Annotated in this window: 50 protein-coding genes (2 of these 50 only partly in view); 25 read left to right on the top strand and 25 right to left on the bottom strand. The window is 63.5% G+C overall.

The window, feature by feature from the left end:
* Positions 1-96, bottom strand: partial view of an undecaprenyl-diphosphate phosphatase gene (locus FSY45_RS20805; RefSeq protein WP_034409450.1) — the beginning only. Its footprint begins 729 nt before the window's first position; the window shows 96 of its 825 coding nt (coding positions 1-96); its start codon is at positions 94-96; the stop codon falls past the left edge of the window.
* Positions 97-309: 213 nt separating this feature from the next.
* On the opposite strand from FSY45_RS20805, the gene FSY45_RS20810 reads away from it, so the two are divergent.
* Positions 310-588 carry a PsiF family protein gene (locus FSY45_RS20810; protein WP_003052901.1) on the top strand — a complete coding sequence of 93 codons (279 nt, stop codon included), beginning with the start codon at positions 310-312 and terminating at the stop codon, positions 586-588.
* 65 nt (positions 589-653) lie between these two features.
* Here FSY45_RS20810 and FSY45_RS20815 read toward each other — a convergent pair whose 3' ends face one another.
* Together FSY45_RS20815 and FSY45_RS20820 are read right to left on the bottom strand one after the other, a co-directional pair.
* Entirely contained in the window at positions 654-1,913 is a 1,260-nt protein-coding gene (locus tag FSY45_RS20815; RefSeq protein WP_046460899.1) for a PepSY domain-containing protein, read from the bottom strand.
* Positions 1,914-1,925: 12 nt separating this feature from the next.
* Positions 1,926-4,097, bottom strand: coding sequence for a TonB-dependent siderophore receptor (locus tag FSY45_RS20820; protein WP_148748371.1), 2,172 nt, complete (start codon positions 4,095-4,097; stop codon positions 1,926-1,928).
* Positions 4,098-4,494: 397 nt separating this feature from the next.
* On the opposite strand from FSY45_RS20820, the gene FSY45_RS20830 reads away from it, so the two are divergent.
* Genes FSY45_RS20830 through FSY45_RS20845 form a run of 4 tightly spaced genes read left to right on the top strand, consistent with a single transcriptional unit; the run spans position 4,495 to position 7,124 of the window.
* Positions 4,495-4,899 (top strand): DUF2306 domain-containing protein, encoded by a 405-nt coding sequence (locus tag FSY45_RS20830; RefSeq protein WP_003069222.1) that lies wholly within the window; start codon positions 4,495-4,497, stop codon positions 4,897-4,899.
* 36 nt (positions 4,900-4,935) lie between these two features.
* Positions 4,936-5,220 carry a 2TM domain-containing protein gene (locus FSY45_RS20835; protein ID WP_046460901.1) on the top strand — a complete coding sequence of 95 codons (285 nt, stop codon included), beginning with the start codon at positions 4,936-4,938 and terminating at the stop codon, positions 5,218-5,220.
* Between the two features lie 24 nt (positions 5,221-5,244).
* Complete coding sequence (locus FSY45_RS20840) at positions 5,245-6,312, top strand: sensor histidine kinase (protein ID WP_046460902.1); 1,068 nt, start codon at positions 5,245-5,247, stop codon at positions 6,310-6,312.
* Positions 6,309-7,124, top strand: a complete 816-nt coding sequence (locus FSY45_RS20845; RefSeq protein ID WP_046460903.1) for a LytTR family DNA-binding domain-containing protein — start codon at positions 6,309-6,311, stop codon at positions 7,122-7,124. Before FSY45_RS20840 ends, FSY45_RS20845 begins: the two co-directional genes overlap by 4 nt.
* Here the strand turns inward: FSY45_RS20845 and FSY45_RS20850 are convergent.
* Entirely contained in the window at positions 7,111-7,782 is a 672-nt protein-coding gene (locus FSY45_RS20850) for an ATP-binding cassette domain-containing protein (protein ID WP_046460904.1), read from the bottom strand. The genes FSY45_RS20845 and FSY45_RS20850 overlap by 14 nt on opposite strands.
* Positions 7,783-7,899: 117 nt before the next feature.
* On the opposite strand from FSY45_RS20850, the gene FSY45_RS20855 reads away from it, so the two are divergent.
* Together FSY45_RS20855 and FSY45_RS20860 are read left to right on the top strand one after the other, a co-directional pair.
* Positions 7,900-8,265: a hypothetical protein gene (locus FSY45_RS20855; protein WP_046460905.1), complete on the top strand. Its 366-nt coding sequence runs from the start codon at positions 7,900-7,902 to the stop codon at positions 8,263-8,265.
* Between the two features lie 85 nt (positions 8,266-8,350).
* Positions 8,351-8,869 (top strand): SRPBCC domain-containing protein, encoded by a 519-nt coding sequence (locus tag FSY45_RS20860; RefSeq protein WP_003069209.1) that lies wholly within the window; start codon positions 8,351-8,353, stop codon positions 8,867-8,869.
* Positions 8,870-8,884: 15 nt separating this feature from the next.
* On the opposite strand, the gene FSY45_RS20865 is transcribed toward FSY45_RS20860, so the two are convergent.
* From FSY45_RS20865 to FSY45_RS20885, 5 genes are all read right to left on the bottom strand, one after another.
* Positions 8,885-9,208, bottom strand: coding sequence for a hypothetical protein (locus tag FSY45_RS20865; RefSeq protein ID WP_046460906.1), 324 nt, complete (start codon positions 9,206-9,208; stop codon positions 8,885-8,887).
* 63 nt (positions 9,209-9,271) lie between these two features.
* On the bottom strand, positions 9,272-10,849 hold the full coding sequence (locus tag FSY45_RS20870; RefSeq protein ID WP_080944417.1) for an efflux transporter outer membrane subunit: 1,578 nt from the start codon (positions 10,847-10,849) through the stop codon (positions 9,272-9,274).
* A gap of 1 nt (position 10,850) precedes the next feature.
* A complete protein-coding gene (locus tag FSY45_RS20875; RefSeq protein WP_046460907.1) occupies positions 10,851-14,024 on the bottom strand; it encodes an efflux RND transporter permease subunit in 3,174 nt (1,057 codons plus the stop codon).
* A complete protein-coding gene (locus FSY45_RS20880; protein WP_046460908.1) occupies positions 14,021-17,221 on the bottom strand; it encodes an MdtB/MuxB family multidrug efflux RND transporter permease subunit in 3,201 nt (1,066 codons plus the stop codon). The genes FSY45_RS20875 and FSY45_RS20880 overlap by 4 nt, the downstream gene beginning before the upstream one ends.
* 24 nt (positions 17,222-17,245) lie before the next feature.
* On the bottom strand, positions 17,246-19,012 hold the full coding sequence (locus tag FSY45_RS20885; protein WP_046460909.1) for an MdtA/MuxA family multidrug efflux RND transporter periplasmic adaptor subunit: 1,767 nt from the start codon (positions 19,010-19,012) through the stop codon (positions 17,246-17,248).
* Positions 19,013-19,280: 268 nt separating this feature from the next.
* On the opposite strand from FSY45_RS20885, the gene FSY45_RS20890 reads away from it, so the two are divergent.
* Positions 19,281-19,664, top strand: a complete 384-nt coding sequence (locus FSY45_RS20890; protein WP_003069196.1) for a nuclear transport factor 2 family protein — start codon at positions 19,281-19,283, stop codon at positions 19,662-19,664.
* A gap of 63 nt (positions 19,665-19,727) precedes the next feature.
* Here FSY45_RS20890 and FSY45_RS20895 read toward each other — a convergent pair whose 3' ends face one another.
* From FSY45_RS20895 to FSY45_RS20920, 6 genes are all read right to left on the bottom strand, one after another.
* Complete coding sequence (locus FSY45_RS20895; RefSeq protein ID WP_046460910.1) at positions 19,728-20,375, bottom strand: CoxG family protein; 648 nt, start codon at positions 20,373-20,375, stop codon at positions 19,728-19,730.
* Between the two features lie 13 nt (positions 20,376-20,388).
* The gene (locus tag FSY45_RS20900; protein ID WP_046460911.1) at positions 20,389-21,630 is read right to left on the bottom strand and encodes a VWA domain-containing protein; all 1,242 of its coding nucleotides are present in this window, start codon (positions 21,628-21,630) and stop codon (positions 20,389-20,391) included.
* A complete protein-coding gene (locus FSY45_RS20905) occupies positions 21,617-22,537 on the bottom strand; it encodes a MoxR family ATPase (protein ID WP_045839981.1) in 921 nt (306 codons plus the stop codon). The genes FSY45_RS20900 and FSY45_RS20905 overlap by 14 nt, the downstream gene beginning before the upstream one ends.
* A gap of 138 nt (positions 22,538-22,675) precedes the next feature.
* Positions 22,676-23,461, bottom strand: coding sequence for a xanthine dehydrogenase family protein subunit M (locus FSY45_RS20910; protein ID WP_003069190.1), 786 nt, complete (start codon positions 23,459-23,461; stop codon positions 22,676-22,678).
* Between the two features lie 34 nt (positions 23,462-23,495).
* On the bottom strand, positions 23,496-25,883 hold the full coding sequence (locus FSY45_RS20915; protein WP_003069188.1) for a xanthine dehydrogenase family protein molybdopterin-binding subunit: 2,388 nt from the start codon (positions 25,881-25,883) through the stop codon (positions 23,496-23,498).
* A 33-nt stretch (positions 25,884-25,916) separates the two neighbouring features.
* Positions 25,917-26,387, bottom strand: a complete 471-nt coding sequence (locus FSY45_RS20920) for a (2Fe-2S)-binding protein (protein WP_003069186.1) — start codon at positions 26,385-26,387, stop codon at positions 25,917-25,919.
* A 158-nt stretch (positions 26,388-26,545) separates the two neighbouring features.
* Here FSY45_RS20920 and FSY45_RS20925 point away from each other — a divergent pair, with 158 nt between their 5' ends.
* From FSY45_RS20925 to FSY45_RS20940, 4 genes are all read left to right on the top strand, one after another.
* Complete coding sequence (locus tag FSY45_RS20925) at positions 26,546-27,718, top strand: helix-turn-helix domain-containing protein (protein ID WP_046460912.1); 1,173 nt, start codon at positions 26,546-26,548, stop codon at positions 27,716-27,718.
* A gap of 346 nt (positions 27,719-28,064) precedes the next feature.
* Positions 28,065-28,685 carry a TRAP transporter small permease subunit gene (locus FSY45_RS20930; protein WP_003069181.1) on the top strand — a complete coding sequence of 207 codons (621 nt, stop codon included), beginning with the start codon at positions 28,065-28,067 and terminating at the stop codon, positions 28,683-28,685.
* 19 nt (positions 28,686-28,704) lie between these two features.
* The gene (locus tag FSY45_RS20935) at positions 28,705-30,543 is read left to right on the top strand and encodes a TRAP transporter large permease subunit (RefSeq protein ID WP_046460913.1); all 1,839 of its coding nucleotides are present in this window, start codon (positions 28,705-28,707) and stop codon (positions 30,541-30,543) included.
* A gap of 104 nt (positions 30,544-30,647) precedes the next feature.
* A complete protein-coding gene (locus FSY45_RS20940) occupies positions 30,648-31,199 on the top strand; it encodes a hypothetical protein (protein WP_003069178.1) in 552 nt (183 codons plus the stop codon).
* 84 nt (positions 31,200-31,283) lie between these two features.
* On the opposite strand, the gene FSY45_RS20945 is transcribed toward FSY45_RS20940, so the two are convergent.
* The 5 genes from FSY45_RS20945 to xseB form a co-directional block, all read right to left on the bottom strand.
* Complete coding sequence (locus FSY45_RS20945; protein WP_003069176.1) at positions 31,284-32,366, bottom strand: TRAP transporter substrate-binding protein; 1,083 nt, start codon at positions 32,364-32,366, stop codon at positions 31,284-31,286.
* Positions 32,367-32,541: 175 nt separating this feature from the next.
* Entirely contained in the window at positions 32,542-33,624 is a 1,083-nt protein-coding gene (locus FSY45_RS20950; RefSeq protein ID WP_046460914.1) for a TRAP transporter substrate-binding protein, read from the bottom strand.
* 279 nt (positions 33,625-33,903) lie between these two features.
* Positions 33,904-35,772 (bottom strand): 1-deoxy-D-xylulose-5-phosphate synthase, encoded by a 1,869-nt coding sequence (dxs, locus tag FSY45_RS20955; protein WP_046460915.1) that lies wholly within the window; start codon positions 35,770-35,772, stop codon positions 33,904-33,906.
* Positions 35,773-35,837: 65 nt separating this feature from the next.
* Positions 35,838-36,779 carry a polyprenyl synthetase family protein gene (locus FSY45_RS20960; RefSeq protein ID WP_003069162.1) on the bottom strand — a complete coding sequence of 314 codons (942 nt, stop codon included), beginning with the start codon at positions 36,777-36,779 and terminating at the stop codon, positions 35,838-35,840.
* Between the two features lie 38 nt (positions 36,780-36,817).
* Positions 36,818-37,057: an exodeoxyribonuclease VII small subunit gene (xseB, locus tag FSY45_RS20965; RefSeq protein WP_003069159.1), complete on the bottom strand. Its 240-nt coding sequence runs from the start codon at positions 37,055-37,057 to the stop codon at positions 36,818-36,820.
* A gap of 14 nt (positions 37,058-37,071) precedes the next feature.
* Between xseB and FSY45_RS20970 the strand changes: the two genes are divergently transcribed.
* From FSY45_RS20970 to flhC, 6 genes are all read left to right on the top strand, one after another.
* Positions 37,072-37,302, top strand: coding sequence for a hypothetical protein (locus FSY45_RS20970; protein WP_100086428.1), 231 nt, complete (start codon positions 37,072-37,074; stop codon positions 37,300-37,302).
* A gap of 188 nt (positions 37,303-37,490) precedes the next feature.
* Complete coding sequence (locus tag FSY45_RS20975; RefSeq protein ID WP_003069154.1) at positions 37,491-38,630, top strand: aromatic ring-hydroxylating dioxygenase subunit alpha; 1,140 nt, start codon at positions 37,491-37,493, stop codon at positions 38,628-38,630.
* Between the two features lie 352 nt (positions 38,631-38,982).
* Positions 38,983-39,897 (top strand): DMT family transporter, encoded by a 915-nt coding sequence (locus FSY45_RS20980; RefSeq protein WP_046460916.1) that lies wholly within the window; start codon positions 38,983-38,985, stop codon positions 39,895-39,897.
* A 207-nt stretch (positions 39,898-40,104) separates the two neighbouring features.
* Entirely contained in the window at positions 40,105-41,016 is a 912-nt protein-coding gene (locus FSY45_RS20985; protein ID WP_046460934.1) for a sulfurtransferase, read from the top strand.
* A 614-nt stretch (positions 41,017-41,630) separates the two neighbouring features.
* On the top strand, positions 41,631-41,957 hold the full coding sequence (gene flhD / locus FSY45_RS20990; protein WP_003069145.1) for a flagellar transcriptional regulator FlhD: 327 nt from the start codon (positions 41,631-41,633) through the stop codon (positions 41,955-41,957).
* A 38-nt stretch (positions 41,958-41,995) separates the two neighbouring features.
* Positions 41,996-42,547 (top strand): flagellar transcriptional regulator FlhC, encoded by a 552-nt coding sequence (gene flhC, locus FSY45_RS20995; RefSeq protein WP_003052834.1) that lies wholly within the window; start codon positions 41,996-41,998, stop codon positions 42,545-42,547.
* 445 nt (positions 42,548-42,992) lie between these two features.
* Here flhC and ppc read toward each other — a convergent pair whose 3' ends face one another.
* Positions 42,993-45,842: a phosphoenolpyruvate carboxylase gene (ppc, locus tag FSY45_RS21000; protein ID WP_003069143.1), complete on the bottom strand. Its 2,850-nt coding sequence runs from the start codon at positions 45,840-45,842 to the stop codon at positions 42,993-42,995.
* 78 nt (positions 45,843-45,920) lie between these two features.
* Here ppc and hemC point away from each other — a divergent pair, with 78 nt between their 5' ends.
* From hemC to FSY45_RS21020, 4 genes are read left to right on the top strand one after another with little or no spacing between them, the layout of a single operon-like run.
* Positions 45,921-46,865 (top strand): hydroxymethylbilane synthase, encoded by a 945-nt coding sequence (gene hemC / locus FSY45_RS21005; RefSeq protein WP_046460917.1) that lies wholly within the window; start codon positions 45,921-45,923, stop codon positions 46,863-46,865.
* A 13-nt stretch (positions 46,866-46,878) separates the two neighbouring features.
* Positions 46,879-47,724, top strand: coding sequence for a uroporphyrinogen-III synthase (locus FSY45_RS21010; protein ID WP_046460918.1), 846 nt, complete (start codon positions 46,879-46,881; stop codon positions 47,722-47,724).
* Positions 47,721-48,836 carry a uroporphyrinogen-III C-methyltransferase gene (locus FSY45_RS21015; RefSeq protein ID WP_046460919.1) on the top strand — a complete coding sequence of 372 codons (1,116 nt, stop codon included), beginning with the start codon at positions 47,721-47,723 and terminating at the stop codon, positions 48,834-48,836. Before FSY45_RS21010 ends, FSY45_RS21015 begins: the two co-directional genes overlap by 4 nt.
* A 17-nt stretch (positions 48,837-48,853) precedes the next feature.
* Positions 48,854-50,164, top strand: a complete 1,311-nt coding sequence (locus FSY45_RS21020) for a heme biosynthesis protein HemY (RefSeq protein ID WP_046460920.1) — start codon at positions 48,854-48,856, stop codon at positions 50,162-50,164.
* 164 nt (positions 50,165-50,328) lie between these two features.
* Here the strand turns inward: FSY45_RS21020 and FSY45_RS21025 are convergent, their stop codons facing one another.
* The 4 genes from FSY45_RS21025 to FSY45_RS21040 form a co-directional block, all read right to left on the bottom strand.
* Positions 50,329-51,615, bottom strand: coding sequence for a cytochrome c (locus tag FSY45_RS21025; RefSeq protein ID WP_046460921.1), 1,287 nt, complete (start codon positions 51,613-51,615; stop codon positions 50,329-50,331).
* Positions 51,608-52,177: a (2Fe-2S)-binding protein gene (locus tag FSY45_RS21030; RefSeq protein ID WP_003069132.1), complete on the bottom strand. Its 570-nt coding sequence runs from the start codon at positions 52,175-52,177 to the stop codon at positions 51,608-51,610. The genes FSY45_RS21025 and FSY45_RS21030 overlap by 8 nt, the downstream gene beginning before the upstream one ends.
* Complete coding sequence (locus tag FSY45_RS21035) at positions 52,177-54,984, bottom strand: xanthine dehydrogenase family protein molybdopterin-binding subunit (RefSeq protein ID WP_148748373.1); 2,808 nt, start codon at positions 54,982-54,984, stop codon at positions 52,177-52,179. Before FSY45_RS21035 ends, FSY45_RS21030 begins: the two co-directional genes overlap by 1 nt.
* Before the next feature lie 197 nt (positions 54,985-55,181).
* Positions 55,182-55,382: a hypothetical protein gene (locus FSY45_RS21040; RefSeq protein ID WP_123975029.1), complete on the bottom strand. Its 201-nt coding sequence runs from the start codon at positions 55,380-55,382 to the stop codon at positions 55,182-55,184.
* 124 nt (positions 55,383-55,506) lie between these two features.
* Between FSY45_RS21040 and FSY45_RS21045 the strand changes: the two genes are divergently transcribed.
* From FSY45_RS21045 to FSY45_RS21055, 3 genes are all read left to right on the top strand, one after another.
* Positions 55,507-56,055 carry a cytochrome b gene (locus FSY45_RS21045; RefSeq protein ID WP_046460923.1) on the top strand — a complete coding sequence of 183 codons (549 nt, stop codon included), beginning with the start codon at positions 55,507-55,509 and terminating at the stop codon, positions 56,053-56,055.
* Between the two features lie 150 nt (positions 56,056-56,205).
* Complete coding sequence (locus FSY45_RS21050; RefSeq protein ID WP_003069127.1) at positions 56,206-56,769, top strand: YceI family protein; 564 nt, start codon at positions 56,206-56,208, stop codon at positions 56,767-56,769.
* An 82-nt stretch (positions 56,770-56,851) separates the two neighbouring features.
* Positions 56,852-56,855, top strand: partial view of a YceI family protein gene (locus FSY45_RS21055; RefSeq protein ID WP_046460924.1) — the start only. 572 nt of this gene lie beyond the right edge of the window; 4 of the gene's 576 nt are visible here — the first part of the coding sequence; its start codon is at positions 56,852-56,854; its stop codon lies beyond the right edge, outside the window.

Below are 56,855 nucleotides of genomic sequence, written 5' to 3' on the forward strand. Positions count from 1 at the left end.
CAGGATCAGGTGGCCGGTGGAGGAAATCGGCAAGAACTCGGTCAGCCCTTCCACAATGCCCATGATGGCGGCCTTGACCAGCAATAAAGTATCCACGCGAATCGTCCTTTGGATGCAGGGTTGAAGCAAAGCCGCCCATTATCCGCTCGCCATTTTCCCGTTCGCGCTCACAAGACCTTTTCCGGCCGCCTATCGACAGACAATCGCAAACTTTTACAAGACACGGTCGGCGCTTCTGGGCAAAGTCACGCGCTTGTGCTGCAATAGCTGCGCGCCGGTTGTCGGCGTTTTTTCAAAAATCACACCATCATGAAAAAATTTGTGGTCCTGGCTGTTGTCTCCCTGGCCTGCAGCATGAGCATGGCTGCCGGCGACAAACCCAAAACCGCCCAGCAGCAGCTCATGGGCACCTGCAACACCGAAGCCACGGGCAAGAAGGGCGATGAACGCAAGGAGTTCATGAAGTCCTGCCTGTCCGACGGCAAAAAGCGTCAGCAGGAACGCATGAAGAGCTGCAATGCCGATGCCGCCGGCAAAAAGGGCGACGAGCGCAAGGCCTTCATGAGCGAGTGCCTGAAGAAGGACTGAGCGGCTTTGCCGCTCCCGCGCGCAGCGCGCAATGCACAAAGCCACCGCAGGGTGGCTTTGTGGTTTCAGGCAGAGGCAGCTGCCAGGGCCGTTCTCCGGGCACGGCGTTTTTTCCACCAGATGATGACGCCGGTGATGGACAGCATGGCCACCATCACGCCGACCACCGATATCAGCACACGTCCGAAGGTGCCCAGAATGCGGCCGCTGTGCAGCGGCAGCTGCAGCTGCACGAACACATCGGCCCCCGTGCCGTGCCAGGGGCGATAGCTGCCCAGCACCTCACCGCTTTCCGAGCTCACATAGACATTGGACAGCCCCATTCCCATGGCCCCGGTTTCGTCGTCGGGATTGAAGAAGGACACGTTGTAGAACGGGAAATCCCCGCCATACCAGATGCCTCCGGCCTCGGTCTTGATACCCAGCCTCACCGCTTCCTGGCGCGCGATCTCGATGGCCGTGGCAAAGCCGATCTTGGGCTCGATAAAGCTGCCCAAAGGTGCCGGCTTGAGCGTCTCGTAGGGGCCGGGCGTGGTGGTCGAGACCTTGCTCATTACGGGGTAGAACACCTCGCGGTAGAGATTGATCGAGAACGAGGTAAAGGCCACGATGACGATCACGCCCCAGATCCACAGCGCACCCGCGCGGTGCAGATCGAAGTTGAGCTTGTAGGCACCGGCGCCCCAGCGTATGCGCCAGGACGGCATCCAGCGTGCCCACCAGGACTTGCCGCCAGCCTTGGCGGGGGCGTCCTGCGCCCCGGCCGCAGCCGCCTTCTTCTTCACCGGCAGGGTCAGCACCAGCGCCCAGAAGCTGTCGGCCAGCCACAACAGCGCGAGACCGCCCATGAACCAGTAGCCCCAGCGGTTGCTGCCCGCAAACGTGGGGCTGAGCAGGCTTTCATGCAGATGGCGCAGCCAGGGCATGAGATTGCGCCAGCTCAGGGCCAGGCTCTTGGAGTCTCGGTGGCCGGTGATGGCTCCCGTCACCGGGTCCACGAACACCGTGTTGTAGCCCAGCACATGGGGCTTGCCCGTGCCCTGGTCCAGCAGCGGGCGCACCAGAAAGGAGGCCGCCTCGCCCTCGCGCAGGCCCAGGCTCATATACGAGATCTCGGCGCGCGCATCGGCCGCCTGCACGGCCTGGGCCAGTTGCAGCGGCGTCTGCAGCGGGCCGCGCCCCGGCGTGTGCAGCATGTCGGCGTTGAGCCAGTCGTCGATTTCATGATCCCACGAGAGCACCGCCCCCGTGAGACCGGTCATGACCAGGAAGGCCGCGAGAAACAGGCCGACCCAGCGATGAACCACAGTCCACAGAGCGCGCATATCCGCTCTGCCTCAGAAGTTGACCGTGGCGCTGACCGACAGGGTGCGCGGAGCCGACTGCACCAGATAGTTGGCCCCTGGATAGCCGCCCACCGAAGCCCAGTAGTTCTTGTCGAACACATTGTCCAGACGGGCCCGCAGCGTCAACATGCGGTCATTGCCCAGATCGACCAGGTAGCGCACACCGATGTCGGTGCGCGTCCAGCTGGCGACTTTCAGGGTGTTCGCGGCATTGGCGTACTGGCTTGAGGTATGCGTCACACGCGCATTAAGTGCCAGACCGGATACCCCAGGCACGTCCCAATCCACACCCAGCGTGGCCTGCGTCTTGGGCACGCCGATAGCATAGCGGTCGACCTGGGAGGCGTCAGCCGCCTGCTTGATCTTGGCCTGGGTCAGCGTCAGGCCACCCAGCACGCGCAACCCCTTGGCGGCTTCGCCGAAGACCGTGAATTCCATGCCCTGGTTGCGCTGCTTGCCGTACTGGCCGTACATCTGGTTGACCACATAGCTGCTGGGCACATCGGTGGTGTACAGGGCCGCCGTCGCGCCCAGCGTGCCGCGCTGCCATTTGACGCCCAGCTCTTTTTGCTTGGACTTATATGGCGAGAACACCTGACCGGCATTCAGTACAGGCAGGCTATTGGCCGTGGCGGGTGCCACGGCGCCCTTGGTCAGGGCCTCGATGTAGTTGACGTAAACGGAGACATCGTCGGTGGCCTTGAACACCACGCCCAGAGCGGGCGTAGTGGCGGATTTGCGGTAGCTATCGGTCTGCAGGCCGGTGTTGTAGTCGTAGCTGCTCTGGTCTATGCGCTGACGACGCAGTCCCAGGGTCACCTGCAGGCGGTCTTCGTACATCGACAGTGTGTCGCTCAGTGCCAGACTGTCGAAGCGGGTTTCGCCCACCTTGTAAGGATTGGCCATGGAGCCACCGAAGAAGGTGTTCTGCGGCATGAGGCTGGCATAGGGGTTGTAGAGGTTGTTGCTCACGCCCGAAGCCATGGCCCAGGCACCGGTCTCCGAGGCGGAATAGGTGCTGGCCGAGGCCACCAGTTCATGACCAACGCTACCTGTCTGCAGACGGGTGCGAATGCCGGCCTCTGCCGTGCCCACGCGGTCCTTGCGCAGGTTGTCGAAACGCGTGCCCGTGGTATCGCCCTGAACATTGAGCACGGTCACATTGCTATTGATGTTGTCTTCCTTGCTGCGGCGTAGACCACCGGCAGCCCAGGCTGTGGTCGTGGAGTTGATGTCCCACTCTCCGCGCAGGGTGGCGAAAACGTCACGTTCGGTGGAGAAGGCCCAACTCTGAGCGTAATTAGTCTTGTTGTCCGGCACGACAGGGATAAAGTCAGAAGGTGTGACGCTGGGTCGCCCACCGCGATAGCTGTTGCGCTGATAGCCCACATCGGCCGACAGACGCACGTCGCGGCTGCGCCAGTCCAGGCCCAGACCCAAAGCGGTCAATGTACGGTCCTCGCCCTTGACTCCTGTACCGCCGTCGCGGCGCACGGCATTCAGGCGTACGCCCGTGCTCTGGTCCGGGCCGAAACGGCGCGACAGATCTGCAGAGGCATAAGCCTGACCGCCCGTTTGTATTCCCGTGCTCACCTGAGTCAGTGGCTCGCTGCCTGCGCGCTTAGGCAACAGGCTGATCACGCCCCCCACGCCGCTGCCGCCAGGAGCCGCACCGTTGAGGAAGGCATTCGCACCGCGCAGCACCTCCACACGCTCGAAGAATTCAGATGCCACATACTGGCGCGGCAGCAAGCCATAAAGGCCGTTGTAGGCAATGTCGTCGGAATAGACCGGCATGCCTCGCAGCATGTACAGCTCCTGGAAGTTGCCATAGCCGCGCGCCTGCCGCACCGACGGATCGCTCAGTAGCACATCACCCACACTCTTGGACTGAGTGTCTTCGATTAGCTGACTGGTATAGGCCGTCGACGAAAACGAGGACTCCTTCCAGTCCCGCGTTCCCAGAATGCCGTTGCGTGCTCCGGTAGCTACCTGCCCACCCGCAAAAGACTTGGCCAGACCCTGGGCCGAAGCATCGGCGCTGGCCTCCACGGTCACGGTCTGCAGGGCAGCTTCTGATTCAGTGCTGGAAGTCTGGGCAAAAACACTCTGCTGGCTGCACAGTGCGAGGGTAGCCAGGGAAATCGGTCGTAGCAGGAACATTATTGATGTTATTGAGAATGATTTTCAGAATCGTTAATTTTAATAATCAATCTCCTTTGCCGATGCCTAACACCCTGAAATCTCAACGGGATCCAGGGCAGGCCGCAAGTCCCGAAGCTGCTGCGTGATATGTGTGCGCGCACAAACAAGCACAAGCACAAGCACAAGCACAAGCACAAGCACAAGCACAAGCACAAGCACAAGCACAAGCACAAGCACAAGCACAAGCACAAGCACAAGCACAAGCACAAGCACAAGCACAAGCACAAGCAGAACCAATACACCACTCACACCTGCCGAGGTGCAACTGACTCCCTTGTCTGCTCACTTCGTCGCAAAGCGCTGGCCGGCAGCAGGCCCGGCTTGCACAGTCATGTGCAAGCACCAGGAGCCAGCCATGCAACTCACGCCATTGATTGCCTTTCACATGAGTTCCGCCATCGCGGCCACTCTGACCGGAGCCATTGCACTCTGGGCCAGGCGCCATGCCGGCCCGCTGCCCTGGCTGCACAGAATCGCAGGCCGTGGCTTTGTGCTGCTCATGCTGGCCACCGCCATCTCCGCCTTGTTCATACGCGACTTCAAGCTGCCCAACTGGGCAGGCTTCACGCCCATCCATCTGCTGATCCCCGTGACGCTGGGTGGCCTCGCACTGTCCTTCTGGCATCTGGCGCATCGGCGCATCGCCCAGCACCGCAGCGTCATGCGCAAGCTGTACTTCGGCAGCTGCGTCCTCGCAGGGCTGTTCACGCTGCTTCCGGGCCGCCTGCTCGGCAATCTGCTGTGGCAGCGATTGGCCTGATCCCCGCCCTCATCCCACGCTCGACAAGGAAAAAACATGAACCCGATCTCTGAAGACGCTCTGCGCCAGCAGGCACGCCGCCGCGCCGGCATGAAGCTAGGCTGGTATATCCATGCTGCGGTCTATGCCGCGGTGAATCTGTGCCTGATGGCCCTGGCTTTGAGCCAGGGACGGCACTGGGCCATCTACCCGGCTCTGGGCTGGGGTCTGGGCCTGCTGATTCATGGCGCAGTGGTCTGGCTGCTGGCACCCGGCAGTCCGCTCTTTCAACAACTGCTGGAGCACGAGCTGAAAACGCTGCAGCGCAGCGAAAAGCGCTAGATGCCGGACCGCCCATCACCTACCATGCCCGTCATGTCCATGTTTGCGCCCACGCCCCTGCTTCGTCACGCCGGCATCACCGTGGCTGCCTGTCTGCTGATCGCTGCTGCCTTGACCGCTCTCGGCCAGGGCCTGTGGGATGTCAATCTCGCCTATTCGCTGGCCATAGGCCTGATCAGCTGGCTGAGCATCGATCTGCTCAGGCTGCGCTGGCGCGAGTCCGACGACATTCCCTGGCCGCGCGGCATGCGCGGCATGGCCGTGGTACCGCTGGGAATTGCAGCAGGCCTGATTCTGGGCAATCCACTCGGTAGTCTCTATGTTCAGCAGTTCCATCCCGAGCTGTCGGCCACAGCCCGTCCCTCGCTATGGCTGCCGCTTGCCATCACCATGGCGACCAGCATGGCCATGTCCTGGGGCTTTTATGTGGTGGGCAAGTCGCGCCATCTGCAAATGCAGGCAGAGCAGGCCCAGCGCCAGGCCGCCGAAGCCCGGCTCAGCCTGCTGCAGGCGCAGCTGGAGCCGCATATGCTGTTCAACACCCTGGCCAATCTTCGCGTGCTGATCGCCACCGATGCGCCACGCGCCGAGCAGATGCTCGATCATCTGATTGCCTACCTGCGTGCCACGCTGGCCGGTTCACGCCACGGCACCCACAGTCTTGCCTGCGAATTTGCCTTGCTGGCCGACTATCTGGCCCTGATGCAGATCCGCATGGGCGAGCGGCTCAGCTATGGCCTGCATCTGCCCGCTGAACTGGCCGAGCTGCACGTGCCAACCCTGCTGCTGCAGCCGCTGGTGGAGAACAGCATTCGCCATGGACTGGAGCCCCAACTGGCCGGCGGCCACATTGCCGTTCACGCAAGCATGCTGGATGACAGCCGCCTTCTGCTCAGCGTGCATGACAATGGCCTGGGCCTGCCCATGCTGCCTGGCCAGCCGCCTTCCGGCTCCAGATCCGGCTTTGGCCTGCAGCAGATTCGCGAACGCCTGGCCAGCCGCTACGGCGGCGCTGCCCGCTTCGATCTGACAGCAGACAGCGCAGGCGGAACCAGGGCCTGCATCGTATTACCCCTGAAGTCCCAGCCATGAACACCAGTCCGCCGCGCGCCCTGATTGCCGAAGACGAACCGCTGCTGGCCCTGGCATTGCAGCAGTTGCTGGGCCAGCTCTGGCCCCAGTTGCAGATCGAGGCCAGGGTGGCCGACGGCATCAGCGCCGTGCAGCAGGCGCTGACCCTGCTGCCCGATCTGCTGTTCCTGGACATTCGCATGCCCGGCCAGACGGGGCTGGAAGCCGCCGCCGAAATCGCCGATGCCTGGCCCGAAGAGCAAGCGCTGCCGGCGATTGTCTTTGTCACCGCCTACGACCAGTACGCCCTGGCGGCCTTCGAGGCCTGCGCCATGGACTATGTGCTCAAGCCGGTGCAGGCGGCGCGCCTTGGCCAGACCGTGCAGCGCCTGCAGCAGTGGTGGCAGCAGCGCCAGCCGGTACAGGGCACGGACCTTGCCGTGCAGAATCACCGTCAGCTCGAACAGTTGCTCGGGCTGCAGCAGCAACTGCTGGGGCAGGTCCCCACCGCGCTGCAGATCATTCAGGCCAGCGTCGGCAACCAGATCCATATGGTGAGAGTGCAGGACATCGTCTACCTCGAAGCCGCCGACAAATATCTGCGCGTGCTGACGGCCGCTCAGGAGTATCTGATCCGTACCCCGCTCAAGGATTTGCTGCCGCAGCTCGACGCGCGCGAGTTCTGGCAAATCCATCGCGGCACCGTGGTGCGGGCGCAAGCCATTGCCAGCGCCCAGCGTGGCGAGTCCGGGCGCCTGAGCCTGCTGCTGCGCGAGCGTCCCGAAAAGCTGGCCGTCAGCCGTCTCTACGCAGCACGGTTCAAGGCGATGTAGCCAGCTCCATCACATCCTCCCAGTCCACACCCTGCATGGCATCCCAATGCGCCACGATGACGCTGCGGGGTCGCGCCGGATTCTTGAGCTCGGCTGCCATGGCAGCCAGCGCATGCTGCACATAACTCTCGGACGGTTTGTCCAGCGCCGCGAGCGGCTCGTCGATCAGTACCAGCTCGGCGGCGCTGGCCCAGCCAGCGGCCATCCACAGCTTGCGCTGCGTGCCCGATGACAGGGCCAGCAGCGGCTTGTGCAGATGCGGCTCCAGCCCGAAGCCCTGCACATGCTGCTCGAACTGCTGCTGCGACCAATGCGGATACAGCGTGCGCTGCAAAGCCACCCAGCTCTCGGCCGGCATCTGGCTGTAGACATCGTTGAGCGGCTGGCGTGGGTCCTGCCAGAAGCAGGAGCTTGCAGCCAGGCGGCCGTTGTCGGCGAACGGATAGTGCAGCAAGCCCATGCGCAGCGGCAGTTGCCCGGCCAATGCCTTGAGCCAGCTGGTCTTGCCCGTGCCCTCGTCGCCTTGCAGCAGGCACAGTCCGGCATGCCAGCAATGCGAGGCCTCATGGGCCACGGTTCGGCCCGGGTAGCCAAAACTCACCTGCAGAGCCTGCACCATGCACAGCGACTCGCAGCCTTCATCAAGTTCAGAATTCATAGCTGACAACGCCTTGTATATATATGTCCACGGCTGATTGTGGCCAAAGAACCCACGGCCATGCGCAAAGCAAGGCACAGGCACAATGGCGTCCCCCTCAACAGCGCGCAATATGCCATGGCTCTGGATTATCTGGAATTCGATTACAGCGAAGATGAAGAAGGCACTGGCACCTGGGACGCCATGGCCAGCGTCAAGGCCGAGCGCGTGCCAGCTTTGGCCGGCGAAATAGAAGCCCTGCTGCGCTGGGCCAGCCAGAAGTTTGCGGGCCGCCAGGGTGCCCTGGAAGACGGCAATGAATGGGACTATGACCTGCAGGTGCAGGACGATGACGGCCAGCCCCTGAGCGCCCGCTTCGACAGGGCAGCAGGCAAGCTGGAGCTGCAGGCCTCCGCCACGGGCCGCACCACGGTCAGCCTTTGCCTTTCCGGCTCCACGCAGTTCGGCGATGCACTGCGCCAGGCCTTTGATCTCGAAGCCTGACATCCGGGCCTGCAGTCACGGCGCTTGAAGTCAGGTGCGCGCTGTGCACAATGGATGGCTCCAAGCGATCTGCAAAGGCATGTCCATGACCGAGCGACTCTCTGCCCCGTTTGTCATCGAGCAATTCATCAAGGCACCGCGCGAGCTGGTCTACGCGGCCTTCACGCAAGGCGAGCACCTGAGCCACTGGATGCGCCCGCCGGGCATGGTGATGACGCAATGCGAAGTGGATGCACGCGAAGGCGGCAGCTTTCATTACGGCATGCGCGCCGAGGCCATGCCCCAGGCGCCCGCCATGTGGGGCAAATGGAGCTTCAGGGAGCTGAAAGCGCCCGAGCGCATCGTCGTCGTGGTGCAGTTCAGCGATGCCGCAGGCGGCGTCACGCGCCACCCGATGGCCCCGCAATGGCCGCTCTATACCCTGTCGACCACCACGCTCAGCGAGGAATCCGGCGGCACGCGCCTGCATCTGGAATGGCGTGCCCTTAACGCCAGTGCCGTGGAAGAAGCGGTGTTCGACAGCTCGCACGCCAGCATGAACATGGGCTGGAGCGGCAGCATGCAGTTGCTGGCCGGCTATCTGGCCAGGATACAGGCGGCCTAGTCAGCCGTTTCCGGCCTAGCGATCCATATCCTGGCGCTGCCTGGGTGGCTCGGCCGCATTTCTGCGACTGGCCCCGGCACGCCCGGCCTTGCTCCACTGATAGTCCACTCCATCGGGCGTCTTGCCATCCTCGACCGCAGACACGCCCACAGGCCCGACCATATCGCGCAACTCCGACGAAATCACCACATGGGCATGGCGCTCGTCCTTGCGCAGTTGCTGGCACAGGGCCAGCGCCTCGCTCATCTGCGCATCGGAGAAGGCCCGGCATTGCGGCTGCCAGACCGGTGTCTGGCCCTCTGACTCGGAATTGCGCAGGTAGAAAACAGCAATGCTCATGGTTTGATCTTCACAACAACAGAGCCACGGTTGTAACCCAGAGCACAAGCCTGCACGGCGCGCTCACTCTTTGCGCTGGCCCGCATCCAGCGGCTCCCAGCGCCCTGCCACATTCTTGAGCAAGGTGTTCACGGCCGTCAGCCTGCGGTTTCTGACGCTGTTGAGGCTGTTCTGGGCGCCGAGCACCGTCGTCTGGGCCGAGAGCACGTTCAGATAGGCCACGATGCCGGCCTGGTACTGGTTGTTGGCCACGGTCAGCGACTTCTGCGCTGCGGCCAGGGCCTCGGTCTGCACCTGCTCCTCCTGGGCCAGATTGACGGCGGCGACCAGATTGTCCTCCACCTCCTGCAGCGCCGTCAGCACGGTCTGCTTGTAGGTGGCGGCATTCAGGTCCAGCGTGGCACGGGCCGACTCCACGGCCGCCGAACGCGCTCCACCGTCAAACAGACTCATGGCCAGCGCCGGTCCCAGCGACCAGAACAGATTCGGCGCATTGAGCAGATCGGAGAGCACGGAGTTGCGATAGCCGGCCGATGCCGACAGGGTCAGCGAGGGGAAATAGGCCGCACGCGCCACGCCGATCTGCGCATTGGCCATGGCCACGCGGCGCTCGGCAGCAGCAATGTCGGGGCGCCTCTCCAGCAAGGTGGAGGCCAGCATCTCGGGCACGGCAGGCGGCGTCGGCAGGTGGCCGGTCACCGGCAGGCTGAAGTTGGCCGGAGCCTTGCCCAGCAAGGCCGCCAGCGCATGCTCGTACTGGGCGCGCGTGATGCGGGCTTCCAGCAGGCTGGCCTGAGTGCTCTTGTACTGGGACTGGGCCTGGGCCACATCGGCCGAAGACACCACGCCCGCCTGGTAGCGATTCTGCGTGAGCTTCAGACTTTGCTCGTAGGCCTCCAGACTCTCCTGCAGATACTTCATCTGCGCCTCGGCGGCACGCAGCGAGAAATAGGTCTGGGCCACCGATGCCTGGGCCGACAGACGGGCCGCAGCCAGATCGTCGGCACTGGCCTGGGCCGAAGCGCGGCTGGCATCCACCGCGCCCGAGAGCTTGCCCCAGAGATCCAACTCCCAGCTGGCGCTCAGGCCCAGCGAGAAGTTGTTGTTGATGCTGCCGCTGCGCGCCACGTTCTCGCCGTTGGTATTGCTGTAGGTGCCGCCGCCGGTCAAGGCACGCGAGCCGCTGCCCGTGGTGCTGAGCGTGGGCAATTGCGCGGCGCGGCTGCTGGCGACGGCGGCCTGGGCCGAGCGCAGACGGGCCACGGCCTGCTCCACGCTGGGATTGCCTGCGGCTGCCGCCTGCTGCAGATCATCCAGCGTGCTGTCGCCATACACCCTCCACCACTGGTCGGGCACTGCGGCGGCCGGGCTGGCCGCCGAGCTCTGCGCCGGTTGCCAGACGCCGAACTGCGCAGCCTCGGGCGTGGCCTCCTTGAAGCGGGCCGGCACATCGAGCCGGGGAGGCTGATAGGCGGGCTGGGTGGAACAGGCCGCCAGCGCCAGCGCCGCAGCAAGCGGCAGCAGACGCGGCATCCAGCGGGGCAGCGACCGGGGAGAATTCTTCATAAAAGTGAGCTGCTTGCGCTTATCCTGATTGGATTTAAAGCCGATTTGATTCAAAAAATGTGCTGGCATATACATCTCACTTCGCCTCAGCCATGGCAGAGGCCTGAGCGCCGCGCCTTCTGGCCGGACGGCGCGCCCAGAGGCGCAGCACACTGCGGCGCACACGGTCCAGCAGCACATAGACCACGGGCGTGGTGTAGAGCGTGAGCAACTGGCTCAGCAGCAGGCCGCCCACGATCGCAATGCCCAGGGGCTGGCGCAGCTCGGCACCGTCGCCCCTACCCAGGGCCAGGGGCAGCGCGCCGAACAGGGCCGCCATGGTGGTCATCAGTATGGGGCGCAGGCGCAGATGGCAGGCCCGATAGATGGCCTGAGCCGCCGTGGCATGACCGCCTTTCTCGCGCTCCAGCGCGAAGTCGATCATCATGATGGCGTTCTTCTTGACCAGTCCGATCAGCAGGATCACACCGATGAAGGCGATCAGCGAGAACTCGGTCTTGAACCACATCAGCGCCAGCAGCGCCCCCACACCGGCCGAGGGCAAGGTGGACAGAATCGTCAGCGGATGGACCAGGTTCTCGTAGAGTATGCCCAGCACCAGATAGATGGTGATGATGGCCGCGAGGATCAGCAGGGGCTGGCCCGCCAGCGCCTGCTGGAAGGCTCCGGCCGAGCCGCTGAAGCTGCCGCGAATGGACACCGGAACACCCAGCTCCAGCATGGCATTGCGGATCGCGTCATTGGCCTGCGACAGCGAGACATTGGGCGCCAGGTTGTAGCTCACGGTGCTGGCGGGCGTGCCGCTCTGGTGCTGCACGGACAGCGGCGTGGTCGAGGTGGTGATCTTGGCAAAGGCCGTCAGCGGAATCTGCTGGCCCGCGCTGTTGACGAAGAAGAAGCCGCGCAGCGTCTCCGGGCTCTGCAGATACTGGGACGAGGCCGTCATCACCACGCGGTACTGGTTGAGCGGGTTGTAGATCACGCCCACCTGGCGCTGGCCGAAGGCATCGTTGAGCGTGTTGTCGATCTGCGCCACTGTCAGGCCCAGGCGCGTGGCCTGGTCGCGGTCTATGACCAGCTTGGTCTGCATGCCGTTGTCCTGGACATCGCTGTTGACATCGGTCAGTTCCGGCAGGGTGGACAGCACCTGGCGGATGCGCGGCTCCCAAAGGCGCAGCTCGGCCGTATCGTCGGCCTGCAGCGTGTACTGATAGGAGGACATGCTCTGGCGCCCGCCGATGCGCACATCGCTCTGGGTCATCATGAACAGCCGCGCGCCAGGTTCGTCCTTGAGCTTTTCACGCAGACGGTTGATGACCTCGTCGCTAGACACCTTGCGCTCGGCCATGGGCTTGAGCGACATGAACATATTCGCCGCATTGGCCTGCCCGCCGCCGGTGAAGCCGGTCACATACTCCACGGCCGGGTCTTGTTGCACCACATCGAGAAAACGCTTGATGCGGCGCTCCATGGCCTGAAAGGACGTGGACTGGTCGGCACGGATGAAGCCCATGACGCGACCCGTGTCCTCGCTGGGCATGAAGCCCTTGTCTATGGTCTGGTAGAGATGGATGTTGAGGCCTATGACCGCGACCAGACTCAGCAGCACCACAGGCTGGTGGCGCAGTCCCCAAGCCAGGGTGCGGCGGTAAAGCGCCGTCACGCGCAGCTCGAAGCGATCCATGGCCTGCGAGATGCGCAGCCAGAACGCATCCCAGCGGCGTGTGAAGGGGCGCCTGGCGCGTTCGGCACGGCGGCGCTCCTCCTCTGCCGGTGTGCGCAGCAGAGCCGCACACATCATGGGCGTGGTGGTCAGCGAGATGATCATGGAGACCAGAATCGCCGCCGACATGACCACGGCAAACTCACGGAAGAACCGCCCCACGATGCCGGCCATGAACAGAATGGGCACGAACACCGCAATCAGCGACAGGCTCATGGAGACCACGGTGAAACCGATCTCGCGCGCGCCTTCGATGGCAGCCTGCATCGCGGTCTTGCCGCGCTCCATGTGGCGCATCACGTTCTCCAGCACCACGATGGCATCGTCCACCACAAAGCCTGCGGCTACCGTCAGCGCCATCAGCGAGAGGTTGTCCAGCGTGTAGCCGCACAGATACATGACGCCGAAGGTGCCCATCAGCGAGGCAGGCACGGCCACGGCCGGAATCAGCGTGGCACGCAGGCGGCGCAGAAAGACGAACACCACCATGATGACCAGCGCTATCGAGATCAGCAGCGCGTTCTGGACCTCCTTGACCGAGGCGCGCAGCGTGGGCGTGCGGTCCGAGATCACCGTGACATCGATGGCCGGATTGATGGAAGCCCTGAGCTGGGGCAGCATGGCGCGCACCTTGTCCACGGCCTGCAGGATGTTGGCGTCGGGCTGCTTGAACACCTGCAGCAGCACGGCAGGCTTGCCGTTCATCACGCCGTAGTTGCGTATGTCCTGCACGGAGTCGGTGACATCGGCCACATCGGACAGCCGCACGGCATTGCCGTTGTTCCAGCGCAGCACCAGGGGCGCGTATTCGGCGGCAGTGCGTGCCTGGTCGTTGGTGGCCACCTGCCAGTAGTGGTCTTCGCGCTCCACGGCGCCCAGGGGGCGGTTGGCATTGGTGGCGGTGATGGCCGTGCGCACGGAATCCAGAGATACGCCATTGGCGGCCAGCCGCACCGGGTCCAGCTCCACGCGCACGGCCGGCAGCGCGCCGCCGTTGATCGATGCCTGGCCCACGCCTTCCACCTGGGCCAGCTTCTGCGCCAGCACCGTGGAGGCCGCGTCATACATCTGGCCTCGTGTGAGGGACTGGGATGTCAGCGCCAGAATCATGATGGGCGCGTCGGCCGGGTTGACCTTGCGATAGGTCGGGTTGCCCGGCATGCCCGAAGGCAGCAGCGTGCGCGCCGCATTGATGGCGGCCTGCACGTCGTGGGCAGCGCTGTCCACCGTGCGCGTCAGATCGAACTGCAGCGTGATGCGCGTGCTGCCCATGCTGGAGCTGGACGTCATCTCGTTGACGCCCGCAATCGCGCCCAGGGCGCGCTCCAGCGGAGTGGCCACGGTGGCCGCCATGGTGTCCGGCGCCGCGCCGGGCAGGCTGGCGGTCACCGAAATCGTCGGATAGTCCACCTGCGGCAGCGGCGCCACCGGCAGCTGGAAATAGGCCACACCGCCCACCAGGGCCATGCCGATGGTCAGCAGCAGGGTCGCAATGGGCCGGAAGATGAAGGGCGTGGAGATGCTCATGGACGCGCCCCGTCCCGGCCGCCATCGCCTGCCTCGCCCATGACCTCGGCTTCGGAATGCGGCACATGCTTGACGGCCGGCAGGCCGCGCCTGGTGCGCCAGCCCTCGGCCCAGTTTTCAAAAGTCAGATAGATCACCGGCGTGGTGAACAGCGTCAGCAGCTGGCTCAGCAGCAAACCGCCCACCAGGGTCACGCCCAAGGGCTGGCGCAGCTCGCTGCCCACGCCGGTTCCCAGCATCATGGGCAACGCGCTCAGCAAGGCCGCCAGCGTGGTCATCAGAATCGGGCGGAAGCGCAGCAGACAGGCCTGGTAGATCGCGTCGCGCGCATTCATGCCTTCCTCGCGCTGGGCGTCCAGCGCGAAGTCGATCATCATGATGGCATTCTTCTTGACGATGCCGATCAGCAAGATGATGCCGATGATGGCGATGATGTCCAGATCCAGCCCAGACACCAGCAGCGCCAGCAGCGCCCCCACACCCGCCGACGGCAGGGTGGAGAGAATCGTGATCGGGTGAATCGTGCTCTCGTAGAGCACGCCCAGCACGATGTACATGGTGATGATGGCGGCCAGCACCAGCAGCAGGGTGTTGGAGAGCGAGGCCTGGAAAGCCAGCGCCGCGCCCTGGAACTGCGTGTCCACCGACAGCGGGATCTGCCCCTCGTCGCGCAACTGCGCAATGATGGCCTGGGACGCCTCCACCGCATGGCCCAGCGACACGCCGGAGGCGGTGTTGAACGAAATGGTGGCCGCCGGCAACTGCCCCACATGGTTGACGGCCAGCGCCATCGGGCGCTCGCTCACCGTGGCAATCGATGACAGCGGCACCGGTGCACCGTTGCTCGATGCGGCATAGATGTTCTGCAGGGCCTCGGGCCCGATCTTGAACTGCGGCGCCACCTCCAGCACCACGCGGTACTGGTTGGACTGCGTGAAGATGGTGGAGATCAGACGCTGGCCGAAAGCGTTGTAGAGCGCCGAGTCCACCGACGAGACCGTCACGCCCAGGCGGCTGGCCTGGGCCCGGTCGATCTGCACATAGGCCTGACGGCCCTGGTTCTGCAGATCGCTGCTCACATCGAGCAGCTGGGGCAGTTGCTGCAGACGCTCGACCAACATCCTGGTGCTGGCCGTGAGCTGGTTCATGTCCGGCGAGGAAAGCAGCAACTGATACTGGGTGCGAGCCTGGCGATCCTCTATGGTCAGGTCCTGCACGGGCTGGGCATAGAGGCGGATGCCGGGCACGGCGCGGGAGTCCTCGGCCAGGCGGTTGAGCACCACCGGCAGACGGTCGCGCTGGGCATGGGGCTTGAGGTCGATCTGGATGCGGCCGGTATTGAGCGTGGTGTTGGTGCCATCCACACCGATAAACGAGGAGATGGATGCCACGGCCGGGTCCTTGAGCAAATGCTCGGCCAGCGCCTGCTGGCGCTCGGCCATGGCGGCAAAGGAGATGGACTGGTCGGCCTCGGTGGTCGCGGCAATCGTGCCCGTATCCTGCTCGGGGAAAAAGCCCTTGGGCACGACGAAATACAGCAGCACCGTGACCACCAGCGTGGCGATGAACACCAGCCAGGTCAGCTTGCTGTGATCCAGCACCCAGGTCAGCATGCGGCCGTATTCGGCAATCACCTTGTCGAAAAAGCGCGCGACCGCAGCTCCGAAGCCCTTGGACTCGGCCTTTTTCTTCTCGCCCTCGGGTTGGTGGCGCAGCAGGCGCGCGCACAGCATGGGGGTGAGCGTGAGCGAAACCACGGCCGAGATCAGAATCGCCACCGTCATGGTGATCGCGAATTCGTGGAACAGACGGCCCACTACATCCCCCATGAACAGCAGCGGAATCAGCACCGCGACCAGGGAGATGGTCAGCGAGATGATGGTAAAGCCGATCTGCTTGGCACCCTTGAGCGCGGCCTGCATGGGCGGCTCTCCCTTTTCCACATAGCGGGCGATGTTCTCGATCATCACGATGGCATCGTCCACCACAAAGCCCGTGGCAATGGTCAGGGCCATCAGCGTGAGGTTGTTGATGGAAAAGCCCGCCAGATACATGACGCCGAAAGTGCCTACCAGCGACAGCGGCACCGCCACGCTGGGAATCAGCGTGGCCGATGCGCTGCGCAGGAACAGGAAGATCACCATCACCACCAGGGCGATGGCCAGGGCCAGTTCGAACTGCATGTCCTTGACCGAGGCGCGAATGGTCACGGTGCGGTCGGTCAGCACCTGCACGTCGATAGAGGCCGGCAGCGTCTCCTTGAGCTGGGGCAGCAGGTTCTTGATGGCATCGACGGTGTCGATCACGTTCGCGCCGGGCTGGCGGCGGATATTGAGGATCACGGCCGACTTGGAGCCGGTCTCCGGTGTGCCCGACCAGGCTGCCAGACGCGTGTTCTCGGCGTCGTCCACGGTCTGCGCCACATCGGACAGGCGCACGGGGTTGCCGTTCTTGAAGGCGATGATCAGGTTGCGGTACTCGGCCGCCGACTGCATCTGGTCGTTGGCATCAATGGTCGATGCGCGGTTGGGGCCATCAAAGCTGCCCTTGGCGGTCTTGACGTTGGCCGCAGAGATGGCGGTGCGCACATCGTCCAGCGTCATGCCGAAGCTGGCCAGCGCTGCGGGGTTGGCCTGGATGCGCACGGCCGGGCGGCGCGCGCCGGCAATGGCCACCAGGCCCACGCCCTTGACCTGGGAGAGCTTGGGCGCAAGGCGGTTCTCCACCAGATCGTTGATCTTGATGACGGGCAGCGAAGGCGAGCTGATGGCCAGTGTCAGCACCGGCGCATCGGCCGGGTTGACCTTGCTGTAGAGCGGGGGCATGGGCAGGTCGCTGGGCAGCAGATTGGTGCCCGCGTTGATGGCGGCCTGCACCTGCTGCTCGGCCACGTCCATGGACATATCGAGCGCAAAGCGCAGGCTGATCACCGATGCGCCGCCCGAACTGGTCGAGGACATCTGGTCCAGCCCTGGCATCTGGCCGAACTGGCGCTCCAGCGGTGCCGTGACGTTGGAGGTCATCACATCGGGGCTGGCCCCGGGGTAGAGCGTGGTGACCTGTATGGTGGGGTAGTCCACCTCGGGCAGGGCCGAGATGGGCAGCAGGCGGTAGGCAAGAATGCCCGAGATCAGCACCGCCACCATCAGCAAGCTGGTGGCGATGGGCCGAAGAATGAAGAGGCGCGAGAGATTCATGATGGCCGCAGGCTCTGGCTATGCTCAGCGCGCCGCGCCGCTGGTCTCAGCCTTGCCGCCTGCTTCGCGCTCGGCGCGCAGCTTCTGGAAGAAAGCGCGGCGCTCTTCGGGCGACAGGGCCTCCAGCTTGGCGCGCTGCTCGGGAGTCAGCTGGGGACGGTCCCCCCGGCCCTCGGATCTTTCCGTGCGGCCCTCGCCGCCTTCACCACGCTCGGCGCCGGCCTGGGGCCTGGCCTCGTTCGCAGCCGCAGGCTTGGCATCCGGCTTGGCTTCTGCCTTGGGGTCCGGCTTGGAGGGGCTGCCCTGCGCCTCGCGCGGCTGATCGCCACGGGCGTCCGTGCCACGCGGTCCCTGGCCGGGACCTGCATTGCCGCCATTGGCACCGCGCTCGGCGCGCAGCTTCTGGAAGAACTCCTTGCGTTCCTCGGGCGTCATCTTGGAGACTTTTTCACGCTGCTCGGGACTGAGGTTGCGCATCATGCCGCGCGGCTGGTTGGCGGCATCCTGCACGGCCTGGTCGACCTTCTTGACCTTTTCGGAGTCCACCACCGTCACCTGCGCGCCTTCGCGCAGGCGGTCGATGCCGTCGGTCACCACCTTGTCGCCGGGCTCCAGCTCGCCGCGCACGCTGACATAGTCACCGTCCGTCACGCCCACAGTGATCTTGCGCTGGGTGACCGTGTTGTCGGGCTTGACCAGATAGACGAAATTGTTCTGCACCGCATTCGCGGGCACGACCAGCGCCTGATCGATCTGGCGCAGCTGCAGCTTGACGTTGACGAACTGATTCGCGAACAGCTTGCGCTCCGCGTTGTCGAACGAGGCCTTGGCTTTGACCGTGCCCGTGGTCGTGTCGATGGTGTTGTCCAGCGCATTGAGCTGGCCCTTGGCCAGCATCTGCTTTTGCTCGCGGTCCCAGAGCTCTACGGGCATGAGCTTGCCCTCGCGCAGTTGCTGGGCCAGCGTGCCGACATGGGTTTCGGGAATGGAGAAAACGGCATCGATGGGGCGAATCTGGGAGATTGTCACCAGCCCGTTGGTATCGGAAGGGTTGACCACGTTGCCGAGGTCGGCCTGGCGCAGGCCCAGGCGACCCGAGATGGGGGCCGTGATCCTGGTATAGCTCAGCTGCAGCTTGGCCGCATCGACCTGACCCTGATCGGCCGCCACCGTACCCTGCAGCTGGCGCACCAGCGCGGCCTGGGTATCGACCTGCTGGCGGGCAATCGAGTCCTGGGCCTGCAGTTCCTTGTAGCGCTGCAGATCGAGCTGCGCATTCTTGAGCTGGGCCTGATCGCGTGCCAGAGAGCCCTGCACCTGCGCCAGCGAGGCAGCAAAGCTGCGCGGGTCGATCTCGGCCAGCAACTGGCCGGCCTTGACCTCGTCCCCCTCCTTGAAGTGCAGCTTGAGCAGCTCGCCCGAAACCTTGGCGCGCACCACGGCCGTGGCACGTGCATTCATGGTGCCGATGGCGCTCACGAGCACGCGCATGTCACGCTGCTCCACCACTCCGACGCTCACCGGCTGAGCCTGGCTCATGCCGCCAGGGCCGCCGGGGCCGCCCGGCCCTGCGCGACCATTGCGCCCTGCGCGTGCACCGGGCCCGCCCGCTCCCTGCTTAGGAGCTGCAGACGCAGACGTATCGCCGCTTGCACCCTGTTTTTGCGCATACCACCAATAGCCACCGCCAGCGGCTGCCAGGGCGAGCACCACCGTGGCAAGCAAGACGGGCCGGACCTTGCCCTGCTGTAAAGAATGACGATTGGGGTGCAATTTGGATGAGCTGGACATGGTTGAGCGCAGGAATTTCGAGCCTGAATTGGCGCCAATGGTATCCAGTTGCAATCAAACCCCGGGTCAGGCAGCGCCGGCTTTGCCAGCATTTACCCCCGCTTTACCTTGGGTTTACCTGCTGAAGTTCCGTATTCGGAGACTTAAACAGTGCTGACTTTCATAGCAGCAATGACGGCGTTTTCAGGCCTCATGCTTGGCGGCTGACACTGCCCCTTGCTGCGTCCGCCATGCGGCGCAGGGAATCCGGCTCCAAGGAGAAACCCATATGACCACCGAACGCCTGACCAATCACCCCGAAGAAGCCGCCGTGCGCGTGCCGCTGGAGCTGTATATGCGCGGCCATGCCGAAGACAATGCCGAGCATATGCGCGCAGCCTTCATGCCCACGGCCCGCCTCGAATCGGTGCGCGAAGGCCCGCTGACCTCCTGGGACCTGGACTTCTACTGCCAGCGCTTCAAGAACACGCCTGCCGCCGACGAAGCCACGCGTCGCCGCGTCATCGACTCCCTGGACATCGTGGGCACGGCCGCCATGGCCAAGGTCACGCTCTACCACGGTGCCGTGACCTTCACCGACTACTTTGTGCTGCTCAAGACCGAGCAGGGCTGGAAGATTGCCAACAAGGCTTTCCACGCCCAGCCTCAGTAAGGTTTGGCCAGCTCCATCCAGCCCCTGGCCTCAGGCTCAGGGGCTTTTTTATTCATGCGCTGGTCAACGGGTCAGCAGCCAGAGCGCGCCCAGCACGATGACAGCCCCAAGGCCCCAGGCCCAGACGGGGATGCCTGACGATTCGCGCGGCGGCGCCGAGGGCGTGGCGTCCAGCGGCGCGTAGCTGGTGGAGGCCGCGTCGTGCTCCCAGGAGCGTGTATCCAGCTCTTCTGCACCGCCTTCGTCTTCGGACTGCTCGCTAGGGTGGCGCTGCTGCATCAAGGCTTCGAAGCGCGCAAAGAAGTCCTCGGCCATGCTCTTGGCTGCGCCGTCGATCAGGCGCTGGCCCAACTGGGCAATCTTGCCGCCCACCTGAGCCTGCACCTCGTACTGCAGCTCGCAATGCCCTGCATCGGTGGGCGTCAGATCGACCTTGGCCTGGCCCTTGCCAAAGCCGGCCACACCGCCCTGACCTTCAAAGGCAATCGTGTAGCTCTTGGGCGGCTGCACGTCCGACAGCGTGACCCGGCCGTTGAACTTGGCCGATACCGGACCGATCTTCACAGACATGGTCACCGCATAGGAGCCATCGCCTGCATCCTCGAACTTCTCGCAGCCGGCCAGACATTGCTGCAAGGTTTGCGGATCGTTGAGCGCCTCCCAGGCCTGCTGCTGGCTCACGGCAAGAAGACGGCTGGCATGCATTTCCATGGTGTTCTCCTTTTCAATCTCGGTGAGGCAGTTGCAACAGCTTCGCCAGGTGGGCTGCCAGTTGCTGCAACGACTGCAGGTTGTGCACGGCCAGCATGGCATGGCTGTGACGATGCAGCACCTGCGCGCCTTTGGCCAACGGGGCATACCCGTCAAAGCGCAACAAGGGGTTGAGCCAGACAATGCGCGCACTGTGCCGCGCCAGCCATTGCAGCTCCCGCTCCAGCAGCGCACTGTCGCCGGTATCCAGCCCGTCGCTGACCAGCAGCACCAGGGTGCGCCTGCCCACCAGATGGCGCGCCTGCTGCCGGCGCAGCTGCGCCAGGCATTCCCCCAGGCAGGTACCGCCGCCGAAATCGTCGATGTCGTGATTGAGCTGGGCCAGCATGGCATCGGGGTCGCTGTGGGCAAAAGCCCGGTTCAGCTCCTGCAGGCCGGTTCCCATGCTGTAGACATGGCGGTGCAGCTGCGGATATCGCCTGGGGCTGGTGGCCTGGTGCAGAAATGCCAGCAGCAGACGCACATAGCGCTCCATGGAGCCCGACACATCGACCAGTGCCAGCCAGGGCATGGGCAGCCGCTTGCGCCTGCGCCATTTGAGACTTGCCAGCTCGCCGCCCGTGGCTGCCGCCGCCTTCAGACTGGCGGGCCAGTGCACGCGCAGCCCCGAGGCGCGCAGCTCGCTTCTGCGACTGCGATAGCTTGGCAGCGGCAAGCGGATATCGCGCGCCAGCTGCTGCACCAGGCGGTACTCGCTGGCACTGAGTTGGTTGAAATCCGCGTGTTGCAGCCTGCGCCGGTCGCTGGCCGACATGGCGGCATCCAGCGTCAGCTCCTCGCTCGCGGTCTTTTGCCGTGCGGCGCGAATCGCCGACAAGGCCTCTTGCACACGCGGCCTGTGACGCGGCCTGGCAGCCTCAGGCGCGCCCGGCAGCAATTGGCTCAGAAGCTGCTGGGCCACCTCGGGGTTGCGAAAGTAGGCCGCAAACAGCTCGCGAAAGACCGCCAGATCCTGTTCGCGCGAAACCAGCACGGCCTCCAGCGCGGCGGCCACGTCCTCGCGGCTCATGCCCACCAGCATCAGGCCTTGCTGGGCCAGCGCCAGGCGCTCGGCATCCACCGCCAGCCCCGCGCGGCGCAGGGCTCGGCCAAACCCCAGCAGATTGATGGGCAGCTTGCCGCTGCGCGCGTCCCCCCACCAGCTCACGCTCGCGGACCGCTCTGGCGACTGCGCCTGCAGCTCAGGCTGTGGCATCGGGCTCCAGCAATTGCTGCAGACGCTCTGGCGTGAGCGCGGCCACGTCCTCACGCTGCTTGAACAGAATGCCCGCCGTCTCGTGCACCAGCTCGGGGTCTATGACCAGGGTGTCGAGCGCCACCAGCGCCTTGGCCCACTCCACGCTTTCGGCAATGCCGGGCGTGCGCTCGAAGGCATCGGCAAACGGGCGGCTGCGCAGCCGGTCCACAAAGCGCGCGATCTGCTCGGTCAAGGCCGCTGCGGCCTCAGGCACCTTGGACTGGACAATGGCCAGCTCGCGCTCGCGCTCGGGATAGTCCAGCCAGTGATAGAGACAGCGGCGCTTGACCGCGTCATGCAGATCACGCGTGCGATTGCTGGTAAGAATGGTGACCGGCGGCAGTTGGGCCCTGATGACCCCGAGCTCGGGAATGCTGACCTGGTACTCCCCCAGATACTCGAGCAAAAAGGCCTCGAAAGGCTCGTCGGCCCGGTCCACCTCGTCAATCAGCAGCACCGCGCCGGGCGCGGGCGCCTGCAGGGCCTGCAGCAAAGGCCGGCGTACCAGATAGCGAGGCTGATAGACCTCCTGCTCGACAGCCTCCAGTTCCGCCGCACCACGCAGCTCGGCCGCGCGCAGATGCAGCAGCTGCGCGGCGTAATTCCACTCATACAGCGCTTCACGCTGCTCCAGGCCGTCATAGCACTGCAGCCGGATCAGTTGCCGCGCCAGCACCTGGGACAGCGCCTGGGCCAGCGAGGTCTTACCAACGCCCGGCTCCCCCTCCAGCAGCAGGGGGCGTTGGAGCCTGAGCGCCAGAAACACGGCCGTAGCCAGACGCCGGTCCGCGAAATAGCCCACCTCCTGCAAGGCGGCCAGCAGCCCATCCACCGACTCCAAAGCGCTGTTCACATCAGTATTCATAGCTGCCTGCGCTTTATCCATATAGACCAGAGCCACTTTTCTTCAAAATACAAGAACGAGACAGCAAGCCAGGACCGCCCCGCAGCGAGGCTGTTGCCCCCTCCCGCGAAGCGAGAGAGGGGAAAGCGGCCAAGCCGCTCAGACTGAGAGCAGTTGATCCACCGCCCGCTGTGTCAGGACGCTGATCAGCTGCGCCCGGTAGCGCGCACTCGCGTGCAGATCGCTGTTGAGCTCGCTGTCGTCGATAGGCACTGCAGCCGCCGCAGCGGCCGTGAGACTCTGGTTGAGCGCCGCTTCCAGGCCTGCGTGGCGGAAGACCGATAGTCCCGCGCCGGTCACGGCCACATGCACGCCCTGCGCCGTCTGCGCCACAAACACGCCCACCAGCGCAAAGCGCGAAGCGGGCTGCTTGAACTTGATATAGGCGGCCCTTCTGGGCACCGGAAAGCGCACGGCCTTGATCAGCTCGCCCTCTTCGAGAGCCGTGGTGTACATGCCCTGGAAGAAGTCCTCGGCCGCAATCTCGCGCCGCTGGGTGAGCACGGTGGCGCCCAGACCCAGCACCGCACTGGGATAGCATGCCGCGGGGTCATTGTTGGCCAGCGATCCGCCCATCGTGCCTCGCGCCCGCACCTGGCGATCGCCAATACCGCCCGCCAACTCGGCCAGCGCAGGAATGGCGTGCTGCACCTCGCGGCTGGCAGCCACATCGGCATGACGGGTCATGGCACCGATCTCGACCTGATCGCCGCTGACGCGGATTCCCGCCAGACCATCGACCTGGTTGAGATCCACGATCGCACCAGGCTGGGCCAGGCGCAGCTTCATGGAAGGAATCAGGCTCTGGCCGCCGGCCAGAAACTGACCGCTGGCAGCGCTCACCTCATCCAGCGTCCGGGGATTGGAGTAACTGAAGGCATACATATGTGTTGTCCTCTCTTCCTCTCAGTCGGGTGCCTCAGGGGCGTGCAGCATCGATGGCTTCCCACACGCGGTGCGGGCTGGCAGGCATGTCCAGATCCTTGACACCCAGGGAATGCAGAGCATCGAGCACGGCATTGATGACGGCTGGCGGCGAGCCTATGGCCCCGGCCTCGCCGCAGCCCTTGGTACCCAGCGGGTTATGGGTGCATGGCGTGCAAACCGTACCCAGCTTGAAATCGGGCAGATCGTCGGCGCGGGGCATGGCGTAGTCCATGAAGCTGCCGGTCAGCAACTGACCCGAGTCACGGTCGTAGACGCAGTTTTCCAGCAGCGCCTGGCCTATGCCCTGGGCCAGTCCGCCATGGACCTGCCCCTCCACGATCATGGGGTTGATGATGGTGCCGAAATCGTCCACGGCACTGAAGCGGTCGACACGCACCACGCCCGTGGCAGGGTCCACCTCGACCTCGCAGATATAGGTGCCGGCCGGGAAAGTGAAGTTGGTGGGATCGTAAAAAGCGGTCTCGTCCAACCCCGGCTCCAGCTTGTCCAGCGGATAGTTGTGCGGCACATAGGCCGTCAGCGCAATCTGGGCGAACGGCAGCTTTCTGTCGGTGCCGCGTACCGTGAACTCGCCTCCTGCGAAGTCGATGTCGGCATCGCTGGCCTCCATCAGGTGGGCGGCAATCTTCTTGGCCTTGGCCTCGATCTTGTCCAGCGCCTTCATGATGGCCGCACCTCCGACGCTGATGGAGCGCGAGCCATAGGTGCCCATGCCAAAGGGCACGCGGCCCGTATCGCCATGGACGATCTCCACATGCTCGACGGGAATGCCCAGTCGGGCCGCCACCACCTGGGCAAAAGTGGTCTCATGCCCCTGACCATGACTGTGCGAGCCCGTAAACACCGTCACGCTGCCCGTGGGATGAACGCGCACCTCGCCGCACTCGAACAGACCGGCACGTGCGCCTAGCGCCCCGGCAATATTGCTGGGAGCAAGGCCACAGGCCTCGATGTAGCTGCTGTAGCCCAGGCCGCGCTTGAGGCCTCTGGCCTCGCTGGCTGCGCGCCGGGTCGCAAAGCCCGCCACATCGGCCAGTTGCTCGGCCTGATCCATGCAGGCCTTGTAGTCGCCGGTGTCGTACTGCAGCGCCACTGGCGTCTGATAGGGAAAGCTGGTGATGAAGTTGCGACGCCGGATCTCGGCCTGGGACAGATTCATCTCCCAGGCACAGCGGCTAACCAGGCGCTCAAGCAGATAAGTGGCCTCGGGGCGGCCTGCACCCCGGTAGGCATCCACGGGCGAAGTGTTGGTGAACCAGGCATCGACCTCAATATGGATTTGCGGCGTGGTGTACTGACCCGCCAGCAAGGTTGCATAAAGAATGGTGGGCACGGCGCTGGCGAAAGTGGACAGATAGGCGCCCAGATTCGCATCGGTGTGCACACGCATGGCGAGGAACTTGCCATCGGCGTCCATGGCCATCTCGGCATGGCTGACATGGTCGCGGCCATGCGCATCGGTCAGGAAGGACTCGCTGCGATCGGCCGTCCACTTGATATTGCGGTTGAGCTTCTTGGCCGCCCAGGTCAGGCAGACATCCTCGGCATACAGAAAGATCTTGGAGCCGAAGCCGCCGCCCACATCGGGAGCAATCACGCGCACCTTGCTCTCGGGCAGGCCCATGACGAAAGCCGTCATCAGCAGCCGCTCCACATGCGGGTTCTGGTTGGCCACGTACAGCGTGTACTCATCCATGGCGCGGTTGTAGCTGCCTATGGCCACGCGCGGCTCCATGGCATTGGGAATCAGGCGGTTGTTGACCAGGTCCAGCCGCGTCACATGGGCCGCGCCCGCAAACACGGCATCCACGGCTGCCTTGTCGCCTATCGCCCACTGGTAGCAGCGGTTGTCGGGGGCGATATCGTGAACCACGGCGCCGGGCTTTTTGCCACCCGCCGCATCGGCCACGTTCACGACCGCAGGCAGCACCGCGTAATCGACCTCCACCAGCTCGGCCGCATCGCGTGCCTGCTGCAGGGTCTCGGCAACCACCATGGCCACCTGGTCGCCCACATAGCGCACGGTATCGAGGGCCAGAATCGGGTGCGGCGGCTCCTTCATGGGCTCGCCATTGGTGCTGGTGATCAGCCAGCCGCAGGGCAGGCCGTTGATGCCGGCGGCCGCCACATCGGCACCCGTGAGCACGCCGACCACGCCTGGCGCTGCCTTGGCGGCATCCACGTTGACGCTGCGCAATCTGGCATGAGCATGGGGCGAGCGCACAAATACCGCATAGGCCTGCGCGCCCAGCGTGATGTCGTCCGTGTACTGGCCTGAGCCGGTCAGAAAGCGATCATCCTCGCGGCGCAGAACGGCTTCGCCGATATGCGGCAGCTTGGAAAAGTCAGATGCACCCATGGTGTGTCTCCTCTTCTAGTTGTGATGCGCTGCTCAGCTGGCGCTCATGCCGTCGCGACCCACTTTGACAGCGGCGACGATGTTCTGGTAGCCCGTACAGCGGCAGATATTGCCTTCGAGCAGTTCGCGGATTTCGGCATCGGTGGCCTGAGGCTTTTGGCGGCACAGATCCACCGCACTCATCACCATGCCGGGCGTGCAGAAGCCGCACTGCAGGCCATGGCACTGCTTGAAGGCCGCCTGCATGGGATGCATGGTTCCATCGGCAGCGGCCATGCCCTCTATGGTCTGCACCTCCGCACCCTGAGCCTGCACGGCTAGCATGGTGCAGGACTTGATGGCCTTGCCATTGACCAGCACCGTGCAGGCTCCGCACTGGCTGGTATCGCAGCCCACATGGGTGCCCGTGAGGCGCAGCTGTTCACGCAGCGCCTGCACCAGCAAGGTATTGGGGGGGACGTCAATGCTGGCCGCGCGGCCATTGACCAGGAACTGAACATTCATCGTGATGCCTCCTGCCTTTATCCGAAGAATTGGGTAACAAAGCACAACCGCACTCTCTATGGTGGGCAGTTACCGCGATGCAAGGCGCTAGGGTTGACCCCCAAGCCAGGCGAAACACGCACAGATATTCTCAAAATGAAACACTGTCCGGAGTCCGCATGTCGCCCGCCAGCCCCGCCCTTTCTGCGCAAGCCGCAGCCCATCCAGGTGCACGCGATTCACTGCTTGTACTAGCCAGGCAGCAGTTGCTGGCGATGGACTCATCCCATGCGCTGGCACCGTCTGGCCTGGCTCCCTGGCTCTGGCGCTCGTGGCAGCGCTGCGTGGCGCAGGGCCGTCATCCCGCGCAAAAAGTGGAGTTCGAGGCCGTCGGACCTCACGCGCTGCGCCACGCCCAGGACAAGCACCAGTTGCTGCTACAGGCCGCACGTCCGGTCATGACGCAGCTGGTCGCGGCCGTGGGTGCCATGCGCTACTTCTGCCTGCTGACCGATGCCCAGGGACTGGCACTTGAAGTGCAAGGCCCCGTCGACCACAGCGATCTGCGCGCACTGGCCGTAGGCCGTGTCGGCGTGGATCTGTCCGAGCGCGGCGTGGGCACCTCAGCCATAGGCGCGACACTGGCCGAACTCAGCCCGGTATGGCTGCACAGGCAGGAGCATTTCTTTGACGACCTGCGCGACTACAGCTGCGCAGGCGCTCCGGTATTCGGCCCTCAGGGCGAGTGCCTGGGCATGCTGGACATCACCGGCATTGATGTACCAGAGCGCCCCGAACTGCTGCTGCTGGCACTGCGCTGCGCACGCGCCATCGAAGATCGATTGCTGCGGGCCCTGCCTCATACCCTGCTGCTGCGCGTGAACTGGCCCGGCGGACCTCTGGGCCAGGAAGGCGAAGGCCTGATGGTATTTGATGCCGAAGGCCGATTGCTGGGCAGCAATACCGTGGCCAGGCAACTGGTGCCGCGTCCTCTGCAAGCCCCTGGGGAGGACTCGCTCATCCAGAGCCATGAGCTGCTGGCCCTGCCCTGGAGTCATCTGATCGAACATGCGCGCCAGCGGCCCGAGGCGCCACTGCAACTGCCGCTGTGGTCCGGCCTGCGCCTTCTGGCGCTGGCACAGGCCGGTCCCTTGCTGCGCGCCCCCATCATGCCGGGGTCCGGCGCAGCCTGTCGGGCAACATCTGCCAATGCCATGACCACGCCGCTGCGCACCAGCGAGTTGCTGCTGATTCAGCAAGCCATGCAGGAGGCTCACGGGAATGTAACCGTGGCCGCCCGCAACCTGGGATTGAGCCGGGCCACGCTCTATCGCCGGCTGGCCAGCAAATAAGAGGTCTTGAACCGGATCCGATGCAGTTTGGCTCTCTACGGATTTGCCCTAGTTTCAGCGCGAAAACGCCCTCCACGACAGCAGGCGCACACTAGCAAGCAAGCCCATGACAAATACAAAATACCTCAATAAAACAATCATCTAAGCTGCACCAGCCGTGCACTTCCAGCTATCGTACGCATAGCAAGCACAACTGACGCTCGGACGCCACATTTGCGTGCGTATTTGTAAAAAACACCATACCTGCGTCCGTAGAATCTCCAGTTTGGTTCAAAAACTCAGATCGCCCTGAGGCTTACCAGCCCCAACAGCGCGACGCATACACAGCCTACTTTTTGGAGACACCATGCAGGCTTTACTCGCCCTGTCCAGGGCTATCGACAGGCTCAACGCCTTTGTCGGCAAATATTCCATCTGGCTGATATTTGCCGCCACCTTCATCAGCGCCGCCAACGCCATTGTTCGCAAGGCCTTTGACACCAGCTCCAATGCCTTTCTGGAAGTCCAGTGGTATCTGTTCGCATGGTCATTTCTGATTGCTGCGGGCTACACCCTGCTGCATCGCGAGCATGTGCGCATCGACGTGATCAACAGCCGCCTGTCCAAAAAGGCCCAGGTCTGGATCGACATCATCGGCTTTGCCTTCTTTCTCACCCCGCTATGCCTGACCATTCTGTGGCTGAGCATGCCGGTGGTGATTCAGATGTACCAGTCCGGCGAAATGTCGGGCAACCCCGGCGGGCTGATCCGCTGGCCCGTATGGACGGCGATTCCTGTGGGCATCACCTTGCTGCTGCTGCAGGGCATCTCCGAGCTGATCAAGCGGATTGCCTTCCTGACCGGTGACGGCCCTGACCCCATGGGCAAGCTCAGCGACAAGAGCGCCGAGGAAGAACTGGCCGAGGCCCTGCGTGCCGAAGCCGATCGCAAGCAGGCTGAGGCGCTGGCCGCCCAGGCCAAGGCCTAACGGTAGCGGGAGACAATCGATGGAATTTATCGCTACCAACTACGCCCCCATCATGTTCGCGGGGCTGATCTGCTTTTTGCTGCTGGGATTTCCCGTGGCCTTCAGCCTGGGTGCAGCAGGCCTGGCCTTCGGCTTCCTGGGCATCGAACTGGGCGTCTTCCCCTCCTCCGTGATGGCCTGGCTACCCCAGCGCCTGATCGGCATCATGGCCAACGACACCTTGCTGGCCGTGCCTTTCTTCACCTTGATGGGCCTGATTCTCGAACGCTCAGGCATGGCAGAGGACCTGCTCGACACAGTCGGTCAGGTGTTCGGCCCCATCCGCGGCGGTCTGGCGCTGGCCGTGATCTTTGTGGGCGCGCTGCTGGCCGCCACCACCGGTGTGGTTGCCGCTTCGGTGATCTCCATGGGCCTGATCTCTCTGCCCATCATGTTGCGCTATGGCTATGACCGTCGTCTGTCATCGGGCGTGATTGCAGCCTCGGGTACGCTGGCACAGATCATTCCGCCCTCGCTGGTGCTGATTCTGATGGCCGACCAGTTGGGCAAGAGCGTGGGCGATATGTACAAGGGCGCCTTCATTCCCGGCTTCATGCTCATGGGTCTGTATGTGTTGTGGGTGGTGATTCTCGCCATCTTCAAGCCCAAGATGGTGCCTGCCCTGCCTGTGGAGGCACGCATCTACCGCGAGGCCAATGGCAACGGTGGCTATACCTCGCTGGCCGTGGTCATGGGCATCTCGACCATCGTGGCCATCTTCCTGGCCAATCACATGGCCGACCTGCACACCTGGTGGCAGGGCAAGGAAGTGCTGGATGTACCCACTGACGAGAAAATCGTCACCGCCATGTGCGGCGGCACGTTCATCGCCTTTGTGATCGCCTCGCTCAACCGGGTCCTCAAGCTGGGCCTGCTGTCCAAGCTGGCCGAGCGTGTGACCTTTGTGCTGATCCCCCCTCTGCTGCTGATCTTCCTGGTGCTGGGCACCATCTTCCTGGGCATTGCGACTCCGACAGAAGGCGGCGCCATGGGAGCCATGGCTGCCCTCATCATGGGTTTTGCCCGCCGTCGCCTGAACATGGATCTGCTCAAGCAGGCCCTGGCCTCGACCACCAAGCTGGCAAGCTTTGTGATGTTCATCATGATCGGCGCCACCACCTTCAGCCTGGTGTTCCAGGCCGCCGACGGCCCCAAGTGGGTGGAGCATCTGCTGACCAGCCTGCCCGGCGGCCAGGTGGGCTTCCTGATCGTGGTCAACATCATGATCTTCTTCCTGGCCTTCTTCCTGGACTACTTTGAACTCTCGTTCATCGTGGTGCCGCTGCTAGGCCCCGTGGCCGAGAAGATGGGCATCGACCTGATCTGGTTCGGCGTGCTGCTGGCCGTGAACATGCAGACCTCGTTCATGCATCCGCCCTTCGGTTTTGCACTGTTCTTCCTGCGCTCGGTCGCTCCGGACAAGCAGTACGTCGACAAGGTCACGCACAAGGTCATCGAGCCCGTCACCACCATGCAGATCTACAAGGGTGCCGTGCCTTTTGTGCTGATTCAGCTGGTGATGGTGGGTGTGCTGATTGCCTTCCCCGGCATCGTGACCGGCGCGCTCGACAAACCGGTGGTCGTGGACATGAACAAGGTGGGCGACGAGATGCTCAACCAGCTCAACGATGCTGGCGGTGGCTATGGAGCAGACAACCCCTTCGGGGCCCCTGAGGGCGGCGAAGAAGGCTCTGCAGTGCCCACCCCTGCCGAGGGCAGCCAACCTGCCCCGGCCGCACCCGATGCGGGCGGCTATGGTTCGGATGATCCGGCCAAGGCCTTGCAGGATTCACTGAACGCAGCTCCTGCGAGCAAGTAAATCGGCACCCTCCGCTGATACAGCCCCGGCTCACCAGAGCCGGGGCTTTTTCATTGAGCAGAGATTGCTGAGTGATAGATTTGCTGCTTTCCCAGGAAACCGCAATGACCATCGCCGAATTGCTGACGGCCATCCGTCAACCATACGCAGACCTGCTGTCACAGGCAGCCAATGCTCAGGACTCTTATGTAGAGCCGGCCTATCGCAACAGCGATGGAACGCTGGCCACCGAAGGTGCATGGAATCTGCCCTGCAGGGTCGATGCCATCCCCGTATCGGAAGACAGCGCAGAACCTGTACAAGTGGATTCACAGACGCGGCTCGATTTCGAACCCATTCATTTCCGCATCGGTGATTCCGCAGTGGAGCTGCAGCCCTTTGTCTGGGACTGGCTGTCGCTGGAAGTGCAAGGTCTGACAGAAGAGAAGGCCTCCAAAGCGCTCATAGACTGGTTCAACGACTGGTTTGATGGAGATGATGAAAACGAGCCGGATGCAGCGGGGCTGCAGCAAGTCGTTCACTTCATGTCGGACCCGCAAGTCCTGGCAGGAGGAGTGAAAGCGACCATAGATCTTGGCTCTGCACCTGTCGAAGCCCTGGAGGATTTGCTGTTTGCGCTATCCGACGCAGGAGCCGCTCAACTCAGGCTTGCATAATGTCGGGCGCATGAAAAAACCGCAGCAAGCTGCGGTTTTTTTGCAGCCAGCGCATGACGCCGGCAGTCTTGAGTCTGACCGGAATCAGATCTTGGCAGTCGCCATGTACTGATTGAAGGGATACTCGGAGAAGCGGTTCCACAGAATCTGGTCGCGCTGGAAGGCGCGCATGTCCTGGTGGATCTTCTTGAATTCGGGCGACTTGGCTTCGTGCTCGGCAAACACTTCCATGGAGGCCTTGAAACCGGCGTCCATCAAAGGCTTGGGGAACATCTTGAGCTGGGTCTTGTTGGCCACCAGGCGCTTGATGGCCTGAGGATTCAGCACCTGGTACTTGCTGGTCATGTCGGCGGCAGCCACGCGGGTTGCAGCGTCCAGGATCGCCTTGTTCTCGGGCGACAGCGCGTTGTACTTCTTGATGTTGATGAAGAACTCCAGCTCGGCAGAGCCTTCCCACCAGCCGGGATAGTAGTAGTAAGGCGCAACCTTGTTGAAGCCCAGCTTTTCATCGTCGTAGGGACCGACGAATTCCACGGCGTCCAACGTACCCTTTTCCAGAGCCTGGTAAACATCGCCAGCGGGCATGTTCTGCGCCACCACGCCCAGCTTGGCCATGGCCTCGCCGAACACGCCGCCGCCCAGACGCATCTTCAGACCCTTGAGGTCTTCCACGGTCTTGATTTCCTTGCGGTACCAGCCGCCCATCTGGGTCGTGGTGTTGCCGGCCGATGCGGTCTTGAAGTTGTACTTGGCAAAGAAGGCGTCGAGGAGCTTGCGGCCGTTGCCATGGTCCTTCCAGCCGTTCATCTGCAGTGCGGTCAGGCCGAAGGGCACGGCGCAGCTGAAGGCGAAGATGGGGTCCTTGCCGGTGAAGTAGTAGGCAGCGGTCTGTGCCATGTCAATGGTATCGCCCTGCAGCGCATCCACCACACCGAAAGCGGGCATCAGCTCGCCAGCGGGATGCACCGAAATCTCAAACTTGCCGCCCGACATGGCCTTGACCAGTTGCGACAGCTTTTCAGCACTGCCGAAGATGGTGTCCAGCGACTTGGGGAAGCTGGAGGCCAGGCGCCAGCGCACAGCGGCCTGGGCGTGAACAGCAGGTGCTGCACCCGCGGCCAGCACGCCGGCGATACCGGCATTTTTCAGAATGGAACGACGATCCACTTTAGTCTCCTTGAGGAACGAATTGAGCTGATACAGACCACTGATCTATGCCAGCTTGTTTTATGCAACAGGCACAAAATGTACACGAGCCAACCGTTTCGCAAGCGCTAAAAAGTGACCGTTCGCTTAAGAAGTTCTACCTAGTGATGCGCGCCCAATTGAAAACAATCAATCACTACAGGCGTACCGCACTCATATAACTGGCATAGCGGAACTCGGAGAAACGATCCCAGAGCAACTGGTCGTGCTGAAATCCGCGCATGCTTCTGTGAATTTTCTTGAACTGCGCCGACTTGGCTTCATGCTCGGCCATGGTGGCCATCACGGCCTTGAACCCCGCATCCATGAGCTCGCGTGGAAAGGCTCGCAGTTGCACGCGTTCGCTGAGCAGCTTCTTGAGCGCAGCGGGGTTGTACGCCAGGTACTTGGCAGTCAGATCCTTGGCGGCCAGCGCCGCTGCGGCCTCCACCATGGCACGCAGCTCGGGCGTCAGGGCCGCAAAGGCCTTGGCATTGATGAAATAGGCCAGCTCGGCACCGCCCTCCCACCAGCCCGGATAGTAGTAGTAGGGCGCGATCTTGCCGAAGCCCAGCTTCTGGTCGTCATAGGGGCCGACGAACTCCACCGCATCGAGGCGGTTCTTTTCCAGCGCCTGCTGCGCATCGGCAATGGGCATGTTGACGGCCTGCACGCCCAGCTTTTGCAGCGCATCGCCGAGCAAGCCGCCGCCAGCGCGCATGCGCAGACCATGCAGATCCTGCACGGTCTTGATTTCCTTGCGATACCAGCCCCCCATCTGCGTGCCGGTGTTGCCGGCGCTCAGACTCCTGATGTTGTACTGGGCGTAGAAATCATCCATGAGCTTGCGCCCACCTCCATACTCCATCCAGGCATCCATCTGCCGCGCCGTCAGACCAAAGGGCACGGCACAACCCAGTGCAAAGCAGTAGTCCTTGTCGGTGAAATAGTAGGGAGCGGTCAAAGCCATTTCGACCGAGCCGTTCTGCACCCCCTCCATCACGCCAAAGGCAGGCATCAGCTCGCCTGCAGAGTGCACGCTGACCTCGATCTGGCCGCCCGACATAAGCCGCAGCGACTGGGCAAATTTCTCGGCCCCGCCAGAGATGGCGTCGAGGACTTTGGGAAAACTCGTCACCAAGCGCCAGCGCAGCAGCTCCTGGCTGCGCACCGCAGGAGCCACGCCCGCTGCCAGCACACCGGCCATGCCCACATGTTTGACGAGTGAGCGACGATCCATGAATATTTCTCCGCTAGTAGTTGTCCATTGCAAAGCCGGCTGCAGCAGCCTGATCGCAGGCCGGCAGCCACAGGCATTCTAGGAACGCAGACGCCGGCCGTGTGGCGATTCGCGGTTGCCGTCAGTTTTCTTGACGGCAAGCAAAGAAAAAGGCCCTTCGATGAAGGGCCTGGTTTCAGTCCATCATGACTTACGCAAACAAGGATGCAGCAACGGCCTGCCTCCCTGGCAGCGGGCATCTGCCTGAACCCGTTTTGCGTAAACGATGTCCCTATCGCATCAGCCCGCAGCCAGACGCTTTCGGATGGAGGCCTCGATGCCTGCCGCATCCAGCCCCTGCAGCGCAAGCAGCTTGGCGGGGTCGCCATGCTCGATGAACTCGTCGGGCAGACCCAGCTGCAGCACGCTCTTGCTCAGGCCGTTGGCAGCCAGGCATTCCATCACGGCACTGCCAGCGCCGCCCATGACGCAGCCTTCTTCCAGCGTGACGATGAGCTCATGATCTGCAGCGATCTGAAGCAACAGCTCTTCATCGAGAGGCTTGGCCCAGCGCATATTGGCAACACTGGCATCCAAGGCCTCGGCGGCCTGCAAGGCAGGGTACAGCAAGCTGCCAAAGGCCAGAATCGCCACCTTTTTGGAGGCTGACTCCCGGCGCATCTCGCCCTTGCCAAAGGGCAGGCCTTCCAGGCTTTCAAGCGGAGTCACTCCAACACCGGCGCCGCGCGGGTAGCGCACGCAGACAGGGTGATCCTGCTCATAGGCCGTGGTCAGCAACTGGCGCGTTTCGCGTTCGTCCGCCGGGCAGGCCATGCTCATATTGGGAATGCAGCGCACAAAGGCGATGTCGTAAGCGCCGGCGTGCGTAGCACCGTCGGCGCCCACCAGCCCGGCGCGGTCCAGCGCAAACACCACGGGCAGGTTCTGCAGCGCAACGTCGTGGATCAGTTGGTCGTAGGCACGCTGCAAGAAAGTGGAATAGATGGCCACCACGGGCTTGACGCCTTCGCAGGCCATACCGCCAGCGAAAGTGACTGCATGCTGCTCGGCGATGCCCACGTCGTAGTAGCGGCCGGGAAAGCGCTTGTGGAACTCCACCATGCCCGAGCCTTCACGCATGGCGGGTGTGATGCCGACCAGACGCTGGTCCTTGGCAGCCATATCGCAGAGCCAGTGACCAAACACCTGGGTGAAGGTCTGCTTGGCAGGCGTGGCTGGCTTGACCAGACCGACCGCCGGGTCGAATTTCCCGGGGCCGTGATAGGCCACGGGGTCGGCCTCGGCCAGCTTGTAGCCCTGGCCTTTCTTGGTGACCACATGCAGGAACTGAGGCCCCTTGAGACCCTTGATGTTCTCCAACGTGGGAATCAGCGAATCGAGATCATGGCCATCGATGGGACCGATGTAGTTGAAGCCGAATTGCTCGAACATGGTGGCAGGCACGACCATGCCCTTGGCCTGTTGTTCCAGACGCTTGGCCAGCTCCAGCAAGGGCGGCACCTGCTTCAGGACGCTCTTGCCCACATCGCGGGCCTTGGCATAGAACTGGCCGCTCATCAGCTGGGCCAGATAGCGATTGAGCGCGCCCACGGGCGGGCTGATGCTCATATCGTTGTCATTGAGGATGACCAGCAGGTTGGCGTCATGCACGCCGCCGTTGTTCAGCGCTTCGAAAGCCATACCTGCCGTCATCGCGCCGTCACCGATCACGGCAATGGCCCGCCGGTCTTCGCCTTTTTGCTTGGCGGCCAAAGCCATGCCCAGCGCCGCAGAGATGCTGGTGGACGAGTGCGCCGTGCCAAAGGTGTCGTATTCGCTCTCGGCCCGCTGGGGAAAGCCGGACAGGCCGCCGAACTGGCGCAGCGTGCCCATGCGATCGCGGCGACCGGTCAATATCTTGTGCGGATAAGTCTGATGGCCCACATCCCAGACGATGCGGTCATAGGGCGTGTTGAACACCGAGTGCAGCGCCACGGTCAACTCCACCGTCCCCAGATTGGAGCTGAGGTGCCCGCCGGTCCTGGAAACGCTGTCGATCACATAGGTGCGCAGCTCTGCGGCCAGGCTCTTGAGCTGGGAGCGCGAGAGACCGCGCATATCTGCGGGATCGTTGATGTTGTGCAGCAGGGAAGAGGTATTCGTGGACATGTTCTATATTTTTAATAGCTGCTAGTGTTTACCAATACTGGATTACAGGGCTTCTCTATTAAATCTCAGTGGGTGCGCTGCACAACCATATCGGCCAGTGCACCCAAGGCCTGCGTGTCGGCCAGACCGCTGCGCGTCAAGGCTGCATGGGCCTGCTGGCGCAGCTGCTCGGCATGGGCTCTCGCAGCCTCCAGCCCCAGCAGCGACACGAAAGTGGGCTTGTCATTGGCCGCATCCTTGCCGGCCGTCTTGCCCAGCGTTGCGGAGTCGGCCACCACATCCAGAATGTCGTCCACCACCTGGAAGGCCACGCCCAGTGCCTGGCCATAGTCGGTCAGCGCGGCCAGCGCCCGGGCATCGGTCTGTGCATTGCAGGCAGCCCCCATGAGCACGCTGCCCAGCAGCAGCGCACCGGTCTTGAGGCGGTGCATTTCGCGCAGTTGCGCCTCGCTCAGTTGCTTGCCCACGCTGGCCAGGTCGATGGCCTGGCCGCCGGCCATGCCCTGGCTGCCCGCCGCTGCGCCCAGCAGGCGGCACAGCTTGGCCTGCATGGAACAGGGAATGCCGTCGTCTTCAGGCAGCAATAGCTCGAACGCCAGAGCCTGCAGGGCATCGCCGGCCAGCAGGGCCGAGGCTTCGCCAAACTGCACATGCACGGTGGGCTTGCCACGGCGCATGGTGTCATTGTCCATGCATGGCATGTCGTCGTGCACCAGGGAATAAGCGTGAATCAGTTCTACGGCACAACCTGCGCGCAGTGTGGCCGCAGCCAGACCGCCCACCGCCTCGGCGGCCGCCCAGACCAGCAGCGGTCGCAAGCGCTTGCCACCATCGAGCACGGCGTAGCGCATGGCCTCGCCCAGGCCCGCAGGTGCATTGATGCCCACCCAGCGCGACAGCGCATCTTCGGTGCGCGCCAGTCTCTCCTGCATCCAGACGGAAAAATCCAGGGCAGGCTTGCCCTCGTTCAAAGGCGTCGATGGTTCGGCAATCATTGATTCATTCATGGGCTGCATCTTCAGAGCACAAAGCGCGGACACCGGGATCAGTCCTGGGTCCAGGCAGACAGCTTGCCTTCGTCCAGTACCTTGACCTGCTCCTGCACGGCTTCGAGCTGGCTGCGGCAAAAGCCCAGCAGCTCGGCCGCACGCTGGTAGCCGCTGAGCATCTGCTCCAGCGGAAGCTGACCCGATTCGATCTGCGCAATCAGTTGTTCCAGCTCCTGCAAAGCAGCTTCATAGCTGACAGGCTGTTCGGATTTTTTGGCGGCAGCGGCCTTGGGCATGGATGGTGTGGGCTATGTTGGACGAAAACGACGATTTTAGGCGTCCCTGCACCATTGGCGTGCAATGCCCGCAAAGCCGGCAGGCGGGAGATGTCTTGGCTGTGACTTCCGGCCAGGTCGATGCCGTCCGCGCCGGCCCTTTTGACGACCTGCCACGGTTTGCGGACGGCTGGCAGCTTGCTGACAGGATCAATCGCTACAGCGTCGAAATAACGTCAATACACGTACCAGAAAAACGGAAATAACCCCACAGCCTATAATCCCATTCCCGTCAAGCCGGCCACGTGCCTGGTCATCCGGTCGGGCAAACGAGTCGGCTGGCCATGCGCCACCGCCCATTGCCTGAGGCCCGTGTCCAGACAAGGCCGGTTTCGTTTTTTACCGTGTGCGCACGTGCACCCTCCCTGTGGGGAGTCTTTAGGTCAGGTCATCCATGACTGATTTAAGTCTTCAACTGCAGCAGGCCGCAAGCCAACTACCAGTTTCAAGTTATTTCGACGAGGCGCTGTTCCAGCGCGAGTTGGAAACGATTTTCAAGCGCGGCCCGCGCTACGTGGGCCACCAGCTGGCCGTTCCCGAGATAGGCGACTACTACGCCCTGCCTCAGGAAAAAGAGGGGCGGGCGCTGGTACGCAATGCCAAAGGCGAGATCGAGCTGATCTCCAACGTCTGCCGCCACCGCCAGGCCGTGATGCTCAAGGGACGCGGCAATCTGCTGTCCGAAGGCAAGGGCCATGCCGGAGGCAACATCGTCTGCCCGCTGCACCGCTGGACCTACAGTACCAGCGGCGAGCTGCTGGGCGCCCCGCATTTCAGCCACGACCCCTGCCTGAACCTCAACAACTACAAGCTGCGTGAGTGGAACGGACTGCTGTTCGAGGACAACGGCCGCGACATCGAGGCCGATCTGGCCGGCATGAAGCTGCGCGAGCAGCTCCAGTTCGACGGCTTCGTGCTCGACCATGTCGAGATGCACGAGTGCAACTACAACTGGAAGACCTTTATCGAGGTCTATCTGGAGGACTATCACGTCGGTCCCTTCCACCCCGGTCTGGGCAACTTCGTCACCTGCGACGATCTGAAGTGGGAATTCGCCAGCGAGTACTCGGTGCAGACTGTGGGCGTGGCCCCGGGCTTCGGCAATCCGGGCTCGGACATCTACAAGAAGTGGCACGAGGTGCTGCTGGCCTACCGCAACGGCGAGCTGCCCGATCGCGGCGCCATCTGGCTGACCTACTACCCCCACATCATGGTGGAGTGGTATCCGCATGTGCTGACCGTCTCGACCTTGCACCCGCTGGCCGTGGACCGGACGCTGAATGTGGTGGAGTTCTTCTACCCCGAGGAAATCGCCGCCTTCGAGCCCGAGTTCGTCCAGGCCCAGAAGGCCGCCTACATGGAAACCTGCATCGAGGACGACGAGATCGCCGAGCGCATGGACGGCGGCCGCAGGGCGCTTTATGAACGCGGCGACAACGAGGTCGGCCCCTATCAGAGCCCCATGGAAGACGGCATGCAGCATTTCCACGAGTGGTATCGCCGCATCATGGGCGACAGCGTCCCCCAACGCTGAATGAGGTAAGCCTCAAGACTGATAGCTGCTATCGCTTACCCTCCAAGAACGTGTTTAGGATCTCTACGCAGCCGCGTTGGAGCGCAATCGGGATGAGTTCGAAGCGATGGCTCGCTGCTTGCACCGGGGTGCAAGCAAGAGACAGCGCACAGAAATCGCCCGATTTCGCTCCAACCCTTCGGGACAGGGGCTTTGCGAGCGGTCTGCGACGTTGCGAATCCTCGCAATAGCGCGGCTATTGCTGTGGTATCGCGCCTTGCATCCCATCCCGCAAAGCCTCTGTCGCGGCGCGAGGAGATCGTAAACACGTTCTTAGCACAGCAGCTATTTTTTATGCTGAATTGAGTGAGATATGCAAGCCCTGTGGATGGTGTTGGCCGCCTTGATTTTTGCGGTCATGAGTGTGTGTGTGAAGTTTGCCTCCCAGGACTTCAATGCGGCGGAGATCGTGTTCTACCGCGGCCTGGTCAGCATGGCGCTGCTGGTCTGGCTGGCCAGACGCAGCGGCATGACGCTGACCACCCAGTACTCGCGCGAACATGCATGGCGCAGCTTCGTCGGCGTGATCTCCATGGGAGCCTGGTTCTATGCCATCGGCCATCTGCCGCTGGCCACGGCCACCACGCTCAACTCCATGAGCAGCATCTGGATGGCGGTGTTTCTGATCGCCCAGGGCCTGTGGATGCGCCACACGCTGCGCAAATCCTATGCGGCCGAACCCGAAACCCGCCGCGCCATTCCGCCCTTCCCCTGGGGCCTGGTGTCCACGGTGGTGGCGGGCTTTGTCGGCGTGCTGCTGGTGCTGCGCCCAAGCAGCGCACCGGCCAGCGAATGGGTGGCGGCGCTTGGCGGCCTGTTTGGCGGCATGTTTGCGGCCATGGCCTATATGCAGGTGACCACCCTGTCGCGCCTGGGCGAGCCTGAAACTCGCGTGGTATTCTATTTCTCGGTGGGTTCGGCCATTGCCGGCGGCATCACCATGCTGTTCACCGGCATCTCGCCCTTCCCCGGCTGGAGCGCTCTGTGGCTGCTGCCCGTGGGCGTGCTGGCCGCCGTGGCCCAGGTCTGCATGACCAAGGCCTATGCCTCGGCAGGCAGCAAGAGCAACACCCTGGTCGTCGCCAATCTGCAGTACTCGGGCATTGTGTTTGCCGCCCTGCTCAGCCTGGTGCTGTTTGGCGAAAGCATCCCTCTGATCGGCTGGGTCGGCATTGTGCTCATCGTCGCCAGCGGAGCCGCAGCAACCGCCTTGCGCTCCAGGGGCTAGCCATGGCAGGGGGCGCCCTGCGCCTTCGCCATGCACGTCAGCAGCCCCAGCCTGCCGCGCAGTCCACGCCGGATCTGCGCGGCTTGCCATATCCAAACAATGAAGCGGCGGGGCACCGGCGCTACGGCCCGATCGCATAATGGTCTGCATGCCGCAAGACTGCACGCCATGCCGTCTGCAGCCATTCAATCTTTGGAGCAGCAAGCCATGAATCACTCGACGCCCGAGCACTACAACACCCTGATTTCCGTCGAACAGCTGGCCGGGCTCAAGGCCAGCGGCAAGCCCTTGATGGTGTTTGACTGCAGCTTTGACCTCATGAATCCGCCTGCCGGCCACGAGCAGTATCTGCAGGTCCATATCTCCGGCGCAGTCTTCGCCGATCTGGACAAAGACCTCAGCGCACCGCATGGCACGCCCGGCGAAGACGGCCAGGTCGCCACCAGCGTGCAGTCGGCCTCCGGCGGCCGCCACCCCCTGCCCACGCGCGAGCGCTTTTCCGCCTGGCTGTCGTCCATAGGCTTTGCCAACGATATGCAAGCCGTGGTCTATGACCGCAACGCTGCCAATTACTGCGGCCGCCTGTGGTGGATGCTGCGCTGGGCCGGCCACGATGCCGTGGCGGTGCTCGATGGTGGACTGCAGGCCTGGCAGACGGCCGGCCAGGCGGTGGGCAGCGGGGAAGAGCCCCGCCATTTCCAGTCCAACTTTGAACTGGGCCAGCCGCTGGAGACGCTCAAGACCGTAGATCAGGTCGAGGCCGATCTGGGTCAGGCCACCCAGACCCTCATCGATGCCCGGGCCCCGGCCCGCTACCGCGGCGAGGTCGAGCCCCTGGACCCCGTGGCAGGCCATATCCCGGGCGCGCTGAATCGGCCGTTCAGCAGCAATATCGCCGCCGATGGACGCTTCAAGCCCGCAGCGCTGCTCAAGGCCGAGTTCGAGCAGTTGCTGGCCGGACGCGATCCCGCCAGCGTGGTGCACCAGTGCGGCAGCGGCGTCAGCGCCACCCCCAATGTGCTGGCCATGCGCATTGCCGGCCTTGCGCCAACGGCCTTGTTTGCCGGAAGCTGGAGCGAGTGGTGCAGCCAGCCTTCCCGGCCAGCCGAGCGGGGCTGAGCTTCAGCATGTCGGTGTCGCGTCAGGCACCGGCTTTGAACAGGTACGCGCCCCCGCGCTTGCCGGGTTCACTCCCTGGGCCACGGCCGGAGCGCCCCGTGATCACCGTGGACAGGCGCAAGCGCGGTGCGGCGCGCTTGATCAGTGCCAAGCCAGGCCAGACCAAGCCCGCTCCGTCTCGGTGCTCCGGGCCTTGGCGAAATGGCCGATGCCCATGTCCGCAATCGCATGTCGATGCAGCTTGGCAACCCGGATTCGAGCCGCTATCACAGGAAATCCCAGCGGCCTTTTTCATAGGCGATCAGATACCGAATAAAAAGCCGCCTATTTGCTCGTTTGTCATCTTTCGGACAGATTCACAATACATGCACCAGCGGAATCCGGCCTGACGCAATGTCAGCCCCCACCCGGCACTCCGAGTCATCCCGAAGGACGGCAAGGCAGTAAGGGAAATCTTACAGGCCTGCCTGTAAAACCAGACCGGCGATACCGACGCTCCCCGACTTCAGTTCGATCAGGGCTTGAAACACAATTCATTTCAACAGATCGAAACACTTTTAACGTCTTGTTTGTGTGCGCCGTGACGGTCTGTCGAGATTGAAAGGACTGGACCCATGAACAACGAACAACTGCTTGCCGAGATCCGCGAAGCCAACCTCACCTATCTGATGCTGGCCCAGACCCTGATCCGCCAGGACAAGGCCGAGGCCGTGTTCCGTCTGGGTCTGAACGAAGAGTCCTGCGACCTGCTGGGCTCGCTGTCTTCGGCCCAGGTGCTCAAGCTGGCATCGCGCAACACCTTGCTGGCCAGCTTCCGCGCCGACGACGAAATGGTCTGGAGCCTGCTGACCAACCACAGCAGCAACAAGATCGGCAATGCCGCCACCAATACGCTGCACGCCAACATCCTGATGGCCAGCCGTGTCTCCGAAGTGCTCTGAGCACCCGCTAGCGACTACCTGGTTTTAAGGAGAGATTGATGCCCGCCGCCAAGACTGCCACCAAAAGCGTTCTGAACGAATCCAAGCAAATCGAGCGCGCCGCCATGCTCATCGAGATGGGCGCCCGCATGCAGGTGCTGGAGTCCGAGACCACGCTGTCTTATGAACGCCTGATCCGGCTGTACAAGGAAATCTCGGGCAAGTCTCCGTCCAAGGGCCAGTTGCCGTTTTCCACGGACTGGTTTCTGACCTGGCAGGAAAACATCCACAGCTCGCTGTTCCTCAACATCTACGAATACCTGTCCAAGGGCGTGGAGCTGGACTCGGCCGAGCAGCTGACCAAGGCCTACCGCCTCTATACCGAACAGATTCAGGCCGCCGAACTCGAGGTGCTGCTGTCCTTTACCCGCGCCTGGCGCCTGGTGAAGTTCGTCGATGCGCAGATGCTGACGCGCACCCAGTGCTCGGTCTGCAAGGGCCAGTTCGTGACCGAGCCTTACGAGAATGCGCGCCACTACCAGTGCGGCCTGTGCAATCCTCCCGCGCGCGCCGGCAAGAGCAAGGCCGCCGGGTCCTTAATGCTTCACTGAGGGGTTGACTCCCCTGAGCCGCTTTGCGGCTTCCCCCTGAGGGGGACGACATCCTCGCTGCGCGGCGGCGCTTGCTTGATGTCTCGCTTTTGGAGCATGAGTGCTTGAAGGCTTTTCAACTTTCATAGCTGCTAGCGCCATACAACAAAGGGTTTGAAGCATTTATTGGCCTCAAACCCTTTATGCGTTGGCACATGCAGCTCCTAAAGATGCAGCCTATCTTCCGTGATCTGCTGCGGCGGCTTCAACGTGTCCGGCCTTGATGGCCGAGAAACTGCGACAGCGCTTGCTGGATGGCTCGCTGTGCAAGCGCGCTTGCTTGAGGGCTCTTCAACTTCCATAGCTGACAGCGCCAAACAACAAAGGGTTTGAAGCATTTATCTGCTTCAAACCCTTTATTCATTAGCGACACAAGCTCCTAATTCAGGAGCATCCATCAGCGACCTCAACCCGTGTTGCGCACTCCGGCGGCGATGCCGTTGATGGACAGATGGATGCCGTTCTTGACCCTGTCGTCGGTCTGTCCCGCACGCCAGCGGCGCACCAGCTCCACCTGCAGGTGGTTCAGCGGGTCGATATAGGGGAAGCGGTGGCGGATGGAACGCGCCAGCGCGGAGTTGTGCTCCAGGCGCTGCTTGTCGCCCGTGATCTGGTTGAGCGCTTCCACCGTGCTCTGCCACTCGGCCTCGATCGCACCGAAGATGCGGCGGCGCAAGCGCGTGTCGGTCACCAGCTCGCTGTAGCGCGAGGCCAGGTTCAGGTCGCTCTTGGCCAGCACCATGTCCATGTTCGAGAGCAAGGTGCGGAAGAACGGCCACTGGCGGTACATCTTCTGCAACAGCGCCAGCTGCGCCTTGGCATCCTTGCCCGGACGGTGGATGAAGGCCTGGATCGCCGAGCCGAAGCCATACCAGCCCGGCAGCGTCAGGCGGCACTGGCCCCAGCTGAAGCCCCAGGGAATGGCGCGCAAGTCCTCGATGGCCTGGGTCGCCTTGCGCGATGCGGGGCGCGAGCCAATATTGAGTTCGGCGATCTCGCGAATCGGCGTGCTGCTGAAGAAGTAATTGGTAAAGCCCGGAGTCTCGTAGACCAGGGCGCGATAGGCCGCCATGCTGGCTTCGGACAGAAACGCCGCAGCCTCCAGGAAGGCCTTGGTCGCCGGCTTGGTCGGCTGCAGCAGCGTGGCCTCCAGCGTAGCGGCCACCAGGGTCTCCAGATTGCGGCGTCCGATCTCGGGGTTGGCGTATTTGGAGGCGATGACCTCGCCCTGCTCGGTCAAGCGGATCTGACCGCGCACCGTGCCTGGCGGCTGCGCCAGAATGGCCTGGTAGCTGGGGCCGCCGCCACGTCCCACGGTGCCGCCGCGGCCGTGGAACATGCGCAGCCGGATGCCGTAGTGATCGGCCAGATCGTCAAACAGATCGACCAGCGCAATCTCGGCCCGGTACAGCTCCCAGTTGCTGGTGAAGATGCCGCCGTCCTTGTTGCTGTCGCTGTAGCCCAGCATGATGTCCTGCTCGCCACCGCTTTTTCGGACCAGCTCGGCAATGCCGGGCAGCTGGTAGTAGCGGCGCATGATGGGCGCGGCATTGCGCAGGTCCTCGATGGTCTCGAACAGCGGCACCACGATGAGATCACATTGCGCACCGTCCTGCAGCGTGCCGCGCAGCAAACCCACTTCCTTTTGCAGCAGCAGCACCTCGAGCAGATCGCTGACGGTCTCGGTGTGGCTGATGATGCAGTGGCGAATCGCCTCGCTGCCCAGGCGCTCGCGCAGGCGTCTGGCGGTCTCGAAGATGGCCAGCTCGCTGCGGGTGTGGTCGCCGTAGTCGGCGCCCATCACGCGCAAGGGTCGTGCGTCTTCGAGCAGGCGCACCAGCAGCGCGCATTTAGCGTCTTCTTCGAGCAGGCTGTAATCGAACTCGACCTTGGCGACCGAAAGCAGCTCGCGCACCACTTCCTCATGCTTGTCCGAGCTTTGGCGCAGGTCCACCGTGGACAGATAGAAGCCGAAGACCCTCACCGCGCGCATCAGCGGGCGCAGGCGCTGCGGCGCCAGGGCATCGCCGTGATAGCGCGACAGCGAGTCGTCGATGATCTGCAGATCGGCCAGAAAGGCGTCGGCCGATGCATAGGCATTCTGGGGCGCCACGGCATGGCGTGCCGCCTCGCCGCCCGTCAGCTGCCTGAGCGTCGCAGCCAGCCGCGCATAAATGCCCGTCAGCGCCCGGCGATAAGGCTCGTCGCTGCGGTGCACATTGTGGTCGGGCGAAGCATCGGCCAGTGCCTGCATCTCGGGCGTGATGTCCACCAGATTGGCCGACAGCGACAGCTCGCCGCCCAGATAATGCACCTCGCGCAGATAGTGGCGCAGTGCCACATCGGCCTGGCGCGACAGGGCCAGCTCCAGACTCTCGGCCGTCACAAAGGGGTTGCCGTCGCGATCACCGCCAATCCATTGGCCCATGCGCAAAAAGCTCTGCTCGGGCAGCTTCTCGCCCAGCTCCTGCTCCAGCTGCTCATAGATCTTGGGGATCTCCTGCAGGAACGTGGCCTCGTAATAGGACAGAGCGTTCTCGATCTCGTCGGCCACCGTCAGCTTGGAATGACGCAGCAGCCGCGTCTGCCACAGCTGGGCCACGCAGGCTCGCAGCTGCGCCTCCACCCGCGTCAGCTCGCGTGGGGTCAGCGCGTCCTTGGCGCTGTTGTAGAGCTGGGCGCGCATCAGGATATCGTCGCGCTCGGCCAGCAACTGGGCGATGCGGCGCTCGGCCGTCAGAATGCTCTGGCGCTGCACCTCGGTGGGGTGGGCAGTCAGCACGGGCGAGATGAAACTCTTGGCCAGTGTATCGACCACGGTGGCAGTCGAGATGCCCGCCCAGCGCAGGCGCGCCAGTGCCACCTCGATGCTGCCTTCCTGCGTATTGCCGGCGCGCTCGTGCACGGCGCGGCGGCGGATGTGGTGGCGGTCTTCGGCCAGATTGGCCAGGTGCGAGAAGTAGGTGAAGGCGCGAATCACGCTCACCGTCTGATCGCTGGACAGTCCCTTGAGCAGCTTCTTGAGCGCCTTGTCGGCCGCCTCGTCGGCATCGCGCCTGAAGGCCACCGATAGCTGGCGCACCTGCTCGACCAGCTCGTAGGCCGGCCCGCCTTCCTGCTCGCGAATCACATCGCCCAGAATGCGCCCCAGCAGCCGTATGTCCTCGATCAGCGGCAAATCCTTGTCGGTCTTGCGCACCGGCTTGTCGCCATGTTTGTCTGTATGTGCGGCGCTCTTGGGGCGGGCGGAAGGCATGAACTATTCTCCTTGGGCACGGTGTAGGGCAACTTGCCATGCTAGCATTCCCCGTTACCCGCTTGAGACCGCGCCGTCATGAAATTTTCTGCATCCTCACCCACATCCATCGTCATTGCCACACGTGAGAGCCAGCTGGCCATGTGGCAGGCCGAGCATGTGCAGGCGATCTTGCGCGGCCGCGGCCACAGCGTCGATCTGCTGGGGATGACGACCAAGGGCGACCAGATTCTGGACCGAGCCCTGTCCAAGGTGGGCGGCAAGGGTCTGTTCGTCAAGGAGCTCGAAGTGGCTCTCGAGGAAGGGCGCGCCGATCTGGCCGTGCATTCCCTGAAGGATGTGCCCATGGAGCTGCCCGAGGGCTTTGTGCTGGCCTGCGTGATGACGCGCGAAGACCCGCGCGACGCCTTTGTCTCCAACCGATATGCGTCGCTGGACGAGCTGCCCCAGAGGGCCGTGGTCGGCACCTCCAGCCTGCGTCGCCAAGCCCTGCTGCAGGCGCTGCGCCCCGATCTCAAGATCGAGGCCCTGCGCGGCAATGTCAACACCCGCTTGCGCAAGCTCGACGAAGGTCAGTACGACGCCATCGTGCTGGCAGCCGCCGGCCTGATGCGCCTGGAGATGAGCGAGCGCATCCGCGCCAGGTTCGCCCCGACACAGATGCTGCCCGCCGCCGGCCAGGGCGCATTGGGCATCGAGGTGCGCGCGGATCGCCAGGACATCATCGACGCTCTGGCTCCGCTGGCCCATATGCCCACCTGGCTGACCGTGACTGCCGAGCGAGCCGTCAGCCGCTGCATGGGCGGCAGCTGCTCCATGCCGCTGGCCGCCTACGGCCGCTTTGAAGGCAACACCCTGCACATGGATGCAGCCTGGGGCGATATGGAGGGCAGCAAGGGCCTGGTGCGCGTGCAGGCCAGCGCCCAAGTCACGGACTTTGCCAGCGCCAACGCCCTGGGCGAGCAACTGGCCGCGCAGCTGCAAGCCGCGGGTGCCGTGCCTGCGGCGCCCAAGCAGGACTGAGCCGCGCCTGCCCATGCGCCGCGTTCTGGTCACCCGCCCCTTGCATGATGCGAAACCCTGGGTCGATGCGTTTCGCGCCCGCGGCCTGCAGGCCGAGGCCTTGCCGCTGATAGGCATAGGGCCCTGCACAGACCCGGCAGCACACCAGGCTCTGCTGAGGGCGCGCCAGTTGGCGCTGAAGCCCGGTCACTACCGGGCCGTGATGTTTGTCAGCGGCAATGCGGTGCAGTATTTTTTTGCCCAGGATCAAACCCCAGCGTTCGATGCTGAAGCGTTGCTAGCGCCGGATACCAGGGCGTGGACCCCCGGGCCAGGCACAAAGCGCGCCCTGCTCGAAGCAGGACTGGCCTCTCTCCAAATCGACGGCCCTTCGCCTGACGCGGCGCAGTTCGAGTCCGAAGCGCTTTGGCAGAACGTCCACGGCCAGGTTCGCCCTGGCGACCGCGTGCTGATCGTGCGCGGCACCAGCCCTGCGACCGCCCCCGTCGCCGACAATGCCGGCATGCCAATCCCGTCCACACAAGGCGCAGGCCGTGACTGGCTGGCAACCCGGCTGCGCGAAGCCGGAGCCGAGGTGGAACTGCTGGCCGTGTATGAGCGCCAGCTTCCCGTATGGACGGCGCAACAGCTGGATCTGGCCCGGCAAGCCGCCAGCGACGGCAGCCTGTGGCTGTTCAGCAGCTCGGAAGCTGTTGCCAACCTGCAACAGCTGCTGCCTCAGCAGCAATGGCACTCAGTGTTAGCGCTCACCACCCATGAACGCATTGCCAGCAAAGCACTTTCAGCAGGTTTCGGTCGGGTTTTGCACAGTCGCCCAAGTCTGGACGATGTGGTTGCGTCTATAGAATCGGCTCTATGAGCTCCGATGCCATCCCCACCTCCGACAAGCAACCCATAGCCCCACCGCCCAGCCAGGACCATCCCGCCTCCGTTCAGACCGGGCGTGGAGCCCCCACGGCTCTGGTGCTGACGCTGGGAGCGGTGGCTGCCGCAGCCCTGGTCGCCTGCGGCATGCTGTGGCAGCGCGTGGGCAATATGCAGGAGCAGCTGGCGCGTCAATCGGCGCAGTCCGGCGCGCAGTCGGTGGAGGCTCGCACCCTGGCCAAGGATGCTCAGGACCTGGCCCGCGACAGCGCAGCACGTGTCTCCGTGATGGAAGCGCGTGTGGCAGAACTCAGCCTGCAGCGCAACCAGCTTGAAGAACTGATGCAAAGCATGTCGCGCTCGCGCGATGAAAACCTCGTGGCCGATATCGAATCCTCGATACGCATGGCCCAGCAACAGGCGGAACTCTCGGGCAGCCTGCAGCCATTGGTGGCGAGCCTCAAATCAGCCAGAAAGCGCGTGGAAAGCACGTCCCAGCCGCGTCTGGCGCCCGTCGTGCGCGCCATTGATCTGGATCTGGACAAGCTCTCACGCATGAGCGTGACGGACACCACGGGGGTACTCAGCCGTATCGAAGACCTGATCCGTCAGGTGGACGACCTGGCTCTCATCAACGATGTGGGTCGCCAGCGTGCGCGCGATGCTCAGCCCCGCAAGACGGCGGCCGCTCATGACACTCCCGAGGACGCCAGCCTCTCCCTCACTCAATGGGCCTGGTGGCAGGGCCAGGGTCAGCGGGTCTGGGACTCCTTCAAGGATGGCGCGGCCGATCTGGTGCGCGTGCGCCGCATCGATCACCCCGAGGTGGCCCTGCTGGCCCCCGAGCAAGGCTATTTCCTGCGCGAGAACCTCAAGCTGCAACTGCTCAATGCCCGTCTGGCCCTGCTGTCGCGCCAGTGGGAATCGGCGCGCGCCGACCTGAGCGCTGCAGGCACCTTGCTCAACAAATACTTTGACGCACGCTCGCGGCGTACCCAGATCGCCCAGGCGCAGTTGCAGCAGATTCAGGCCAATCTGCATACGGGCGGACGCGTGGAACTTGAAGACACGCTGAACGCTCTGACCACAGCGGCCGCCGGCCGCTAATCGAGGAGGACACAGAAATGCGCGCCGCCTTGTGGTTGATGGGTCTGTTTGCCGTGGCCGTGGCCATGGCACTGTTTGCCGGCAATAACCAGAGCTCGGTCACCTGGTTCTGGTCGCCCTACCGGGTGGACATGTCGCTGAACCTGGCCCTGGTTCTGCTCTTTCTGGCTTTTGTGCTGCTTTATGCCGCGCTGCGTGCCCTGGCAGTGCTGCTGCAGATGCCGCATCAGGCACGCCGCTGGCGCATGCAGCAAAAAGAGCGCGGCATGAACCAGAGCCTGCTCGAAGCGCTCTCGCATCTGCAGGCCGGCCGCTTTTTGCGCGCCCGCAAATCGGCTTTGGCCGCCTTGTCCACCGAGCAATCGCTGCGCGAGGCAAAGGCCGGCCTACCTTATGGCGAACGCCTGAACGCCACGGCCCATCTGATCGCCGCCGATGCGTCCCACGCCCTGCAGGATGCCGCCTTGCGCGACAAGCACTGGCAACAGGCTCTGGACGTGCTGCCCATCCCCGGCAACACCCAGGACATGGAAATTCGCGAAGGCGCCCAGATGCGCGCGGCCCGCTGGGCACTGGATGACCGCGATGCCGCCGAATCGATTCGCCGCCTGGGCGAGTTGCCGCTGGGCGCAGGCCGCCGCACGATTGCCCTGCGCATCAAGCTCAAGGCCGCACGCCTGTCCGGCGACACGCAGGCTGCGCTCGACACCGCCCGTCTGCTGGCCAAGCACCGCGCCTTCTCTCCCGCGGCCTCGGCCAGCGTGGTACGCGGCCTGCTGCTGGCCAGCATTCGCGACGCACGTGACACTTCGTCGCTGCAGCAGTTCTGGCTGTCGCTGGACGAAGACGAGCGTGCCATGCCCGAAGTGGCCATCCCTGCCACGGAACGCCTGATCGAGCTGGGTGGCGAAGCCCAGCAGGCACGCGCCTGGCTGCTGCCCGTGTGGGAGCATTTGCTGACTCAGCCCGGACCACGCACGGAAACCCATCTGCCCAAGCTGGTGGAAGTGTTGCAGTCAAGCCTGGGCAAGCTGGATGGAGCCTGGCTGGCTCGCATGGAAGCCGCAGCCAATGCCAACCCGCGCGAATCGCGCCTGCAATACCTGGCCGGCGTGGCCTGCGTGCAGCGTGAGCTATGGGGCAAGGCCCAGCAGTTGCTGACCCGCGCCGCACCGCTGCTGCAAGACCCCCAGTTGCGCACGCGCGCCTGGCAGCGCCTGGCGCTGATGGCCGAGCACCGTGGCGATATGGAGGCCTCGGCCATCGCCTGGAAGCTCGCAGCCCAGGCCATGGTGGTGCTGCCGGACAATCCGGCGCAGGACGAATAGGCGCGCTCCGACACGGCTTACAAGCAACAGGCAAGCCGCTACTGCGGCACTGAGTTGCGCGGACGCTGTGCGGCCAACTACCCTGCTCTCGCCGAGCGCAAAGCAAAAGGCCACGGCCGCCGCGGCAAGCCGCGAGCGACCGTGGCCTCAAGCCAGGTCTGGACTTACTTGCTGTGCTCTATGGTCTTCACATGCTCTGCCACCTGCGCGGCGGTCACGTCGCCAGGGCGGCCGCCCCAGGTCTGACGCATGTAGTTGACCAGGTCGGCCATCTCCTCGTTGCTGAGCTTGTCGGCATAGCCGGGCATGGTCTGCATGCGTTCGCCATGGGCCAGGTCACGCTCGTGCACGCCTTCGCGGATCACGCGAATCAGGTTGATGGGCGTGGGGAACATGGCCGTGGTGTTGGTGCTCATGGGCACCGACGAATGCGGCTGGCCTTGGCCCTGCGCACCGTGGCAGCCCGCGCACAAGCCCAGGTACAGATTTTCGCCCTTGACGCTGGTCTGCCCCTCGGCAGACTTGACCTTCGGCCCGGGCATCTCGCGGTTCTGGGTCAGATAGGCGGCCATGGCGCGCACATCGGCCTCCGCCATGCGCGAGGTGGAATGCTCGAGCACCGATGACATGCGGAAAGTCATCACCCCTTGCGGCGACAGGCCGGTGCGGAAGAACTTGACCAGATCGTCCTTTGTCCAGCCGCGCTCACTCAGGGCATCGGGGGTCAGCGCCGGAGCGTAGGAACCTTCGATGGTGTTGCCCTCGAGATAGCGCGAGCCATCCATGGCGAAGGTGGCCTTGGTGCGCGGGCTGTGGCATTCGGCACAGTGACCCAGCACATCCACCAGATACTTGCCGCGCACCAGTTCGTCCACCGACATGTCGAACTCCTTGGCGGCGGGGCGATTGAGCGCATTCCACATGGCCACGGCAGGACGGATGTTGAACGGGAAGTTCATCTCGCTGGGCTTGTTGGCGACTTCCACGGCCGGCTGCTTCATCAGCCACACCCACAGCGCATCGACATCGGCACGCGTGATCTGGTGGTAGCTGGCATAGGGCATGGCCGGATAGAGGTTCTTGCGCCCCGGCGCCATGCCGGCAGCCACTGCGCGGTATAGATCGTCGGCCGTCCAGCCGCCGATGCCGTGCTCCTTGGAAGGCGAGATATTGCTGCCGTAAAGCGTGCCCATGGGGGTGACCATGGGCACACCGCCCGCCAGCTCCGCGCCCGTGGCAGGCGAGCTGTGGCAGGCCGCACAGTCACCGCCGCGAAACACCTGCTCGCCGCGCTTGTAGAGCGCATCGAACTCCTGCGGGCCCAGCTTGGCAAAGTCCACCGTGGCCGGCGGGACGTCGCCGCTTGCGCTGCCGTACAGATACATGCCTCCAGCTACGAGCACGCCCAGCACGGCGGCTGCGCCCAGGCCTTTGATCCAGGTCTTAGCCATTGTTGACGACCTCCTTGCTGCGCTTGCCTGTGGTCAGGCCCGGCGTCTTCAGGATCACGTCGCGCACGGCGTTGTAGTAGCGCACATAGCCGGTGCAGCGGCAGATATGGGGCTCCAGTTGTTCCTCGATGGCTTTTTCCACCTCATCGGCGGGCACGGGCTGCTTCTGGAGCTTTTCCACCAGCACGGTGGCCGAGTTCACAAAACCGGGCGTGCAGTAGCCGCACTGGAAGGAGTAATGCTCGAGAAAAGCCTTCTGCACCGGCGAGGGATGGACCACGCCCTTGTCGTCCACGGAGGCAATGCCTTCCACGGTACGAATGGTCTTGCCGTTGAGCCAGGTCACGCCGGTCACACAGGCGGGCACGGTGATCGAGCCTTTTTCCGGATCGTCGACGATGATGGTGCAGGCGCGGCACACGCCCTGGCCGCAGCCCAGGCGCGTGCCGTTCATGCCCGCGTACTCCTGCAGGAACTCGATCATCATCAAGTCCTTGGGAACGTCGACGGGGCCTACCTGTTTGCGATTGATGGTGGCGGAGAATTGAATACGGTCCTGCATCACAGTGCCTCTTTGATTTTGTCGGGGGTCACAGGGGTCGCATGGAAGCGCTTGCCCGTGGCATGGGCGATGGCGTTGACGCAGGCGGCGACCACCGGGATCATCACCACCTCGGCCATGCCCTTGGGCGGATCGGTGCGCGACAGCGGCGGCAGCACCACGCCCTCGGCCTTCCACACGGCCACTTCGCTGGCGCGCGGCACGTGGTAGCGGTTCAGGTTCCACTGGCCGTTGCCGGGGCCGCTCTCATGGCGCGGCAGGTCTTCGTACAGCGCATGACCAATGCCCATGGCCACACCGCCCTGGATCTGGCCGGAGACCAGCTCGGGCACGATTTGCGCGCCGCATTCCAGCCAGGTCTTGTGCGAGAGGAGGTTCACCTTGCCCGTACCCGGGGACACGGACAGCTCCACCATGGTGGCGCAGGGCGCGTAGTACACCGTGCCCGCATTGGTGCGCTGCACCGGCGGGTAATAGACCTTGTCGCGTGCGATGAAGGCATAGCCACCGGATTTCATCGCGGCCTTCTTGGCCTCGCCAGCTCCCTTGCCGTACTGCACGGACAGGGCGTCGATCATGGCCTGGAACTTCCTGCCCTCGACCGTGAAGTCGGCCTTGGCCCAGGCCCAGCGATTGAAGGCGTGCACACAGACGCCGGTCACGATGCCCTGCTCGTGTGCGCGCTCGGCCAAGCGCTCCAGGCTCAACGGCTCCAGGCCCTCGGCCACGAGCATGCGATCGCGCCACTCCAGCATGTCTTCGGTGACGGTGCTGGGCAGCATCTGCCCCCCACCCTCCTTGCCGGACCAGATTGACTGGGCAGCAGGCCACAGGCAGAGCTTGAGCAGCAACTGCGCCGCCTGTTGCGTGGCGTGGCGGAAGTAGTAGGCCGAGTTCGAGGCCGATACCGGCGAGACCAGGCGCGGTGTCCAGGTCGGGTCCCGCGCCAGCTCGTCTTCCTTGGCCTGGGGCGTGGTGTAGGGCTCGTCCTTGGTGTGCAGCGGCAGGTTGTCCCAGTGGTTCACCGCGAAGTCCACGTCGTCCGCCGGGCGCCCCAGGAAGGGCTCGACCGCCACCAGCTGTGCCGTGGTACTGCCGGTGCCGATCTCGGTGGCGATGTGGCGCATTTTGATGCGACCCTCGGGCGTGATCTCGAGCTGCGCGATCGAGGCTTCTGCCCCCGTGCCGAAGTCCTTTTGCACGGCACCGAAGCCTATGCCGTAGCGCAGGCCGGGGTTGGCTGCCTCGAAGTCGGCCTTGCGCTTGGCGCGCTCGGTCCACATCGGGTCCTTCGCGGCCATGTCGAGGATCTCGCCGATACGCAAATGACCCGAGGGCGAGGCGCCCTGGGTGTTCTTCATGCTGCTCTTGAGCACATTGCGTCGGCGCAGCTCGATGGCATCGAGGCCGATCTCCTGGGCGATCTCGTCGACCAGCATCTCGGTGTAGGCCATGGACTGCACCGTGCCGTAGCCGCGCATGGAGCCGGCCGTGACGCCGATGGAGGGGTACACCTCGGTCGACAGGTCGCTCTCGGGGAAGTAGTAAATGGATTGCGCCGCCGTCACTGCCACCGTGCCCACCGAGGGGCTGAAGTTGGTCACGCCGCCGCCGTCGCCCACCATGTGGCAGGTCAGCGCATGGAACTTGCCGTCCTTGTCCACCGAGATCGCTGTCTCCACGTCGAAGGGATGGCGCTTGAGAGCGAACTGGAAGTGCTTCCAGCGGTCCAGCACCAGCCGCACCGGGCGGCCCTGGGCATACAGCGACGCCAGTGCCACGTAGAACGGGAAGGGATGGTGCTCCTTCTGGCCGTAGCCCACGGTGTAGGAGCTGATGTAGTCGAGCTGGTTCAGCGGCAGCTTGCTGTCCTTGAGCATGTGCATCACATGCTCGGCCGTTCCGTAGGGCGCCTGGCTCGCGGCAACCATGTGCAGCGCACCGCTATCGCGCTCATACCAGGCCAGGCCGTTTTCCATTTCCATGGCCACATGCTCGATGGACTGGCTGTAGTACTTGCGTGCAAACGCGCGCAAGCCGTCCCTGGGCTGTTTCATCTCGGCCTGGATGCGTGCCGACTCGCCCATCAGCGCGCCGAAGGCGGGATGGCTGCTGTCGGGCCAGTGCACGCCTTTTTCATCGAGCTGCGGCCAGATGACGGTGTTCTTCATGGGCGAGAACCTGTCCTCGCCATAGCCGTCCTCGCCTTGCACGCGTACGTAGCGCGCGGCCACATAGGGCGCGCGTGGCGGCTGGGCAGCCTTGGCTCCGAAGCGGAAGATCGCGTCATTGAAGCGCAGGCGCTGGTTGGCCACGCGGAACTTCTCGTAGTCGTGCCAGATGGCCACGGCCACGGGGTGGCCCAGCATGGGAGAGACCTGGCCCTTTTTGACGAAGAACTCGCCATAGAAGCCCGGCTCGGGCATTCCAACGCCGTCGGCGGCGATGGACTCGGCGTCGATCAGCACATCAGGCTGGTAGTCGCTGCCCAGCACCGACAGATCCAGGCCTTCGTAGATGCGGTCGGCGCGCGGGATATGGATGGTCAGCGCATGCGACTGCTGCGCAGGCCAGCCCTGCATGTCCCTGGCGCGCAGGTCGATGGCAAAGACCTTCTGCCCGGTGACCTTGGCCATGCCGTCGCGGCGGTAGTTGAGCGTGTTGCCATTGATCCAGTGGGTCTCCTGACCGCTGGCGGGCGTTATCAATTCCGCAAGTGCGTCTTTGACCGGGCGCACACTCGCAATCACGCCCATGGCGGCGGCAGCCTTCAGAAAACTGCGCCGATTCAAGTCCAGTTTGGACACGGTTCCAACTCCTTGCTGCAATGCGCACAACAACAGCAAGGACTGGCGTGGGCACATCGCTAGATGACTATGTATTCCCGAACGTTGTATGCGTCCGAGAGTCAAAAAGCAGGTGATAACGGCTGCAGTTGTTGTCGGCATTTCTACCCACATATCGCCAGCCTTGGCCGTCCGCCACGCTTTGGTCTTTGAAAAGACTAAGAGGCGCGGAGTATAGAAACAGCAGCCTGCATGATTTGTTGCCACCTAAATTCACAAGTTAAATACTCGGAAAATTGATACCCATCAATACCAACTTCCTTTATTAGTGCTTGCCATGCAAAACGGCATGCGCCCACTTCGCTGTGCATCGAATGTTCGACGACCTTGCTGAAGCCAGCGCTTTTTGGTTCGGACATTCAGCTTTTTTGAATCGAGCCCTCAATCCTGCTGAACCTTTTTGCATTCGCCGCTTCATACACTGCATATCAATTTCAGCGGGTCCCCAGCGCCCGCGACCCGCACTTTCTGATTGCAGTTTCCATGAACTCAAGCTCCCGCTACACCGGTACCGCCATCGCCCTGCACTGGGTTCTGGCCTTGGCACTGATCGGCATCTTCGCCTTTGGCCTCTATATGACAGGCCTGCCTTTCTCGCCCACACGCCTCAAGTACTTCAACTGGCACAAATGGGCCGGCATGACGATTCTGATCCTGTCTGTGCTGCGCCTGGTCTGGCGCATCACCCACCGACCACCAGAGCTGCCCGAAGCCGTCACCCGCACCATGCCGGGCTGGCAGCGCATGGCCCACCATGGCGTGCATCACCTGATGTATGCGCTGTTCTTTGCCATCCCGCTGGTGGGCTGGATGTACAGCTCGGCAGCAGGATTTCCCATCGTGCTGTTCGGACAATTGCCCCTGCCTGACCTGGTGAGCAAGAGCCCCGAGCTGGCCGAATCGCTCAAGCCCTGGCATGGCTATCTGGCCTATGCGCTGGCAGCCCTGGTGGTGATGCATATCGCTGCCGTCATCAAGCATCAGGTCATTGACCGCGACGGACTGCTGTCACGCATGGTTCCGGGCCAATAGTCCCCCCTGAGCGGCGTTGCCGGGGCGGCCCCGCCGCTTCCCCCCTGGGGGACAACCGCTTTGCTGCGCGGCGGCGCTTGCCTGCTGTCTCGCTCCTTCAAGCCGTACCGGCTTTTGAGTTTTTTGTATGTTCATCACAAGGAGTTTTTGATGAAAGTCCTTTTTTCCTCTGCACTGATTGCAGCCGCTTTCCTGGGCAACACCGCACAGGCCGCTCAAGCCCTGGTGCCCGCACAGAGCGCCGTCAACTTTGAAGCCAAGCAGATGGGCGTGCCGCTCAAGGGCCACTTCAAGAAGTTCGACGCCCAGATTGCCTTCGACGCCGCCAAACCCGAGAGCAGCAAGATCCATTTCACGGTCGATACCGGCAGCGCCACCATGGGCGCCAAGGAAACCGATGCCGAACTGCCCAAGGCAGATTGGTTCAACGTTGCCAAATTCCCTCAGGCCACTTTTGACTCCAGCGCCGTCAAGGCTCTGGGCGGTGGCAAGTTCCAGGTGGACGGCACGCTGACCATCAAGGGCAATGCACAGAAAGTGAGCCTGCCCGTGACGCTGACCCAGTCCGGCGCCACCACCACGGCCGCCGGCACGCTGGCGCTCAAGCGTCTGAACTTCAAGATCGGCGATGGCGACTGGAAGGACACCTCCATGGTGGCCGACGAGGTCAATGTGCAATTCAAGCTGGCTCTGACTGGCGTCGGCAAGCTTTAAGCGTTTTTCGGCTCCAGTGCTTGATAGGCAAGCGCTGAAAGCTCATGTTTTGATAGTTCCAATCCCTGAAGGAGTATTCACCATGC

Source organism: Comamonas sp. Z1 (assembly GCF_008121555.1).
Lineage (GTDB): Bacteria > Pseudomonadota > Gammaproteobacteria > Burkholderiales > Burkholderiaceae_C > Comamonas > Comamonas thiooxydans.

Excerpts from the sequence above, each read along its gene's own strand:
- FSY45_RS20810 (WP_003052901.1), top strand. The coding sequence starts at position 310 with ATGAAAAAATTTGTGGTCCTGGCTGTTGTCTCCCTGGCCTGCAGCATG.
- FSY45_RS20815 (WP_046460899.1), bottom strand. The coding sequence starts at position 1,913 with ATGCGCGCTCTGTGGACTGTGGTTCATCGCTGGGTCGGCCTGTTTCTC.
- FSY45_RS20820 (WP_148748371.1), bottom strand. The coding sequence starts at position 4,097 with ATGTTCCTGCTACGACCGATTTCCCTGGCTACCCTCGCACTGTGCAGC.
- FSY45_RS20830 (WP_003069222.1), top strand. The coding sequence starts at position 4,495 with ATGCAACTCACGCCATTGATTGCCTTTCACATGAGTTCCGCCATCGCG.
- FSY45_RS20835 (WP_046460901.1), top strand. The coding sequence starts at position 4,936 with ATGAACCCGATCTCTGAAGACGCTCTGCGCCAGCAGGCACGCCGCCGC.
- FSY45_RS20840 (WP_046460902.1), top strand. The coding sequence starts at position 5,245 with ATGCCCGTCATGTCCATGTTTGCGCCCACGCCCCTGCTTCGTCACGCC.
- FSY45_RS20845 (WP_046460903.1), top strand. The coding sequence starts at position 6,309 with ATGAACACCAGTCCGCCGCGCGCCCTGATTGCCGAAGACGAACCGCTG.
- FSY45_RS20850 (WP_046460904.1), bottom strand. The coding sequence starts at position 7,782 with ATGAATTCTGAACTTGATGAAGGCTGCGAGTCGCTGTGCATGGTGCAG.
- FSY45_RS20855 (WP_046460905.1), top strand. The coding sequence starts at position 7,900 with ATGGCTCTGGATTATCTGGAATTCGATTACAGCGAAGATGAAGAAGGC.
- FSY45_RS20860 (WP_003069209.1), top strand. The coding sequence starts at position 8,351 with ATGACCGAGCGACTCTCTGCCCCGTTTGTCATCGAGCAATTCATCAAG.
- FSY45_RS20865 (WP_046460906.1), bottom strand. The coding sequence starts at position 9,208 with ATGAGCATTGCTGTTTTCTACCTGCGCAATTCCGAGTCAGAGGGCCAG.
- FSY45_RS20870 (WP_080944417.1), bottom strand. The coding sequence starts at position 10,849 with ATGTATATGCCAGCACATTTTTTGAATCAAATCGGCTTTAAATCCAAT.
- FSY45_RS20875 (WP_046460907.1), bottom strand. The coding sequence starts at position 14,024 with ATGAGCATCTCCACGCCCTTCATCTTCCGGCCCATTGCGACCCTGCTG.
- FSY45_RS20880 (WP_046460908.1), bottom strand. The coding sequence starts at position 17,221 with ATGAATCTCTCGCGCCTCTTCATTCTTCGGCCCATCGCCACCAGCTTG.
- FSY45_RS20885 (WP_046460909.1), bottom strand. The coding sequence starts at position 19,012 with ATGTCCAGCTCATCCAAATTGCACCCCAATCGTCATTCTTTACAGCAG.
- FSY45_RS20890 (WP_003069196.1), top strand. The coding sequence starts at position 19,281 with ATGACCACCGAACGCCTGACCAATCACCCCGAAGAAGCCGCCGTGCGC.
- FSY45_RS20895 (WP_046460910.1), bottom strand. The coding sequence starts at position 20,375 with ATGGAAATGCATGCCAGCCGTCTTCTTGCCGTGAGCCAGCAGCAGGCC.
- FSY45_RS20900 (WP_046460911.1), bottom strand. The coding sequence starts at position 21,630 with ATGCCACAGCCTGAGCTGCAGGCGCAGTCGCCAGAGCGGTCCGCGAGC.
- FSY45_RS20905 (WP_045839981.1), bottom strand. The coding sequence starts at position 22,537 with ATGAATACTGATGTGAACAGCGCTTTGGAGTCGGTGGATGGGCTGCTG.
- FSY45_RS20910 (WP_003069190.1), bottom strand. The coding sequence starts at position 23,461 with ATGTATGCCTTCAGTTACTCCAATCCCCGGACGCTGGATGAGGTGAGC.
- FSY45_RS20915 (WP_003069188.1), bottom strand. The coding sequence starts at position 25,883 with ATGGGTGCATCTGACTTTTCCAAGCTGCCGCATATCGGCGAAGCCGTT.
- FSY45_RS20920 (WP_003069186.1), bottom strand. The coding sequence starts at position 26,387 with ATGAATGTTCAGTTCCTGGTCAATGGCCGCGCGGCCAGCATTGACGTC.
- FSY45_RS20925 (WP_046460912.1), top strand. The coding sequence starts at position 26,546 with ATGTCGCCCGCCAGCCCCGCCCTTTCTGCGCAAGCCGCAGCCCATCCA.
- FSY45_RS20930 (WP_003069181.1), top strand. The coding sequence starts at position 28,065 with ATGCAGGCTTTACTCGCCCTGTCCAGGGCTATCGACAGGCTCAACGCC.
- FSY45_RS20935 (WP_046460913.1), top strand. The coding sequence starts at position 28,705 with ATGGAATTTATCGCTACCAACTACGCCCCCATCATGTTCGCGGGGCTG.
- FSY45_RS20940 (WP_003069178.1), top strand. The coding sequence starts at position 30,648 with ATGACCATCGCCGAATTGCTGACGGCCATCCGTCAACCATACGCAGAC.
- FSY45_RS20950 (WP_046460914.1), bottom strand. The coding sequence starts at position 33,624 with ATGGATCGTCGCTCACTCGTCAAACATGTGGGCATGGCCGGTGTGCTG.
- dxs (WP_046460915.1), bottom strand. The coding sequence starts at position 35,772 with ATGTCCACGAATACCTCTTCCCTGCTGCACAACATCAACGATCCCGCA.
- FSY45_RS20960 (WP_003069162.1), bottom strand. The coding sequence starts at position 36,779 with ATGAATGAATCAATGATTGCCGAACCATCGACGCCTTTGAACGAGGGC.
- xseB (WP_003069159.1), bottom strand. The coding sequence starts at position 37,057 with ATGCCCAAGGCCGCTGCCGCCAAAAAATCCGAACAGCCTGTCAGCTAT.
- FSY45_RS20970 (WP_100086428.1), top strand. The coding sequence starts at position 37,072 with ATGTTGGACGAAAACGACGATTTTAGGCGTCCCTGCACCATTGGCGTG.
- FSY45_RS20975 (WP_003069154.1), top strand. The coding sequence starts at position 37,491 with ATGACTGATTTAAGTCTTCAACTGCAGCAGGCCGCAAGCCAACTACCA.
- FSY45_RS20980 (WP_046460916.1), top strand. The coding sequence starts at position 38,983 with ATGCAAGCCCTGTGGATGGTGTTGGCCGCCTTGATTTTTGCGGTCATG.
- FSY45_RS20985 (WP_046460934.1), top strand. The coding sequence starts at position 40,105 with ATGAATCACTCGACGCCCGAGCACTACAACACCCTGATTTCCGTCGAA.
- flhD (WP_003069145.1), top strand. The coding sequence starts at position 41,631 with ATGAACAACGAACAACTGCTTGCCGAGATCCGCGAAGCCAACCTCACC.
- flhC (WP_003052834.1), top strand. The coding sequence starts at position 41,996 with ATGCCCGCCGCCAAGACTGCCACCAAAAGCGTTCTGAACGAATCCAAG.
- ppc (WP_003069143.1), bottom strand. The coding sequence starts at position 45,842 with ATGCCTTCCGCCCGCCCCAAGAGCGCCGCACATACAGACAAACATGGC.
- hemC (WP_046460917.1), top strand. The coding sequence starts at position 45,921 with ATGAAATTTTCTGCATCCTCACCCACATCCATCGTCATTGCCACACGT.
- FSY45_RS21010 (WP_046460918.1), top strand. The coding sequence starts at position 46,879 with ATGCGCCGCGTTCTGGTCACCCGCCCCTTGCATGATGCGAAACCCTGG.
- FSY45_RS21015 (WP_046460919.1), top strand. The coding sequence starts at position 47,721 with ATGAGCTCCGATGCCATCCCCACCTCCGACAAGCAACCCATAGCCCCA.
- FSY45_RS21020 (WP_046460920.1), top strand. The coding sequence starts at position 48,854 with ATGCGCGCCGCCTTGTGGTTGATGGGTCTGTTTGCCGTGGCCGTGGCC.
- FSY45_RS21025 (WP_046460921.1), bottom strand. The coding sequence starts at position 51,615 with ATGGCTAAGACCTGGATCAAAGGCCTGGGCGCAGCCGCCGTGCTGGGC.
- FSY45_RS21030 (WP_003069132.1), bottom strand. The coding sequence starts at position 52,177 with ATGCAGGACCGTATTCAATTCTCCGCCACCATCAATCGCAAACAGGTA.
- FSY45_RS21040 (WP_123975029.1), bottom strand. The coding sequence starts at position 55,382 with ATGTCCGAACCAAAAAGCGCTGGCTTCAGCAAGGTCGTCGAACATTCG.
- FSY45_RS21045 (WP_046460923.1), top strand. The coding sequence starts at position 55,507 with ATGAACTCAAGCTCCCGCTACACCGGTACCGCCATCGCCCTGCACTGG.
- FSY45_RS21050 (WP_003069127.1), top strand. The coding sequence starts at position 56,206 with ATGAAAGTCCTTTTTTCCTCTGCACTGATTGCAGCCGCTTTCCTGGGC.